Consider the following 56,378-nt stretch of genomic DNA (forward strand, 5'->3'; position numbering starts at 1 on the left):
CGCCGCCTACATGAACGGCGGACAGTCCTGCAACGCGCAGACCCGCATGGTTGTGCCGCGCTCTCGCCTGGCCGAAGCAGAGAAACTCGCCGCGAAGGCGGTCGCCGCGTACGCGCCCGGCGATCCGACCGATAGCGATACGAAGCTCGGCCCGATGGTGACCGCAGCTCAGCGCGACCGGGTGCTCGGGTACATCCGCTCCGGCATCAAGGAGGGTGCCAAGCTGGTCGTCGGCTCGGTCGACGCACCGGCGCGTACCGGCTTCTTCGTGGAGCCGACCGTGTTCTCCGAGGTCGACCCGGACAGCACGATCGCACAGGAAGAGATTTTCGGTCCGGTGCTGTCGATCATCGCGTACGACACGCCCGAGCAGGCAGTGGAGATCGCCAACGGAACGGTCTTCGGCATCGCTGGTGCGGTGTGGTCTTCCGACCCGGATCGCGCGAAGTCGGTTGCGCGTACCTTGCGTGCCACACAGATCGAAGTCAACGGTGGAAAGTTCAACGGCGCCGCACCGTTCGGCGGGTTCAAGCAGTCCGGTCATGGGCGCGAGGGCGGGGCGTTCGGCCTCGAGGAGTTCACCGAAATCAAGAGTCTGCAGCTGTAGTGAGTTCGTGCGGCGCCCTTCAGTGGCCCGCGAAGGAGTGAGCACGATGGTCTATACAGATCTGCCCTACGACGAGGAGACGAAGCGCGAGTTCGCTCGTGCGATGTTCGATCACCTCGACAACGGCACCACCGATATGGCGCCGGAGATCCTCGAGGTCGATCCGCGCGTCTACACCGACCCGGAACTCGCGGACCGCGAGCGACGTGAACTGTTCGGATATGTCCCGGTCATCGCGGCGCACAGTACCGAACTACCCGGCAAGAACGACTTCGTGACCGTCCAACTGCCGAACAACGAAGTTGTTCTCGTGCGCCAGACGGATGGTGGCGTCCGCGGCTTCGTGAACACGTGCCGGCATCGAGGAGGCAGGCTGGTTCCGGAGGAGAACGGATCGAAGCGCATCTTCTCCTGTCGCTACCACGGGTGGGCATACGGAGCAGACGGCGGGCTGCGATCGATCGCGGACGAGTCGACGTTCGGAACGGTGGACCGTAGCTGCATGGGCCTGCTGGAGGTCCCCGTCGAGGAGCGACACGGTTTCGTCTGGGTTGTCGATTCCGCAGCGGGCGACCGCAAGATCGATATCGCCGAGTGGCTCGGACAAGAATTCGACGACTCTCTCGCTGCCATGGACATGGACAAGTATCACTGCCATATCGCTCAGAACTTCGATGTGGACATCAACTGGAAGGTCCTGATGGACGCCTTCCTCGACGGCTACCACATCACTTCGACCCACGCCGGAACCGTTGCCCCCTACTTCTACAACAATGCACAGTTCTGGCAGCCGATGGGTAGACATGGCCGGATGGTGACGGCACGCAAGAGTATCGACAAGGTGCGTGGCGGGGCGCCGGACCAAGCAATGATCGACCGGCACATCACCGTTGCGCATTTCCTGATGCCGAACATGTCGGTGCTGCGTCAGCCGGATCACCTCGAGGTGCTCAATTTCGTGCCGGCTCCGGGGACGGCGGTCGGTACGCGGATGCAGATGCGTCTGCTCACTCGTGAACCCGCTGTGACGGATGAGGAGAGGGCACGATGGGGCAAGAACTGGAGCATTCTCATGGCCGTGCTCCGCGACGAGGATCTCGTCGTCAATGAAGGCCTGCAGAAAGCCGTGTCGAACACAGATCTCGGTCCACTCCACTTCGGACGCAACGAGATTGCGAATCAGCACTTTCACTATTGGATGGCGCGTGCATTCGCGGATCCACGGAAGTGGGGATGAGTACCGGTATTCGTGACATCTGAGATGGGCGACCGACACCGTTCGGTCGCCCATCGGCGTTTCTGTCGAGCATCGGTTAATTACACAGGTTAACAATAATATTCACAAAGATTGAACGCAGAGAGGGGTTGTCGAGACCAACCGATACCCATTAGATTATTTCTTGTGTGACGCGCGGCATACTCGGGCAGGCGGGGTTCGTGTCGCGCCTCGGTGCCTTCGTGGGGTCCCTCGGTCCCGGCCAACGGTGGTCAGTGTGTACTCGGTAGCACCCGCTATCCGAATTTGTTCGAAGGGAAAAGAGTCCATGGTCCATCTGGATACCGTGATGAAACGGATATCTCGGGTACTGGCATACGTTGCGGCGCTGTGCACCATGGCGATCATGGTGGTGATCATTCTCGACCTTGCCTTCCGGACGATTACCGGTCGTTCGTTGGTGGGCGCGTTCGAGGTCGTCGTCATGCTCGTGGTGTGTGTGGTGTTCCTCGGGTTGCCGTATGCGGAAAGGTCGGGTACGGCGGTCCGTGTCACGCTGTTGACCGACCGGCTCGGAGCTCGCGCGGCGAACATCGTTCGGTTGGTGGCCATGGCGTTCGCGCTGGTCGTCACGTGCTGGTTCACGTGGGCGAGTTACGGGTCGCTCGGATCGTCGGTCAGCGAAAACGAATACATGGCCGGGCTCGTGGAGTTTCCGACGTGGCCGATGCGCATCATGATCTCGATCGGCTTCACGGTCCTGTGTCTGGTGCTGCTCCAATCGGTTCTCGAGAGGGTTATCGCCTTGGGTTCGCCGGGGTTGCCTCGTGACTCGATGCAGGTGGATGAGATCGGCGACGGCGTCGGCGCGGTTTCCACTGTTGGGGGAGAAAAGCCATGACGGTCATGATGGTCGTGACGCTCGTACTGTTGCTGTTCTTCGTACTCCTCGCGATCGAGACGCCGATCTTCCTGGCGTTGGGCGGTGCGGGAGTGATCGGCATCGTTCTCCTGCGCGGCACGGACGCCGGAACGTCGGTGCTGGCGAGTGCACCGTACAACTCGACGTCGAGCTTCACTCTGGCAGTGATCCCGATGTACGTTCTGCTCGGCATGTTGGCTCTGCACGGCGGATTGGCCGAACGTGTCTATCGCGTCGGGAGCAATGCGCTGCGGAGACTTCCGGGTGGCATGGGAATCGCGACTGTCGCAGCGTGTGCAGGCTTTGCGGCGGTGTCCGGATCGAGCATCGGTACGGCCGCGAGTATCGGCCGTACCTCGGTCGGCGAGATGCGTCGCTACGGATATCCCGCCGGCTTTGCTGCCGGAATCGTCGCTGGAGCAGGAACGTTGGGAATTCTCATCCCGCCGAGTTCCGCCCTCGTCATCTACGCGGTTCTCTCGGGAGAGTCGGTCGCGAAGTTGCTGACCGCCGGCATCATCCCCGGCATTATGCTCGCGTGCCTCATGGCGCTCTATGTGTTCGTCCGCGCCCGCAGAATGTCGTCCGAGCCGAAGGCTGCGCTGGCAGAAGAACTTGCGTTGGCCTCGGGTGTGGTTTCGGTGTCGGAATCAGAGATGGCGGCAGGTACAGGCGGTCGCTCGGGTGTGGCGGTCGCACCGAGGCCCGCCGGATCGGTGGATCCCGGCGATTCCGGCGACGACGAGGTCACACACTTCACTCGTGGGCAATTGGCACGTTCGGTCATCTGGATCGGAATGATCTTCGTCGCCATTTTCGTCGGCATCTTCACCGGTCTGTTCACGGTGACGGAATCGGCTGCGATCGGTGCGCTTCTCGCGCTGGTGATGCTCCTGGTGGAGAATTTCAGAACCGGGTGGCGAGGGTTGTGGGATCGGGTGCGGGAAGCGACGTTGGAGTCTGCCGCCGTGACCTCGATGTCGTTCAGTCTGCTGGTGGGTGCATCGGTGTTCTCGACCTTTCTGGTCATGGCACGGGTGCCGGCGAAGTTCGGTGCGTGGCTCACGGGCCTGGAGATTCCGTCGATACTGATCATCATTCTGATTCTGGCAGCTCTGATTCCGCTCGGAATGTTCCTCGAAACGATGTCGATCATGGTCATCTTCGTTCCGCTGGTCCACCCGGTGGTGGTCGATATGGGCTACAACGGACTGTGGTTCGCCATCCTGTTCGTCATCATGATCGAGTTGGGGTTGATCACCCCACCGGTCGGGATGAACGTGTTCGTTGTCTCCACTACGGCCAGAGTGAAGCTCGAGACTGTGTTCGCCGGAGCAATCCCGATGTGCGCCATCATGATAGGTGCGGTCGCGCTGTTGATTGCGGTTCCGGACATCGTCACGTGGCTGCCGAGCCTCGCCGATGAACAATAGGTGCGTTCGCGGTGACCACCGGATGGCGACGGATGAAAGGTTCACAACATGAAGATCGATGACGCGGTTGTCGCGCTCCAGTACCCGTACGCGCTCGAAGGAGGTGTGCTCAGCGCGCACGCTGCCGAGGACACCGGGTTCGCCACCGTGAACTGTGCGGTCGTGCTCGAAGATGACGCGGCGCTGCTGATCGACACCGGTTTCACGGTCCATCGGGAACTGCTCCTCGGCGACCTTTCCGACACCGTGGGCAAGGATCGAACCCTCTCGATCCTTCCCTTGCGGATGGGTGAGATGAACTCCATCTGCAACGTCCGAAGCATCGTTTCCTCCCGGCCGGTCGAGGTGCTCTACGGGAATATGGGAGATCCTGCGTCGCTGGTGGATTTTCTCCCGCAGGACGTACCGTTCGGGACGCCACCCCGCCACGGTGTGATGGCCGACCTCGATGTGGAGGTGGTGCGTCCGGGGTCTGACATCACGGTCGGTGCCTCAGGAGAGCGTGTTCTGAGGGTACTCACAGCACCGTTGCAGTTGCTGCCTTTCAGCTGGGTCTATGACCGCGGCTCGGGAACACTCTTCACCAGTGATGCCTTCGCCTATCGGAGAAGGGAATTCGGCTCCGGTCCGTGGGTGGTGTCCGATGCTTCTGATATGGCACCGGATGACGACGTGTATCGCCATCTCACTCACTCACGGTATTGGTGGCTCGCCGGCGCCGATACCCGGACGATAGTGACCGACCTGACCGAGCTGCTCTCGACCGTCGACGTACGCACGATCTTTCCGGCATTCGGATGCGTGCTTCAAGGCGCCGACGTCGTAAACGCGCACGTCGAGCAGCTGCTCCGTGTCCTGGACCGGGCGAGCCGGGACCAGTCGGTCGGCGTGGCGGCCGGACGGTGGAAGAACGTGCCCGTCCAGATTTCGGAAGGGAACCACGCATGAAGGATTCGTTCGGCCTCCCGCGTGAGCTCGCTCCGGGAGTGTTCTGGCTCGGCGCATGCAATCAGCTGAGCTACCAGGGAAGGCTGTTGCATTCCTACAACTCGGTGTACGTCGTGGTCGGCGGAACCAAGTCCATGATCGTCGAAGCGGGCCACCCCGCACGCCTGTCGGTCATCGAAGAGCAGCTCGAGCAGTTGATCGCCCGGGGCGTTCCGGAACCGTCCTACGTGTTCCTCACCCATACCGAGACCCCTCACGCTTCCGGCGTCGGGCGGCTCCTGCACCGCTTTCCCGGACTCGTCGCGTGCGGCGACATCGCGGATCTGCATCTGGTCTTTCCTCAGTACGTCGATCGCCTGATATCGCTCGACCCGGGGGATTCCCTCGACCTCGGGGGTAGTGAGTTCGAGGTCGTCGAGGCAGTGTTCCGTGACCATGTCACGACCCGCTGGGGATTCGATACCCGGACTTCGACACTGTTCACGGGCGACGGGTTCTCCTACAGTCACTATCACGAGGCCGGTCAGTGTGGGCATCTTGCTGAGGAGGTCGACGAGATCGATCTTCCCGATATGGTGTCGTTGTTTGCGGGGTTGGCGTTCAATTGGACCCTGCACACCGATATCGAGCCGTATCTCGAGCGCCTGGATGCGCAGTTGTTCGATGAATTGGATGTCGCTCTGGTTGCGCCTACCCACGGGTTGCCCATTTCCGATCCGTTCGGGACCATGCCCGGTATTCGGGACGGGCTGAGGATGGGAAGTCGTCGGCGTGATGTAGCGATGCTGTCCTACCGCTCGTCGCGGGAATGACTCGACTGTTGCGAACCCATTTTGAGTAGATCAAGTACTGTGACGCAGGACCGGTGTCAGCGCCCTGACCTGACTTTTCAGCGGAGACGGGTGCTCGTCCGGGGAGGCTGTATCGCAGGCAATGACCGACTCCGGGTTCCGTTGTGCACGAAGCATGGACGAGTTCTGCAGAATCTGAACATGACCTTGCAGAACCTATGGTCGATAGGTAAACTGCTGTGACGTAGGTAACGGAACCTTGCGGGCTCGCACGCCACTCCCCGCTTCTGGGCGTCTATCTCGGATGCCTGGATGTCTTCCGAACTCGATAGCACAGAAGGGGTGACCAGATGCGACCGAAAACGAGACTGAGCTGCCCGTGCGGCGCGGCGATCGTCGGGGCTGATGAGGACGATCTGGTCGAAAAGACTCGAAGCCACCTGGTCGAGTCGCATCCGGGAATGGAGTACTCCCGCGACGAGATCCTCTTCATTGCGTACTGATCTTCGCTGCGCTACCCGATGAACTACACCTTCCGCGTCTCTCGCGGCGGGTGAAGAGGCGCAGCGGGCAACCTTACCAACGAGTCATATTACAAGATACGATTGACGTATCGCGACTCATGTCTGTAATCTCGATCACTGGGTCGCGTGCATCGCCCGGAGAACCGATCCGTTTCTTTGCGGATTGAAAACATTGGCGCTCAACTCCATTCAATTCCCATACGTTCCAGACGAGGAGATGTCATGAAACTCGAAGGTAAAGTCGCCCTGATCACCGGTGCCGGATCCGGGCTGGGGCGTGAGGCGTCTCAGTTGTTCGCGTCGGAAGGGGCGAAGATCGCAGTTGTCGACATCGATCCGGAGCGTGCAAAGGGGACTGTCGAACTCGTTGAACAGCAGGGCGGCTCCGCGATTGCGATCACCGCGGACGTGCGGGTCGAGCAGCAGGTCATCGACGCGGTCGCGGCGACGGTCGAGGCATTCGGGAAGCTCGATACCGCGTGGGCGAACGCGGGTGTGGTTTCGCGTGGCGGTGTGCCGTCCGTCGCCGGCGGAGAGCAGGTCGAGTTCCAGGATCTTACCGACGCCGACTGGCAGGACGTGCTCGGTGTGAATCTGTCGGGCGTGTTCTACACGGCCAAGGCGGCAGTGCCGCACATGCGTGCGAACGGTGGAGGAGTGATCCTCGCGACGTCGTCGGCGGCGTCTTTCGTTGCATACCACAGCATTGCGCTGTACTCGGCGACGAAGGCGGGCGTCAACGGCATGATCCGGGGTCTGAGCCTCGATCTGGGTAAGTACGGGATCCGGGTCAATGCAATCGCACCCACCCACGGAATGTCGCCGAACTTCCTGGCGCCGGAAGGATCTCCCGTAGTGGGACAGTCGTACGAGGAGACCGCAGGTCCGTGGGATCCGGCCGTGTCGCCGATCCCGCTCAAACTTCAGCGCCCGCCGTCACTGAAGGACAATGCGCGCGCTGCGTTGTTCATGGTGTCCGACGACTCGGCCTACATCTCGGGCGTCACGTTGCCGACCACAGATGGTGGCACGCTGTCGCGCGTGGCGATGATGTTCCCCGAGGACGGGAACAACCCTCCGCCCATGGTCACCGGCGAAGAGTGACGGCCATGGCCACCCACGACACAGAGGCTCAGCATCGAACGCGCCGTCTCGTCGTGGATCGGTCGGTGTGTGCGGGACACGGAATGTGTTACAGCCGCGCACCGGAGGTTGTCGACTGCGACGATTCCGGGTACCCGATCGTCCTTCACGACGCTCTCGACGGGGATGATCACATCGCGGCGGCCGAAGAGGCCGTCGCGGTGTGCCCGGAACGGGCGCTGACACTCGAAACACTCTGACCCCCAGCAATACACATCTGCTACGCGAGGTGGCATCATGACCGTGATCGACGAACGTTCGGTACCTGTGGTCGACTTCGACATCTACGACCCGACATTGGCGTACCCGGTCGACAGGGTTCAGGAGAAAGTGGCTGAGCTGGCCGAACTCGGCCCGGTGGTGTACTCCACCGCGCACGGTGGGCATTGGATCGTTACCAGGTACAGGGAGGTGCACGAGGTACTCCGCGACCCGGAGACCTTCTCGAGCTATCCGAACAATCTTGTCAATGCGGGCGACGGCAAGTTCCTTCCCCTCGAACTGGACCCGCCGGAGCACACCGCGTACCGGGTGGCGCTCCAGCCACTCTTCTCGCCCAGTCGAATGAAGGCACTCACCGAGCAGATCCGCGCGGTGGTCAACGAACTCATCGACGGATTCGCGGGAAAAGGTGAAGCGGAGTTCATCTCGTCTTTCGCGCATGAACTTCCCACGCGCGTATTCCTGGCGTTGATGGACTGGCCGCTCGAGGACGCGCCCATGTTCACCGAAGCCACCGACATTGCACTCGTGGGCAAGCCCGGCGCGAGCGAGGAAGAGTCTGCGCGCGCACGTGCCGAAGCTGCGCAGCAGATGTTCGGATATTTCCAAAAGATCATCGATGCCCGCCGCGCTGAACCCGGAGACGACGTCACGTCGACTCTCATTCAGACCGAGATCGAACTCGCCGACGGGAAGCGCCCGCTCACCGACGAAGAACTCACCCGCATGTTCTTCCTCCTGCTCATCGCGGGCTTGCACACTGTGCAGGGTTCGTTGGCGTGGGCAATCATCCATCTGGTCAACCGCCCTGACCAGCGGGAGGCGCTCATCGCCGACGACGGGCTGATTCCCAGCGCCGTGGAGGAAATCCTGCGGATCGAGGCCGCAGTGATCATGGGCCGGTGCGCTACTCGCGATGTCGAACTCGGCGGAGCGAAGATCAAGAAGGGCGAGCAACTCATCGTCATGCTGTGCTCCGCCAATCGCGATGCCGACGAGTTCGACGACCCGGACACGCTCGACCTCGCACGAACTCCCAATCGTCACCTATCGTTCGGTGCGGGACCACACCGGTGCCTGGGCTCGCACCTTGCACGGCTCGAACTGACGATCGCGCTCGAGGAACTGCACCGCCGCATTCCCGACTACGACCTTGTCGAATCCGATCCACCTGTTCTGCACGGGTCACAGGTCCGCGGGTGCATGCGCCTTCCGATCACCTTCACGCCGACAGACTGAAGGTGATCGAACATGAATGGGGAAACATTGACCACCCGTGTCATTTCCGATGACCTGCTCGTCGACTTCGACGTGTACGCCCCCTCGCTTGCCTCCCCGGTGGATGTCTTCCAGGAGAAAGCCGCTGAGCTCCGTGCTCGCGGCCCGATCGTTTACTCCCCGCACTACGGCGGCCACTGGATCGTCACACGCTACGACGAGATCTTCCGCATTCTGCGCGATGCCGAGACATTCTCGAGCTATCCGAACAACCTTGTCGATGCCGGGCAGGGCAAGTTCATCCCGGTCGAGATCGACCCGCCGGAACACACGGCCTACCGGCAGGCCCTTCAGCCTCTGTTCGGGCCGGCGCGAATGAAGGAACTCGAGCCGAAGATCCGCGAGATCATCAACGAGCTGATCGGCGGCTTCGCCCGATCCGGTAGCTGTGAATTCGTCGCAGAGTTCGCGCACGCAGTGCCGACCCGGGTGTTTCTGACCCTGATGGGGTGGCCTCTCGACGACGCCGATCGGTTCACCGAGTGGACCGACATTGCCCTCCAGGGAATCACGGACGCCTCCGAGGAAGAGAATGCCCGCGCCAGGGCAGACGCAGCGGCAAATGTGTTCGAGTATTTCGGAGGATTCGTAGAGCGGGTTCGGTCCGGGCAAGCAGATCCCGACAGTATCACCGCGCAGATCATCAACACACCGATCACGATGGACGGCGAGGAACGGCTGCTCACCGACGAAGAACTGAGTCGCATGTTCTTCCTGCTGCTCATCGCAGGGTTGCACACAGTGCAGGGTTCGCTCGGCTGGGCGATAGTGCACCTCGTGAACAATCCGGCGCAGCGTCAGGCGCTCATCGACGACCCGAGCCTCGTACCGGAGGCGGTCGAGGAGATCCTTCGGATCGAAGCCGCGGTGAGCATGGGGCGTCGCGCCACCCGTGATGTCGAGATCGCCGGGGTGAACATCAAGGCCGACGACCAGCTCTTGCTCCTGTTGTGCTCGGCCAACCGCGATGATTCCGAGTTCGACGACCCGGATACGTTCGTGGTCGATCGCGGGTCGAACCGTCACCTGTCGTTCGGCGCCGGCCCGCACCGCTGCTTGGGATCCCACCTCGCCCGTATCGAATTGAGGCTGGCGATGGAAGAGATTCACCGGAGGATTCCGGATTATGCACTGGTCGAGCATGATCCGCCGATCATGCACGCCACGTCTGTTCGGGGTTGCGTCCGACTGCCGTTGGTCTTCACACCGGAAGCCTGACCTGAGACGAATAAGGGACCCGATCGCGAAGATCGGGTCCCTTACTTCTGGCTTCGGTGGCTCAGGCCTTCAACAGATCGCGATGGATGATCTCCTTCATGATCTCGTTGGTCCCGCCGTAGATACGCTGGATCCGAGCGTCGATGAACGCCTTCGCGACCGGGTATTCCATCATGTAGCCGTAGCCGCCGTGGAACTGGACGCCGGCGTCGATGACGTTGCCTTGCAACTCAGTGGCCCACAACTTGGCTTTCGACGCGTCGACGGCGGTGAGCGTGCCCTTGTTGTACTCACGCACACACCGGTCGATGTACGCGCGTGAAACCTCCACACCCGTCTGTAGTTCCGCGAGTGTGAATCCCAGGCCCTGGAATTCGCCGATGCGTTTGCCGAACGCTGTGCGTTCCTTGACGTAGTCGAGCGTCCAGCTCATGACGGCTTCGGCCGACGTCTGCGCAGCGATACCGATCCCGAGTCGTTCGAGTGGCAGGCTCTGCATCAGGTATCCGAAGCCCTGGCCGAGTTCGCCGAGGAGGTTCTCCTTCGGAACACGCACGTCCTCGAAGAACAGTTCGGCGGTGTCCTGAGCGTGCAGGCCGACCTTGTCGAGCTTGCGACCACGGGTGAAGCCCGCCATCCCGTCCTCGACGACGAACAGCGAGAAGCCGCGCGACCCGGCGTCGGGGTCGGTCTTCGCGAAGACGATGACGAGGTCGGCGAGGATACCGCTGGTGATGAACGTCTTGGAGCCGTTGAGCACCCAGCCGTCGCCGTCGGGCACGGCAGTGGTGGTGATGCCACGCAGGTCGCTGCCCGCGGCCGGCTCACTCATCGCGATCGCACCGATGGTCTCGCCGGTGACGAATCCGGGGAGCCAGCGACGCTTCTGTTCGTCGGTGGCATGACGGAGCAGGTAGTTGAGGGCGATGTCGTCGTTGGTGGAGAAGCCCGATTGCAGGGCCGAAGCACCTACCCGTGCGATCTCCGATTGGATCACGACTCGGAAGCGGTAGTCGAGTTCGCCGGCCCCGCCGTACTCCTCCGGGACGCTCAGGCCGAGTAATCCTTGCTTGCCTGCGGCGAGCCACGTGTCGCGGTCGATGAGCCGGTCGGCGTCCCACTTCTCTAGGTTCGGGACTACGTGCTTGTCGACGAAGCCTCGCACGGAGTCGCGGAACAGTTCGTGGTCCTTCTCGAAGAGATCGCTCTCCATGTAAGCCTCCTGATGCGGGGGCGTCGGTGGGCGCCCCCGCTGCTGTCGTCGGGGTATCAGTTCTCGGTGACGAGTTTCTGGATTTCGCGGCGGAAGACCTGGTTCGCGACTTCGTTGCGGCCCAGGAGCATATTGCCGGCGCTCGCACTGTCCATCGCGATCTGCGACCCGCGCAGGATCGGGAAGTCCTCGTTCTGAAGGACTGCCACCAGGATCTCGACGTTCTTGTCCCAGATCCGGTTGTAGCGCTCCTCTGCGAGACCGCTGTCCTCGACTGTCGGTGCGACCAACCGGATCTCCATGTGGCAGCGCTGCGGATCGCTCCGGTGCGGACGGAAGGTGAGCAGCTGGAAATGATCGGGCTGCTTGAGCAATGTGCTGTTGGGGCCCACCAGGTGGCTTTCCGTCACATGGTCGGCGAGGCTGCGATCGCCCGGATCCTCCTCGATCCACCGATCGATGGTCTTGCGGAGATTGAGGAACCGGCAGTGATGTCCGAAGTCCTCGAAGGCCATCACATTGGTATGGATGTGCTTCGCGGCGGTGTTCGGGTGCGCGTACTGGATGTGGTAGCCGTCCAGGAACGCATCCTGCATCAGCTTCCAGTTGATGGGCTCGTCGAAACGCTGGATGCGCGTGGTCACCATCTTGTCCATGCCGTAGGACCCCATGATCGAGTCCATATCGGGTCCGAGCCAATCGGCGACATCGATCGTGGCGTCGGCGTCGTCGATCACCCAGACGAAGCCGTGTCGCTCCTCGGTGGGAAGCTGTACGAGGTTGCGTTCGTCGCGATCCGCGTCACCGAACGTGTTGTCGCGGGTGATGGTACGCAGCGTGCCGTCTGTGTCGTACGACCAGCGGTGGTACGGGCACGAGAAGAGGCGGCATCGGCCTTTCTCTTCGGTCTCGACCATCGCGCCGCGGTGACGGCACTGGTTCACCAGGGTTTTGACGCTGCCGTCGCGCTGCCTGACGATGATCACGTTGTTCCGCGGCAGTTGGAGCGTGACGAAGTCGCCGGCCTTGGGGATTTCGGAGCCGTGGATGACGATCGAAGGGACACGGCCGAACACGCGCTCGCGTTCGAGCTTGGCGATCTCCGGATCGGTGAACTCGACCGGCTCGAACCACGTGACGTGCTCGAACTCGTCGGTGGTGTCGTTGCGCAGATGGTCGAGCGCGCGGCGAATTCGCTCCTCGCGCGGAATTCCGACCTCAGTCATGGCTGCCTCCAGGCTATGTTCGGATCGATGGCGTTAAATCTAACTCAAGTAGATTTAAGTGTAAACCCCGGGGGAGTCGTCGTGGCGACGTTTCGGCCATTGCGGGTGTATATCGACTGGCATTAGATTTGTGGAGACGAACCGGCAGATGAGGAGTGATGAGGATGATCTCGTATCAGTGGTGTTCGGAGCTGGAACCCGGCGATCGGGATGAAGTACTGGCTCTGGTTGCCACGGCCGCCGAATATGACGCAGAGGCGGGGTTCTCCAGGATCGATCCCGCAGATGTGACATCGACCAGCCGTGACGGCATGCGGGTCTTCCATCTGCCGATCAAGGCGCGCAAGGACTTGAGCGCGCGCGACGATGCGCCGGTGGTGATCGTGGCCTACCTGCATCTGCAGGTCGACGACGAGGGCCTGGGTACCGTGCAGTACGTGACCCATCCCGACTACCGTTCGCGGGGAGTCGCCACCACGCTCGTCGAGGAAATCGGTCTGGACGTGACGGTCGACGGCGGGTGGGAGGGGACCGGCGCAGCGGCGCTGCGTTCCTGGGCGTACAGCACGCATCCCGCGTCCGAACGGCTGACTCGACGATTCGGTATTCCGGCGGTGAGCAGGTTGTGGACCCTCTTCCGGCATCTGTCGGGCCCCTTCGCCCTCCCACTCGACGAGGTGCCGGTGCCGGAGGGTGTCGCCCTGGGTGCCGCGCGACCGCTCGGTGATCCGTTGGTGTCGAAGGCGATCCGCGAAGTGCTCGATGCAGCGTCACTCGTGCCTGCGCAACGCGAACGTCTCGCCGACGAGATCCGCCTCGGCTCCGGTAGTGTGCTGGTCGCCACCGACTCGTCGGGATCGAATGTTGGTTTCGTCTGGTTCGATCCGGCCCTGTCCACCCACCTCGAGCTGGATGCGGCGTCGGTCAAGGCGCTCGTGCTCACGCAGGCCGCTCGTGGTGACGGTCTCGGCACGGCGTTGTTAGTGGCGGCTCTCGCTGCACTGCAGGGCGCCGGGGCGCAGCTGGCTCTGATCCGCATCGATCCTGACGATGCCGGCGCGGTGCGCATGTGCCGGTTGATGGCATTCGAGCAGGAGGAAGAGCATTCCTGTTACCAGGTCGGTGAATGGTCCGAGGTGCCCAGCTTCTGACGGCGGCAATGATACGAAGAACAACTTCTGTTCGGTGTTGACCTAAAGGGTATAGGCGACTACCGTCTGTGTTGTATCTCACGGCATGCGACGGACTGCTACCGGTCTCCGGTCATCGACATGGCCGGATTTCGAAAATTCTTTTCCGAGAGGAATATTCACTATGGGCAGACTCGATGGCAAAGTTGCGTTCATCACGGGGGCCGCACGCGGCCAGGGCCGGTCGCATGCCGTCCGGCTCGCAGAAGAGGGCGCGTCCGTCATCGCGATGGACATCTGCGACCAGATTCCGACGGTCTTCTACCCGATGGCCACCAGTGATGATCTGGCGGAGACCGAGCGGCTCGTCAAAGAAATCGGCGGTTCCATCGTCACGTCGATCGGTGATGTGCGGAACCTCGACGACGTTCGAGCGGCCTACGACGCGGGCATCGCCCAGTTCGGCAAGGTCGACATCGTTCTGCCGAATGCGGGAATCATGCCCGTCATCGAGCCCGGCGATATGCGACAGGCATGGCACGACGCAATCGATGTGATGCTCACGGGTGTGTGGCACACGCTCGAGGTGTCGGTCCCTGATCTGGTCGCGCGCGGGGAAGGCGGATCCATCATCATCACCAGTTCGGCTGCCGGACTCACCAGCATCGGACTCAACACATTCCCGGGGCAGGCAGGCTACTCGGCGGCCAAGCACGGTGTCGTCGGCCTGATGCGACTGTATGCAAAACAGCTTGCTCCGCACAGCATTCGGGTCAACACAGTGCACCCGACCGGGGTCGACACACCGATGGTGGCCAACGCAGAGTACGGCGAGTTCATCAACACCCATCCCGAGGTCGCGGCTGACGAATCCTACAAGAACCCGATGCCCGTCGAGCTTGTGGATGCTGTCGATATCAGTAACGCCATCGTCTTCCTCGCCTCCGACGAGGCCCGCTACGTCACTGGCGTCACCTTCCCGGTCGACGCCGGTTACAACATCCGCTGAACGAAGGAGCATTCGAAGATGACGACCACAGAAGCCGCAACAGGCACTCGTCCCGCAATCGCCGATCGTGAACAGGTGTTCATCGGAGGTCGCTGGGTCGACTCGACCGGTGACGATTCGATCGTCGTCGTCGATTCGTTCAGCGAAGAGGAGGTCGCCCGAGTGCGCGCCGCGACCGCCGAGGACGTTGCGAAAGCAGTTTCCGCAGCGCGAGAGTCGTTCGACAAGGGCGAGTGGGCATCGCGCACCATGGCGGAGCGCGCCGACGTGCTCGACGCCATCGCGGACCGTCTCGAACAGCGCGTGGACGAGCTCACCCCGATCGGTGTCATCGAGGTGGGCGTGCCGGTGAGCGTCAGCCGGCCGACCCAGGAGATGACCGGCGGGTTGTTCCGCGCCGTCGCCGCGGTCGCCCGCGAGTTCGAAACGCTCGAGGAGCGCCCCCGTGCGGCCGGAGGCGTCTCCAGAATCGTCAAGGAGCCCACCGGAGTGGTCGCGGCGATCATCCCCTGGAACGGTCCGATCGGAACGATCGCGTTCAAGGTCGCCCCTGCACTGGCAGCCGGTTGCTCCGTTGTGCTCAAGACCGCACCCGAGGCGCCAGTTTCGCCGTCGGTGTTCGCCGACATCATCGGCGAACTCGTCGAGGAAGGCCGTATTCCCGAGGGCGTCGTGAGCGTGCTGTGCGCCGATCGTGACGTCTCGGAGACGCTCGTCACCAATCCGGAGGTCGACCACGTCACCTTCACCGGTAGTACCGCCGCGGGCAGACGCATCATGTCGCTCGCCGGCGAACGCATCGCGCGCGTCTCGCTCGAACTCGGCGGGAAGTCCGCGGCGATCATCCTCGATGATGCCGACATCAATCATGTGGTGCAGACGTTGCCCATGGGCGGCTGTATGCAGTCGGGCCAGGCATGCATTGCACTCACGCGTGTGCTCGTCTCCCGTAAGCGCCACGACGAGGTGCTCGAGGTGCTGAAGGCTGCCTACGGGTCGCTTCCCATCGGAAACCCCTGGGAGCCGACGAACTTCCTCGGGCCGCTCGCGTCCAAGCGTCAGCAGGACCGAGTGCTCGGCTATATCGACATCGCGAAGGAGGAGGGCGCCGAAGTCGTTCTCGGCGGTGGCCGTCCGGAGGGGCTCGACAAGGGCTTCTTCGTCGCACCGACCTTGCTCGACAACGTCGCTCCCGACTCGCGGGTCGCGCAGGAAGAAGTCTTCGGTCCGGTGATCTCGGTGATCACCTACGAAGACGAAGAGGACGCGATCGCGATCGCCAACAACTCGGTGTACGGGCTCTCGGGCGCGGTGTACACCGAGGACATCGACCACGGTTTCGAGGTAGCGCAGCGCATCCGCACCGGCACGATCAGTGTAAACACCGCGACGATGGACTTCACGCTGCCGTTCGGCGGTTACAAGCAGTCCGGTCAGGGACGAGAAGGCGGCATCGAAGGGCTCGAGGAGTTCTTCGAGATCAAGACCGTGCACATGCCGGCTCCCGCACCGTAGCGCCGACGACGACACCCCCCGCAGATCGAAGCTGCGGGGGGTGTGGTGTTCGAGGGACCGAAGTGTTCAGCGTGCGGACGCACTCATCTCACGTGCGTCCTCGATCTCGACGTCGGTGTTGCGGACCACACCGTGGAGGAAGCTGCGGATCATCTCCTCGAACAACTGGCGGGAGGTCATCTCGTTCTCGGCTAGCGCCCGCGCCAGCAACGGTTGCGTCTCCGGATCGACGTTCGGGAAGATCGTGTTCTTGGTACTCGGCTTGCGCATCGCTTCGGTGAGAACGGCACCGAGGGTCAATCGCTCCATGCCATCGAGGATCTGGACGTGCAGATGCACCGGTACGCCCGACGCCTCGAGGAACTGCGCGGTGTCCTCGTACGGCCTGCTCAGCAGGTCGCGTGGCAGATACTGAAGAAGTATCGGTGCGGCATTGCGGTGCTTGAGGATCGAACGGCGCAGGTTCGTGCTCAGCGTTACGAAGTACTCGGGCCAATCCGGCCCGGGCTTGCGGCGCGGAATGGTGCCGGCACCAGCGATCTGACGGGCAACGGCCGCGAGGATCTCCGACTTGTCGGAGAAATGGTGGTACAGCGAGGGTGCCCGAACCCCGAGGTGCTTCGCGAGGCGCGGCAGGCTGAACGCGTCGAGTCCCTCGGAATCGATGATCTCGATGGACGCGGCCACGGCGGACGCGCGACTGATGAGAGGCTTCGACGGTCGGGCCATTGTTCGCTTCCGGTCGGTGTGGTCCGTGCGGCGGGTCTGCCACACGGCTAAATCTAAATGGTATCTGTTCTAGTCGTGCTTGTGGTCATCCGGTCAGGAGCGCGTCGTCGAGGAACTCGACCAGGCCACGGCTCAGCACGTCGTTGTCGTCGCCGCCCACCATGTGGCCCGCGCCGGCCACGTCGATATAGCGAGCCCCGGGGATCGATTCCAGGAGGTCGCGCGCGCCCTCGTCGCTCACGACGTCGGACTGCGCGCCGCGGATGAGGAGCGTGGGGACGGTGACGGCCCGGGCAGCAACGCTCGCTCGCGCTTCTCGCTCAGCGGCAGCGTCCGGAAGGTTCGTCCGATGGGACAGCATCCGTGGATCCCAGTGCCAGTACCAGCGGCCCTCGCGTTCGCGCAGATTCTTACGCAGTCCTTCCACCCGGGGGCGGCGACTCCGGTGCGGGTTGTACGCGATCACGGCGTCGAGGGCGTCGTGGAGACTGTCGAAACCGGCGAGCCCCGCATGCATGAATCCGGTGATCTTGGCCAGGCCCTCGGGTTCGGCTTTCGGAGTGATGTCCACCAGGACCAGGCCGCGGGCGAGCCCCGGGTTGTCGCCGGCCGCGAGGAGAGAGGCCATTCCGCCCATGGACGCACCCACGAGTACCGGTGCCTCACCGAGGGCATCGACGATCGTCCGGATGTCGCGGGCGTGCGCATCGGAACTGTAATCGCCGTCATCGGCCCAGTCGCTGTCACCGTGTCCGCGTGCGTCGATCGTGTACGAGCGCCAACCCTGTTCTGCGAGACGGATTCCGGTGCGCTGCCAAGAATGTCTCGTCTGCCCGCCGCCGTGCAGTAGGAGGACGGTGCCCTTCTGTGCGACTGCCGGCTCCCACACGTCGGCGACGAGGGACACTCCGTCGCCGTGCAGTCTGGTCGTAGTGCTGGGGATCGCCATCGTGGTGCCCTTCGTCGTCGGAATCAGTGCCCGGAGGTGCCACCGTCGACGGCGAGCGTCGATCCGGTGATGTAGCCGGATGCGCGGCCGGCGAGGAACACGACGGCGGCGTCGATCTCGCGCTGCGTGGCGGTGCGGCCGAGCGAGCAACCGCGCAGGAACTCCTCGAGGGTATCCGACGACATCTCCGAGATCAGATCGGTCTCGACGAAACCCGGTGCAAGCGCGTTGACGCGAATCCCTTTTCGCTGTGCCCACTGATGGGACAGATCCCGGGTAAGGCCGATGAGACCGGCCTTGCTCGCCGCGTAGGCGGCCTGGGGGAGAACCGACTTGACCAGCCCGAGCATGCTGGCGACGTTGACGATGCTCGAGCCCGGCTTCATGACACGCCCGCACGCCTGCGCTGCCCAATATGCGCCGAGCAGATTCACGTCCATCACGGAACGGAAGTCCTCGGGTCGCTCGCGTGTCGCGGGTGCGGTATGGGTGACGCCGGCGTTGTTGATCAGGATGTCGAGCCGTCCGAACTCGGTGATCGTGGCGTGCGCGAGTGCCTCGCACTGTTCGGGGTCGGTGACGTCGGTGGGGACGACGAGGCAGCGACGCCCGGTTGCCTCGACAAGCGGAGCGATCGCGTCGAGTTTCTCGCGTCGGCGCGCGGCGATGACGATGTCCGCACCGGCCTCGGCGAGGGCCAGCGCGAACCCCGCTCCCAGGCCGCTTCCGGCACCAGTGACGACCGCAACAGAGCTGTCGAGCCTGAAGAGGTCGAGAATCGAGTCACTGTTCGTGGGGGTATCCGTTGAGGTCACAGGGTTTCTCCCGGGGGTCGGTCGGTGTGAGGTCGTTCGTGGGTCTTGCATCCACTAAACCTAATTACTTAAGATTAGAGAGTAGGTGATGTCCAGGGGAACGAGAAGACTCATGACCGGAAACGCCGATGTGGAGCAGAGCAAGATGCAGGTGATCGGCAAGGATGCAGTGGCAGACGGTGTCGTGGCCGTGCATCTCGCCGATCCGGACGGAGGGCGCGTCCCCGCATGGGAGCCCGGATCGCACATCGATGTCATCATCGACGAATCGACGGTCCGGCAGTATTCGCTGTGCGGCGACCCCGCCGACGACACCGGCCTGACCGTTGCCGTCCTCCGTGAGGTGAACGGCCGAGGCGGATCGCGGTGGGTGCACGACTCTCTACAGGTTGGCGACCTGGTCAGTATCGACGGTCCCCGTAACAACTTCCGTCTCGAGCCGGCGCAGTCGTATCTCTTCGTCGCAGGCGGAATCGGCATCACCCCGCTGCTCCCGATGTTGCGTGCCGCCGACGCGGCCGGCGCCGACTGGAAGCTGCTCTACGGCGGGCGCACCCGCGCAAGCATGGCTTTTGCTGACGACCTCGCCGCACGGCACTCCGGCCGGGTCGAACTCCGTCCACAGGACGAATACGGCATCCTCGACCTGAAGGCGGCACTCGATGCCGTCGCCGATGGCACCGGCGTGTACTGCTGTGGCCCGGAACCGCTGCTGCAAGCCATCGAGAACGAGTGCCGCGGTCGTTCCGGTGTCGCTCTGCACGTCGAGCGGTTCGCCGCGAAGGAGCGGCCTGCCGATGCCGTCGACGGGGCGTTCGAAGTCGAGTTGCAGCAATCAGGCAAGACGATCACCGTGGACGCGAACGAAACATTGCTCGACGCAGTGCTCGGGGCAGGTGTCGATGTCCCCTTCTCGTGCCGGGAAGGCACCTGCGGGACATGTGAAACCGCCGTTGTGGAGGGTGTTCCGGATCATCGCGACTCCGTTCTCACCGAAGACGAGCAGGCGGAGAACGACTGCATGATGATCTGCATATCCCGGAGCTGCACCGCCAAGCTCACCCTGGATCTGTAGCCCTGGAGCATGGTGACTCAACGTCTCGCTGATCCCGAGTCGGGTAAGCGCATCCGTGTTGTCGCGCCCGCTGTGCTGATCCCGGCGCTGTGCTTCGTCGTGATGATCACCTCGGTCATGCAGACCGCCGTAGTGCCGCTGATGCCCGACATCGCAGCGCAACTCGGTGTGGGCGCCAACGCCGCCGGATGGATCGTCACGGTGAATCTTCTTGCCGCCACGGTCTGTACACCGCTGCTCGGCAGACTTGCCGATCGGCGCGGACCGCGGAAGGTATTGCTCGGCGTCCTTGGGGTAGTGGTGGTCGGCTCGCTCCTGTGCGTCGCGTGGGATTCGCTGCCGGTACTCATCGCGGGCCGCGCACTGCAGGGGACATCCTTCGCGTTGTTCCCGATCGGTGTCGCGGTGCTCCGCGGTGCCCTCGGAACCGATCGGCTCACGGCGGGGCTCGGCATCATGTCCGGCACGATGAGCGTCGGCGGCGGCGCGGGAATGATCGCCGCCGGACTGCTGTATCGCGACGGTGACGACTATCGCCGCGTGTTCTGGCTGCTGGTAGCTCTCGCTGTCATCGCCATCGTCGTGGCGTGGTGTGTGGTTCCGAGCCTGCCGGGGCCGGGGGGCGAGGGTGGGTTCGATTTCTGGGGCGCGGCGGGACTCGCAGTCGGCCTGTCTGCCCTGCTCGTGGCACTTGCGCAGGGCGGAACGTGGGGCTGGGTCTCGGTACCGACGGTCGGCTGCGTCGTTGCCGGAGCCCTCATGCTCGGTGCTTGGTACTGGCACGAACGCAGGTTCGACGTGCCATTGGTTGCCCCGGCGCTCCTCACTGCGCGGGCGGTGGCTCCCGCTCATCTTGCCGCGTTCCTCGTGGGCATCGCGATGTTCGTGCAGTTCTTGGCGATTGCAATGTTCGTACAGGTGAATCCCGAGGAAACCGGATACGGGTTCGGTGCGTCGGTGCTCGGGACAAGCCTTGTGTATCTGTTGCCCGGGCAGATTGTCGGCATCACTGCCGCGGGGGTGAGTGGTCTTCTGGTTCGGCGATTCCGCGCCGACCGTGTGCTTCTGGTGGCATGTGTCGTGGGTGTGTGTGGATTCGTGTTTCTCGTATTCGCTCACGATCACACCTGGCAGATGATCATCGCGATCGCAATTCTCAATATCTTCGTCAGCGTTGCCTACGGGGCGTTGCCTGCGATGCTGGTCGCACATGTGTCGCTACACGACACCGGTGTTGCGAACAGTATCAACGCGATTGCACGGACATTCGGCAGCTCGCTGGCAAGCGCGCTCGTGGGAATGCTCCTCGCCACCATCACGATTGCGGGCACGGGCACCCCTTCCGAAACTGCTTATGTTGCCGCCTTCGTAGTCGGCGGAGTCACCGCGGCTGCTGCTGCGCTCGTCGCCGCGACCAGCCGTCCTTTGCAATTTACAAAAGTTGATTGACGTCTCATGAAGATGTCGATATCCTGGTCGAAACGTGACATGAGATCTCGTTGCTTGATCTCTTCGCGCTGAAAGACTTTGCAGACAAATCTCATTCGGATTCCTTCCGGTAAGGGAAAGGCAAGACAATGGCTGCCACCGTCGGCTCGGCACTACACTGGTGGGCTAAGACCAAGGGGGAGCAGAATGCGATCATCGTCGCAGGCGAAGCTCTGACCTACCGGGAACTCCAGGATTGGTCCGGACGCATCGCACGCATGATCGTCGACCGAGGCATCACCCCCGGCCAACGTGTCGGAGTGCTCGGTCCGAACTCGCTTCTGTGGCCCGTGGTGGCACTCGGTGTGCTCAAAGCCGGTGCTGTTCTCATTCCGTTGAATCCCCGGTTCAAGCCTGCCGAACTCCGCAAACTCGTCGACGACGCAGGCGCCGTTCTCGTCATCGCCCCGGAAGAGTTCGCCGGGACGGTCGAGGAGGCGCGGCAACTCGGCGCACCGTACGAGAGCCTCGCATTCACCGAACTCGCGGGGTTGCGGGACGGCGGTCCCGACGACTTCCGAGTCGATCTCGCCCCCGACGACCCCACTGCGCTGCTGTTCACAAGTGGCTCTACCGGGTTGTCGAAGGGCGTCGTCTGCACCAACCGGACGCTGCTCAACATCGTTTTCGAGGCGACTCTCACCGAGGAGGGTTTTCGTCCGGGTTCCACGTCGTTGCTGGTGTTGCCGCTCGTGTTCACCCCCGGTCTCGTGTGGGGTCTGGTGATGACCACTGTTCTCGGTGGCACCTTGATCATCGAGAAGGAACTCGACCCGAACCGCGCCGCGAAGCTGCTCGGTGAACACAAGGTGCAAGCCCTGTTCGGTGTGCCGCTGATCTTCGAAGCAATCTCCCGCGCAGCCGAATTCGAGAACGCCGACCTGTCGTCGCTGCGCACCGCGATCGTCGGCGGCGCAGCGGTTGCCCCGGAGTTGCTGAAGAGATGGGCCGACAAGGGGGTTGCGCTGCGCCAGATCTACGGCATGACCGAAGCCGGTGGTGTTGCAACCGCGACCCTCGTATCCGAAGCCTTCGATCATCCGGATTCCTGCGGGTCCGGTTCGATCTTCACGGAAATGAAGGTGGTCCGCGACGACGGCTCCGATGCGGCGCCGGGCGAAGAGGGCGAGATTCTGCTCAGCGGCCCCGGCGTGACGCCCGGCTACTGGAATGATCCCGAGTCCACGGCGACGGCGCTGCGCGGCGGCTGGCTTCACAGCGGCGACCTCGGCACCCTCGACGAATCCGGGCGAGTCAAGTTCGTCGACCGGCTCAAGGACCTCATCATCACGGGTGGCATCAATATCTCGCCCGTCGAAATCGAGCGCGTGATCAGTGAGATCCCGGGGGTGACGGAAGTTGCGGTCATCGCGGCGGCCGACGGACGCTTCGGTGAAACACCTGCGGCCATCGTCACCGTGGAGAACGGAGTCGACGCAGCCACGATCGTCGAACACTGCGATCGGCTGATGGCCGACTACAAGGTCCCGCGTTACGTCGTGATCCGGGACGAACCGCTACCGCGACTTCCCAGCGGAAAGCTGTCCAAGACGGCGATACGGTCCGAGTATCGTGACGTCTCCGAACGTTTCGACAAGGTGCGTTGACGTCAGCGAGAAGAAAGGGACCCCCGTGGCTCAGACCGGGACCGGAGACGAGATCCTCCTCGAGCGGCACGGAGAGATCGCTGTGGTGCGATTGAACCGGCCGGATCGACTCAACGCGTTCACCAACGCGATGTGCTATAGGCTCATCGAGATCTTCGACGAGACCGACGCCGACGACGAGGTGCGCGCTGTTGTGCTCACCGGAAGCGGCCGGGCGTTCTGTGCAGGTGCAGATCTCGCAGCCGGCGGCAACACCTTCGACCTCGGCGCCGACCCCGAGACCGGGGGAGCGCCGGTCGACACGGGGGGACAGGTGACACTGCGGATCTACCGTTCCCTCAAACCGGTCATCGCAGCGATCAACGGACCGGCGGCTGGTGTCGGTGTGACGATGACTCTCCCAGCAGACATTCGGATTGCCTCGGAAACAGCGAAGTTTGCGTTCGTGTTCACTAGGCGCGGAATTGTGCCGGAGGCATGCTCGACATGGTTCCTGCCCCGCGCGGTCGGGATCTCGACCGCAGTGGAGTGGACCGTCGGTGGCAGGACCGTGCCTGCCGCGGAAGCGCTCGAGCGTGGCTTGGTTCGTGAACTCGTCCCCGCCGAGCAGGTGCTCGACCGGGCGCTCGAAGTTGCCCGCGAACTGGTGTCCGGGACATCGCCCGTCTCGGCGGCACTGACCCGCCAGTTGATGTGGCGGATGCTCGGGGCAGCGGGCCCCGAGGTAGCGCATCGAGCGGAGTCCATGGGCGTCTACGTCCGGGGCACCTCCGATGACGCGCGGGAAGGCATCGACTCGTTCTTGGAGAAGCGTGGGGCGAAGTTCCCGGATCGGGTGTCGGAAGGCCTACCGGACCTGTTTCAGTAGCCCGACGACGCTTCTTTCTATCTCGACCCCCGATGTCAGCAATCGAGCGACATCGGGGGTCGCCGCATCTCGGCCTCCGATGCGGAGCGCAACCGGATCGGACATCGACGATGAGAGCTGCCGACGGGTGCGACGTTTACAGCTGACATCTCTTGTATCATCAGACGAACTTACTGGCGGCACCGGAGTTTCAGGAGCGAACGACATGGCGCGACGGCGGGGAAGCATCCTCAGCGATGACACGGAGACAGCGCGTGGGCAAATCCTGAAGGCCGCCGAGTCGATGTTTCAGCGCTATGGCGTTCTCAAGACGACGATGGACGACATCGCGAAGGAGGCCGGTGTTTCACGGCCGACTGTTTACCGCTATTTCGGCGACCGCGACACGTTGATCACCGCGTTGATCGAGGCGAGGTCGCGCCGTCTCTTCGACAAGGCGCGGGGTTATCTCCGAGAACGGGAGACGGTCGCCGAACAGATCGTCGACGGCTTGGTGTTCCTGGTCGAGCGCGGACGTCAGGATCCGATCGTCCGGTTGATCGTGAGCCCCGAGCACATGGACCTGGCGACCGCGCTGGTCGGCAGCACGGGCCTCGCGGCGCGTCTGACGCAGGAAATGTGGGCTCCTCTACTGGACGAGGCCCGGGAAAGGGACGAGATTCGTGAGGGCCTCACGGATGAGGAGATCTGTGAGTGGATTGCGCTGGTCGAACTCATCCTGGTCGGACGGATGGACTTCAGTACCGAGGGCGACCCGGAGAACCGGCGGATGCTCGCCAACTTCCTGGTTCCCAGCATCGTGACGGAGCAGGCGTTCGAGAAGTACAAGGCGCGTAGCCGAAGCATGGAGTAACTCGAGCTCGAGGTGGGGCGCTCTTCCCCGCGACATCTCCGAGTCAGGCCGGCCCCCAACTGGGGGCCGGCTTTTGTGCGTGACGTCCTGTAGGGCGGCCACGACCGAATCGATCGAGTCAATTTACAAATATCGATTGACGTAACATGTTTGCTGGCGGTAACGTGGGTCACACGAGATGGCGTCCGATGTAGTCGAGACCGGCTCCGTATCCGGTCGCGATATCGAGCTACTCGAAAGTCTCTCCGGCGCAATTACTTATGACGTATCAGGTTGTCTCGACGAGCGAAGGAGCTCCCATGAAACTCGAAGGCAGAGTTGTACTCATCACCGGCGCGGGTTCGGGTCTGGGCAGGCAGGCGTCGCAACTCTTCGCGTCCGAAGGTGCGAAGATCGCGGTGGTCGACATCGATCCCGAGCGTGCAAAGGGGACAGTCGAACTGGTGGAGCAGCAGGGTGGCACCGCTGTTGCCATCACTGCCGATGTGAGTAACGAACAGCAGGTGGTGGACGCGGTGGCCACCACTGTCGATCTGTACGGCAAGCTCGATGTCGCATGGGCGAACGCGGGTGTGGTGTCACGCGGCGGCGTCCCGTCCGTTGCCGGTGGCGAGCAGGTCGACTTCCAGGACCTCACCGATGCAGATTGGCAGCACGTTCTCGGCGTGAACCTGAGCGGAGTGGTCTACACCGCCAAGGCTGCAGTTCCGGCTCTCCGCGCCAACGGTGGCGGTGTCATCCTCGCAACGTCCTCGGCTGCCTCGATTGCTGCGTACCACAGTATTGCGCTCTACTCGGCGACGAAAGCCGGTGTCAACGGCTTCGTCCGCGGCCTGAGCCTCGACCTCGGGAAGTACGGAATCCGGGTCAATGCGATCGCTCCCACGCACGGTATGTCCCCGAACTTCCTTGCCCCGGAGGGAGCTCCGGTGATCGGTCAGTCCTACGAAGAAACCGCGGGACCGTGGGATCCGGGTGTCTCGCCCATACCGCTCAAGCTTAATCGGCCGCCGTCGCTGATGGACAATGCGCGTGCCGCATTGTTCCTCGTCTCGGACGACTCCGCGTACATCTCGGGTGTGACCCTTCCGACCACCGACGGCGGCACCCTGTCCCGCGTCGCGATGATGTTCCCTGAGGACGAACCGAAACCGACGCTCGACAACGCCAATTGATCATCGGGACTGTGATTTTCCGAAAGAAGGCAATCGAACGATGTCCGATACTCGACAACAGACTCGACATCTCGTCGTGGACACTTCGGCGTGTGCGGGTCACGGATTGTGCTATTCCACGTCCCCTCAACTGATCGATTGTGACGACCAGGGCTATCCGGTCGTCCTGAAAGACCTTCTGTCCGACGACGACGTGACCGCTGCAGAGGCCGGTGCGGTCGTCTGTCCAGAACGAGCGCTGACCATCGAATCCCGCTGAGGGACCTTCTTTCCGAGGATTGTTGATGACAATTACCGAACAGGCACTGCCCGACGATCTTGTCGTGGACTTCGATATCTACGACCAGACTCTCGCGCAGCCGGTCGACAACGTCCAGCAGCGGGTCGCCGAGCTGGCGTCCAAGGGCCCGGTGGTGTACTCGACGGCACACGGCGGGCACTGGATCGTCACCCGTTACAAGGAAATCCATGAAGTTCTCCGTGATCCGGAGACCTTCTCGAGCTATCCCAACAACCTGGTCACCGGTCCGGGTGGGATGGGTAAGTTCATCCCCATCGAGCTGGACCCGCCGGAGCACACCGGGTACCGTCTCGCGATGCAGCCGCTCTTCAGCCCGAACCGGATGAAGGCACTGTCCGAGCAGATCCGGTCCCTGGTCAACGAACTGATCGACGAGTTCGCAGCCGAGGGCAAGACAGAGTTCATCTCCGCGTTCGCGCACGAACTGCCCACACGGGTGTTCCTGGCGCTCATGGACTGGCCGCTCGAAGACGCCGCCGTATTCACCGAGGCGACCGACACCGTCCTCATGGGCAAGCCGGGCCTGAGCGAAGAAGAGAACCAGCAGGCCCAGGTTGCGGCAGGGTTCGAGATGTTCGGGTACTTCCACAAGATGGTTCAGGAACGCCGCGAGAATCCCGGCGAGGACATCACCTCGACGCTCATCCACACCGAGGTCGAGCTCCAGGACGGCAAGCGATTGCTGACCGACGAAGAGCTTTACCGCATGTTCTTCCTCCTGCTGATCGCGGGTTTGCACACGGTGCAGGGTTCGCTCGCGTGGGCGATCATCCACTTGGTGAACAACCCGGATCAGCGCGCGGCGCTGATTGCAGATGATTCGCTGATTCCGAGTGCGGTGGAGGAGATCCTGCGTATCGAGGCTGCGGTGATTCCGGGTCGCTGCGCGACGCGCGACGTCGAACTCGGTGGGGTGCAGATCAAGAAGGGGGATCAGCTGATCCTCACGCTGTGCTCTGCGAACCGCGATGCCGACGAGTTCGACGATGCCGACGATCTGCAGCTCGATCGTCACCCGAACCGGCACCTGTCGTTCGGCGGCGGCCCGCACCGCTGCCTGGGGTCGCATCTCGCCCGGATCGAGCTGTCGATCGCGCTGGAAGAGATCCACCGGCGAATTCCGGATTACGACCTGATCGCCGAGGATCCTCCGGTTCTGCACGCGAGCCAGGTTCGCGGGTGCATGCGCCTGCCGATCACGTTCACCCCGACGGCCTGATCCGCTTCCCGTTCGCCGGCCGTGAGGCTCACTGCCGGCGAGCGGGGTGTGGTGGCTGCTGTATTCTCGGCATGTTCGTGTGTGAAGTGGCTCGTTGAGGAGGGTGCATGGCGCGACGTCAAGGTGTCCTCAGCGACGATGCCGAGGTTGCCCGCTCACAGATTCTCGCGGCGGCGGAAGCCGCGATCCAGCGTTTCGGCGTCGTGAAGACGACAATCGACGACGTTGCGAAGGAAACGGGTGTGTCGCGTCCGACGATCTACCGGTATTTCCGTGATCGCGACACCCTGATGACAGCGATGATCGAAGCGCGGTCGCGGAGACTGTTCGACATGGCCCGGGAGTACGTCGCCGATCGAAGCTCATTCGCCGAGCAGCTCGTCGACGGTCTGCTGTATCTCGTCGACATGGGTCGTCGCGACCCCGCTATTCATTTGATCGTGAACCCCGATCAGGTCAGCCGTGCGACCGCGCTTGTCGGGAGTTCGAGCCTCGCTGCCCGGTTGACCTACGAGATGTGGGCACCGTTGATCGTGGAGGCGCGCGAACGTGGTGAGATCCGCGCCGGACTCACCGACGAAGAGATCTGCAACTGGATCACCGTCGTCGAATTGATTCTCGTCGGCCGAATGGATTTCGGCGATCCGGATGCCCCGGACAATCGTCGCCTGCTCGCCAATTTGCTGCTGCCGGGTATTGTTTCGGGTCCGGTAAGCGCGGGGCCGTAGTAGGTTCGCGGCGTGCTCGAAGTCTTGCCGTAATTGCCCGTGGACAGCTTGTCCACGGGCAATTTTGTTTGTGTGCACCGCAATAGGGACAACTCGGAATTCCTTGCATGCGACAGTTCGTGTGTGTATAACAAATTACGGAATCTGTAGCTTGTTCCTGTGTTGCCTGTCCGCCTGGTCGGATTCGCGAAGAGCGATTCCGCAAGATATCGACAGAGTTCGAGAACGCGGGATTCTTTTCTCTTCGAGAGGTGATCTGCAATGTCCGTGGATCCATCGTCATTGATCGTCGTTGTGGCGACTGCCGTCAATGCGGCCGTCCTGGGAGTCGATCTTCCGGCCGAAGCCGCCGAACATGTGGAGACATTCACCCACGCCGTCGAGCAGGGAGCAGTCCAGCTCGGTGCCGACCTCGACGCGGCCGTCGGTGTCTTACCCGAGGACGTGCAGGCTCCGGTGGAACAGTTGATCGCCGACACGGCCGATCGTGTCGCTGCCGGTGCCGAGACGTACATTCCCGAATCATTGCCCATAACAACGGAGTCCGGTGAAAAGTCAGAAGCTCCTGCTGTAGCTGCACCCGCGGGCCGACCGAACCCGTGGGGATTCGGCGCGTCGACGACGGCCGCGGTGCCTACCGGGCCGGTGGGTGGCGTTACCCTGCCTCGGATTCCGGCGATCCTCCCGGGCACTTCGCTGGCGCCGATCGGTGCCGTGGCCGTCTTTGCGCCGTGGCTGAAGAAGGCGGGTGAGGTATGCGACGGAATCACTGCACCCGTGCTTGCCGCGCTCTACTCGGTCGAGAACGGATTCCGCTACGGCCCGACCGCACCGGTGTCGTCGACCGGCGCGCGTGGCCCTGGACAGTTCATGCCGGGCACCTGGGATGCCTACGGCAAGGACGCAGACGGAGACGGGAAGGTAGACGTACTCGGTATTGCCGATCCGGTCATGGCATCCGGCAACCTGTTGTGCGACAACTGGGCTCAGATCGAGAAGTGGAAGCGCAGCGGCAGGGTCACGGGCGACACCCTCGGTCTCACGCTGGCCGCGTACAACGCGGGCGTCGGAGCTGTCCTGCGATCCGGGGGAATGCCTTCCGGCGTGCCGGACTACGAGAATCAGACGAAACCGTACGTCGCGAAGATCTTGTCGGCGCGTCCGGTGTTCGAGCGGATGCTTTCGCCGTTCATCGCGCTCGGTCTCCCCGCCATCGGTGAGACGGGGCAGCGGGTGATCGACGAGGCATTCCGCTACCTGGGCCTGCCGTATGTATGGGGCGGCGGCAATATCGACGGCCCTTCCGGAGGTGGTTTCGACTGCTCCGGCCTCACCTCGTTCGCAATGCACGCAGCCACCGGGATCACGTTGCCTCGAACATCCGAAACGCAATGGAACGTCGGAACCGAAGTTCCCCTGAGCGAAGCGCTGCCCGGCGACCTGGTCTTCGGGAACTGGCAGGCCGCCGGCCCCGGCCACGTCGGAATCTACATCGGTGGTGGACAGATGATCCACGCGCCGACCACCGGCGATGTGGTACGCGTCGGCGACGTCTTCGCCGACATGCGGGCGCGTCGAATCGTCTGAAACGTCCTGCCCGCTTCTTCCAGCCGCATGCAAGGAAAGTGAACGATGGCCCACGTAGTGACCCAGCCGTGCTGTAACGACGCGGGATGCGTCGCGGTCTGCCCAGTGGACTGCATCCACCCCACTCCATCGGAGCGGAATCATGCACGCACCGAGATGTTGTACATCGATCCGGCGACATGCATCGATTGCGGTGCGTGCGTCGATGAATGCCCGGTGGACGCGATCGTGCCGCCGGAGGACCTCACCGCCGAGATGCAGCCGTTCGTCGAGATCAACGCCGCATACTACGCGGACAACCCGGCTCCCGCACCGCTTCTCGATGCCGAACCGGTTGCGGTCGCGGCCGGCACCGAAACCCTGCGAGTGGCGATCGTCGGTAGCGGTCCGTCCGCCTGCTATCTCGCGGACGTGCTCACCTCGCGACGTGAACTCCGGGTGGAGGTGTCGATCATCGAAAAACTCCCCGTCCCGGGCGGTCTTGTGCGTTTCGGTGTGGCACCTGACCATGTGGCGACCAAGAACGTCGCTGCGGCTTTCTCCCGGATGATGGGCCGCAAGAATATCGACGTCTTCCTCAACATCGAGGTCGGACAGCACCTGACCCACGACGATCTCCTCCGTCACCACCACGCGGTGGTGTATGCCTCGGGGGCAAGCAGGGACCGGGCGATGCACATACCGGGAGAGGACCTCCCCGGGAGTTTCTCGGCCCGCGAGTTCGTAGCCTGGTACAACGGGCACCCGGAATACGCAGATCTGCGATTCGACCTGTCTCACGAACGAGCGGTGGTGGTAGGGAACGGAAACGTCGCACTGGACGTGGCCCGCATGCTCACCTCCGACGTGTCGCGACTGATGTGTACGGACATTGCCGCGCATGCCCTTGAGGCCCTCGCGGCGAGTCGAATCCGGGAGGTGGTGGTTCTCGGCAGGCGAGGTACCCTCGGCGCGGCTTATAGCACGCCCGAGCTGCTCGGACTCGGCACATTGCCAGGCGTCGATGTGACGGCGTCGGGCGTCGATCCCGGAGATGGCGAATACTCGGCTCTCGCGCGGATCCGGGCCGGCATCGTGACTCGATACGCGGGGGCGACAGCGTCACCCGGGAGACGCCGCATCCATCTCCAGTTCCTCCGATCACCCGTGGAAGTACTGGGCACGGACCGTGTGGAAGGTCTACGCGTCGCGGTGAACACCCTCGAAGACGGTGGAATTCGATCCACAGGGGAGTCCGAGGACATCGATGCGGGGCTTGTGCTGCGGTCGATCGGTTTCCGGTGCGCACCGGTTCCGGGCGTGCCGTTCGACGACGATCGCGGAGTGATTCCGCACGAGGCGGGTGCGGTGATCGACCCCCGTTCAGGCGTGCGGGTCGCGGGGGTCTATACCGCCGGCTGGCTGAAACGGGGTCCCAATGGGGTCATCGGGTCCAACAAGGTGTGTTCGGCGGAAACCGCGGCGTCGATCCTGGCCGACTTCGCTGAAGGCCGTCTCACAGCCCCGCCGGGCGACCGGGATGACTTCTCGGAGTTCGTCGGTATCCGTCGTCCCGAGCGGCTGGATCTGCTGGGGTGGCGCCGTATCGATGCACACGAGCGTAGTGCCGGTAAGGCGGTCGGGCGACCGCGTGTGAAACTTGTGGATCGCGGCGACCTGGCGTCGATCGGGCTGGGTGAGAATGCCCCGGCGCGCCTGTAGGTCGATGGTGGGTCGCCCCTATTGTCCGGTTGATGTGAGTTCGTCCGATTCGGTTGCGCGTGGATCGAATTCGCGTTCCAACAGGCCTTACCGACGTTTGACAAAATTCGTTGTTTGCATCACAGTTATCTGTCACAGGGACTTTGGTCACATCGAGTCCCACCGTCCGCCCCTTGTGCTCAGCGAGGTCGGATAGGTCCGAATATGCACCACTACATGATGATCCGCTGATCACTGCCGTCTACGGCGCATGCCGGTACGAGGGCGAGGGACGAGAGGGAAACCGATGGGTGTCGAGGTTTCGGTCGAAGGTTTGACGAAGTCGTTCGGGTCGCAGCGAATCTGGAAAGACGTGTCGCTGACGCTGCCGGCCGGTGAGGTCAGTGCCCTGCTCGGCCCTTCCGGTACCGGCAAGTCGGTGTTCCTGAAGTCGCTGATCGGACTGCTGCGGCCCGAAGAGGGCTCGATCGTCATCGACGGCACCGACATCATGCAATGCTCGTCGAAAGAGCTCTACGAGATCCGCAAATTGTTCGGAGTGCTGTTCCAGGACGGCGCTCTGTTCGGGTCGATGAACCTGTACGACAACGTCGCGTTCCCGTTGCGTGAGCACACGAAGAAGTCCGAATCCGAGGTCCGGGCAATCGTGATGAGCAAGCTGGAACTGGTCGGTCTGCTCGGTGCCGAGGACAAGCTGCCCGGGGAGATCTCCGGCGGTATGCGCAAGCGCGCCGGTCTGGCCCGCGCTCTGGTGCTCGATCCCGAGATCATTTTGGTGGACGAGCCGGATTCGGGTCTGGATCCGGTTCGTACCACTTACATTTCGCAAACACTCATCGACATCAATGCGGAGATCGACGCGACGATCCTGATCGTGTCGCACAACATCAATCTGGCACGGACAGTGCCGGACAACATCGGCATGCTGTTCCGTCGCGAGTTGGTGATGTTCGGTCCGCGTGAGGTGCTGCTGACGTCGGATGAGCCGGTGGTCAGGCAGTTCCTCAACGGCACGATGATCGGTCCGATCGGGATGTCGGAGGAGAAGGACGAGGCGCAGATGGCGCATGAGCAGGCGCTCGTGGATGCCGGGCACCACGCGGGCGGTGTCGAGGATGTCGAGGGCATCGTGCCGCAGATGCAGGCTACGCCCGGCATGCCGGTACGGCAGGCGGTGGAGCGCCGTCAGGAGCGGGTGCGGCAGATCCTGCACAGGCTGCCGGCGGTTGCACAGCACGCGATCCGCGAGAGCCTCGACGCTCCCCTGAACAACTACGCGTATGCCGACTTCGACGCGCCGACCGAGCAGATCCCGGTGGTGTCGCGGTAGTTCCGCAGCCCACGCGGCCGGGACCGGTTGCTTCGTGGTGACGGCCCGGCACCCCGTATCGGGGTGACGGACGACGAGAAAGGTACTGACGGGTGAGAACCCAGAGTTGTACGACACTTCCCTCGCACCGCGAGGTGATCGAACGATGAGTACCCAGGTGGCACTTGCCCCCGACGAGACGGCGACGCCGAGGTCGGGACGCGGCAAGGCTGTGATCGCCGGAATCGGAGGCTATCTCACTCAGAAGCCCGCCGCGTCGCTCGCGACGATAGGACGATCGGCGCGCCTCGGGGGTAACGTCCTGCGCTACTGCGTCACCGACACTCTCTCGATGAAACTTCCTGTCCGGGAAGTGATCGAACAGATGTGGATCCTTCTCAAGGTGACCGCACTGCCCGCGCTCCTCATGGCCGTCCCGATCGGCGCGGAAGTCTCCGTGCAGGTCGGTGGCATCATGAACCAGGTCGGTGCAAACTCGCTGGCGGGGGCCGCGAGTGGGCTCGGCGTGGTCGGTCAGGGTGCGCCCATGGCGGCCGGGCTGCTCATGAGCGGTGCGGCCGCGTCGGCCATCGCATCCGACCTCGGCGCCCGGTCCATCCGCGAGGAGATCGAAGCGATCCGCGTGATGGGTATCGATCCGGTGCAACGTCTCGTCGTGCCGCGTTTCCTCGCAATGCTCGCGATCGCGCCGATGCTGTGCATCATCATCATCGCTGCGGGCGTCTCCGCCGGCCTGATCATCTCGGCCAACGTCAACGATGTTGTGCCCGGCAGCTTCTGGCAGTCGTTCGGCGCGTTCGCGACACCGACGGACCTCGTGTTCTCGGTGCTCAAATCCGTGATTTTCGCCGCGATGGTGGTCATCATCGCGGGCTTACGCGGACTCGAAGCGAGAGGCGGCCCCACCGGCGTCGCCAACGCGGTCAACGCGTCCGTCGTCCTCAGCGTCTTCTGTATCTTCGTGGCGAACCTCCTCGTGAGCCAGCTGCAGATGATGTTCTTCCCGGCAAGGCTGGCGTGATGACGACGGGCAACCCCGCACATCACGGGCCGAAAGGAACGAACTACCTGGCGTCGCGCGCCGCGGCGGCAACGAACGGGGTCCGGGCCATTATCGAAGAAGTCGGTCAGGTGGTCACGTTCTGCGCGAAGACGATCTACCTGCTTCCCAAGACCGTCCGGCACTATCGCAAGCAGACCCTCTCGACCATGAACAACATGGCGTGGGGAAACGGGTTGCTGGTCGTCGACGGTGGCGTGATCAGCCTGATGTTCTTCCTCGGCATCGCGGTCGGCGCAGTGGTCGCGATCCAGGCTTTCATGGCCTTCGACCTGCTCGGGTTCGGTGCACTGACGGGGATCATCGGCTCGTTCGGCAATGTCCGTGTGATCGCACCGATCATCACCGGCATCGGCTTCGCCGCGCAGGCCGGCTGCAGAATGACTGCCGAGATCGGCTCGATGCGCATCTCCGAGGAGATCGACGCGACCGAATCGATCGGCCTGCAAGCCATTCCGTTCGTCGTCGGTCCACGCCTGATCGGCAGCATGCTCGTCGTGCTGCCGGGGTATCTGATGGCGCTCGTCGTTGCGTTCTTCACCGGCGGAATCGTGGTGAAGACCTTCCACGACCAGCCGGACGGCACCTATGATCACTATTTCGCACAGTTCCTGAACGTGCCGGACCTCCTGGCATCCATCGGGAAAGCACTGATTTTCTGCGCCGTCGTCACGATGATTCATTGCTACTACGGATACTTCGCGTCGGGTGGACCCGCAGGCGTGGGATCGGCATCCGGCCGCGCGATCCGCGCGAGCTTGGTGGCCATCGTGGTTCTGAACTTCGTGATGACGGTCATCATCTGGGGCCTGAGCCCCGAACTTGTCTTCAAGGGATGAGGAAATAACCATGTCGAGAAGCCAGGACTTCCTGCGCGGAACAGCCGCAGATCAGTCCCGGAGGCTGGCGACGACCGGTGCCGCAGCGATCGCGCTCCTGGGCGTGGCCGCCGTGGGAGCGGTGACGCTGTATCCGAAGATGACCGCCCCGAAGGGAATCGAGGTGGCGGTCGACGTCGCCTACGTCGGCCCCGGCGTGGCAGAGGGGACAAAGGTCGTGCTGCACGGACAATCCGTCGGCCTCGTGACCGCACTCGAACGTACCGAATCCGAGTCGGTCCAGATGACGCTGGTGCTCGACGAGGACCAGGTCTCCGGGCTCACCGACGAGTTCGAGCTGGATTTCCGGCCCGAAAACTACTTCGGGACCTCCGCGGTGAACATTCTCGCGAAGCCCGGCGGGTCGCCGCTGGAGTCGGGGATGCAACTTGCCCGCGAACCCGAAGGTGACTTCACGATGTCGACGATGATCGAACAGGGTTCGCTCACCATCGACGGCACCCTTACCGACACCATGATCACCTCGCTCGACAAGACCGTGCACTACCTCGACGGTATGACCGGCTGGATCGATACGGGCCTGTTGGTCGCGGATCGCGTTGCGGAGACACAGCAGGAGATTCCGACCACGCAGATCGCCTACTTCAACGACATACTCGAGGCGCTGCCCGGTTTCACCGACCAGACCATCGAATCGCTCATGAATATCTATGACAGCAACTACAACAGGCTTGCCGACGGGTCGATCGGAGTCGACGACGCCGTCTTCGACGAAGCCGATGCCGGCCTCACGTTGGCCGCCAACCAACTGTTCGGGCAGGCCGGCGCCCTGCTCGCTTCACACGGTGAGGAGGTCACGCCCCTCGTCACCTCGGTCGCCGTCGCATCCGATGTGTTTCCGCATCTCGTGAACGGCGGTATGACGCCCGAGGCGGGTCGGGACATTGTTCGCCGGCTCGACTCGGCGTTCGTCGACACGGCGGATGGGCAGCGTCTGCGGCTCCGCGTGCTGGTCGATGCACTTCCGGCCTTCACCTCCCCGCTCGGGCTCGGTGCGGCGTCTGCGCAGGACGGAGCCGGGCGATGACCACACGTGCAACCTATATCGCGACGATCATCAAACTGTTTGTCGCAGCAGTTGTCTCGGTGGTTCTCTTCGGGCTCGTCATCAATGCGATGCGGAGCCCGGTGGAGGGGACGACCCACACCTACACGGCGGAATTCACCGACGTGTCCGGACTCGGCGCTGCCGGCGACATTCGAACCCGCGGTGTCCGCATCGGCAAGGTCGAATCCATAGACCTGCACCGTCGGGACGGAAACACCATCGCCGAGGTGCGCTTCACGATGGAAGAACCGTACGAGCTGACCGACGGCACGACGCTGTCTGTCAAGTACCAGAACCTGACGGGCGTGCGCTACATCGACGCCGACTTCGGTGAGAAGACCGGTGCCCCGGTCGAGAGCCTCGGCCTCGCGAGCACGCGACCGTCGTTCGACATCACCGATCTGTTCAACGGATTGCAGCCTGTCCTCGCAACGATGAGCACCGAGGACATCAACCGCTTCAGTGAAAACGCGATCGCTCTGCTGCAGGGTGACGGCGGAGGGCTGAAGCCCATGATGGACGACGCGCAGAAGCTCGCCGACCTCGCGTCCGACCGCGAACAGGTCATCTCGACCCTGGCGGACAACCTGGCCCGGATCTCGGACGGTATGGGTGGCCGCTCCGATGGTGTCGTGGAATTCCTTCGCTCCGTGAGCTTTCCGATCGGCAAGGCGATGACGGTTCTGGACGAGTTCCCCAAGACGGCGTCCTACGGGCCGCAGTTCCTCACGCCCATCAAGCGACTGCTCGATTCCTACGGGCTCCAGCCCGGAGTCGACGTCGACGAGATGGTGACGTCGGCCTTCGCGTCGCTCGAAGAAGCGGCCGACGCCATCCGGCTTCTCCCGCCCGCCGTCGCAGGTCTCCAGCTCCCAGCGAGCGCCCCCACCGGGTCGGGCCCGGCATGTGCGAACGGCGTGGCGAAGCTGCCGGCCGATGTTCAGGTCCTTCTCAACGGGAGCGAGGTTCTCGTATGCAGCGCATCGTGAAGCCGGCGAAGAAACGCCGGTTCGGTAACGGACGTGTGGCGTCGTGGTTCGCCAACGACATGCGGATCGGCGCCGGCGTCGCGATTGTCGCCGTACTGGCACTCGTCGCAACTGCCGTCTTCTACCTGAATCCGCCCGGACGCAAATCGGTGGCGTTCGAGGCCACCGACGTCTCCGCCATCTCGGTCGGACAGGACGTGCGCGTCGCGGGCGTATCCGTGGGCAAGGTGTCGAACATGGAACTCGGCGACACCGCGGTCCGCGTCACGATGGAGATCGAGGACGACATGCTCGTCGGCACCGACTCGCGGGTCGAAGTCCGGATGCTGACCCCGGTCGGTGGCTACGCCGTCACGCTCGTCCCTCTGGGGGAGAACCCGGTGGACGACAAAGTGATTCCCGCGGGACAGGTTACGGTGCCGTACTCGATCGGCGACGTCCTGCAGGCCGCACCCACGGTCACCGACAACGTCGACGGGGCCGACATCGATGCCAACCTCGTGCAGGTCGCGGAGGCGTTGACGAAGAACCCCGGATCGGTCGAGTCCGTGATCTCCGGAATGAACGCGGTGGCCCGCGTCATGGACCACCAACGCACCCAGGTCCAGACCGTCGCGAACCTCGCATCGGAGTACCTGACCACCTTCAATGCGAGCCGCGAGATGGTTTTCGATCTGATCCGAGAGATCGACATCGTCTTCCAGACCTACGAGACCACACATGTCGGCTTCAACGAGGCCTACCGGCTTCTCGGCCACGTGCTCATGACCGTGTCGCCCTACGCGGAGTACTACCTGGACAACAGCGACCAGGTTGCCGCGGGGATCGGGCAGGTGAGGGGGATGATCGAGGAATTCAACGCGAACATGGGACCCTCGATCGACACCCTTGTCGCGACCCGGGCGCAGCTCGCGAACTGGCTGACACCGGAGGGTGTGGCCGCAGTCGGCGGCGGAACCCTCATGGCATCGGACATCTGCATCCCGGTCATGGGACGAACATGCTGATGGCGCCGGAGCCACCCACAGGAACTTGCAGTGCTGACATGAACGGCAGGCTGTTGTGAAGATAACGAAGAGGATGGCCATCATCGCGACAACCGTCGCTGCGATGGCGTGCACGTGCGGTGTCGGGGTCACGGCCGCGCAGTCGACCCATAGCGGTGCGCGGCCCGGAACCTTCTGCGCCGAGATGCCCGACGGCGTCGGCCTGTACCCCGGAAACCCCGTCACGCAGATGGGCTTTCCCGTCGGGAAGGTCGAGTCCGTCACGAACAAGGGCACTCACGTCGAGGTTGTGTTCGCCACCGACGGCGGGCGAGCCTTCCCCGCAGACGTCAAAGCGGTGACGCGCTCGAAGTCGATCCTCGCGGACCGCAGCCTCGAACTTGTCGGGAACTACGAGTCCGGGCCCACGCTCCAGCCGGCCTCCTGCATTCCCCTGTCCAACAGTCACACCCCCAAGACCATTTCCGAGGTGGTCGGGTCGGCGGCGGACTTCATCGAGGCCTTGGCACCCGAGGTCGGAGGCGACACCGTCGCGATGGCGGTGTCCGGCCTGAACGAGTCGTTGCGGGGGCAAGGTGAGAACGCCCGGACGATGATGCAGCACGCCTCCAACGCCATGGAGAGCCCGGACCGGTTCGTCGCCGACATCGGGGCGTCGATCGAGAACATGGCGCCGCTGACCGACGAGGCACTCGTTCAGTGGGCGGCGATCAAGCGCATCGTCGAGGTGATGCCCGACATCGTGGATGCCGGTATCGACCTGTGGCCGGGCACCATCGACGTCTGCGTCGGTATCGGCTGGGTCGTCGCACTTCTCGACGACATCCAGAACAACTACGGCGACGAGATCTGGCCGTTCGTGCATGGTCAGGCCACCGACGCCATCGCTCTCGCAGCCGGACGTGCCGGCGACATCGGCGGCCTGGTCTCCTCGGTGCCGGATCTGTCGGCGGCGGTGGACCAGCAGACCACGAAGGCCGGTGCACTGACCGCGGAGTTCACGGCACCCCAGGTCACGCTGAGCGATGCCGATGCGGAGAGGCTCTGCGCGCTGCTGGAAACGTTGAGCCCCGGCAGCTGTAAGGGCGCGGGGACGGGCACGAAGATCACACCCGAGGGCCTGATGGGCCTGATCGGATCGAACGGAGTGACGCGATGACGTCGACGGCGGTAGGGCGCAGGCTTCGAGCCGTCACCGCAGTGGCGCTGGTCTTCCTCGCATCGGCGTGTTCCCTGCGCCCCGAGGACCTACCGTCCGCGCGCGGCGGCATCGGGGACGGCTACGAAATCTCGATCGAGTTCGCGAGTGTGATGAATCTTCCCGCCGGTGCCGACGTGATCATGGACGGTGTCCGTGTCGGCGAGGTCCGTGATGTCGACGTGCTCGACGACAGTGTGGCGGTTCTGGCGGGAATACGCTCCGACACACGAGTTCCCGCGAGCGTCCGGGCGATCGTCCGTCAGAACACGCTTCTCGGCGACACGTATGTCGCACTTCTGCGCGACCCCGCAGGCAAAGCGGGGGAGTATCTCCCGGAAGGAGCGACCGTCCCGAAGAAACGCACCACGTCGCCGCCGCAGCTCGAGGACACGATGGCGGTGCTCGCCACGTTCGTGAACGGCGGCAGCATCCGCCGCATCGAGGACGTCATGGCTCGCGTCAACACCGTGATGCCGGAGGTTCCCGACATCGAGCGACTCGCCACGGTCGTCTCCGTCGACCTCAACGATCTCGGCGGGCGCACCGCCGAGATCGACCGCATGCTCGACGGATTGAACGAAACCGCAGTCACCTTGAACGAGAACACGGATTCACTCGCGACGATCTTCGATCCGTCCACGGTGCACTACTGGCGACGGCTCGCCGTCGACGTGGTCTCGCACATCGGGCAGATCCTTCCCTCCGTCGGCAGCCTGTACGAGGGTGGACTCTGGCTGATCCCGATGTTCGAATCGCTCGCCGACACCACCGACATCTCCCGAGGTGCCCCCTCTGCCGTCGGTGAACTGTCCGAATTCCTCCGGACCACGTTGATTCCGTTCGCACAGAATCCCTCCGTCGACATCGTGTCCGTCGAGTCGGCCGACGGAGATCAACTCGTCTCCGACGCCGAGAACATCCTGCGAATGCTGGGAGCTGTGAAGTGATGCGGAAAACTGCGCTTTCGGTCACCGGCATGGTGGTGATCGCCGTACTGTCCTTCGTCTACATGAGTCAATCCGGACTCCGGACCGGGTTCATGGAAGACGTGTACACCGCGCGCGTCGAGGTGCCCGACACCAACGGACTGGTCGAAGGGTCGCGGGTACTGTTGAGGGGCATCGCCATCGGCGAGGTCACCGACATCACTGCGTCGGCCGACGGCATCGACGTGGCGTGGAAGTACAACCGCGACCAGCCGATCGCCGTCGACAGCACGATCCGGCTCGACAACCTGTCGGCGCTGGGCGAACCGTTCCTCGCGGTGTGGCCCCACACCGCGTCCGGTCCGTTTCTCGAAGATCATGCGGTCGTCTCACCGGAGCAGGTGGTAGTGCCGACCACGTTCGAGGAACTGTCCGAACGCCTGACGGGATTGCTCACGCAGGTCGAACCGGAAGGCGTCCGCGACATCTTCCGCACGCTGGACGTTGCACTTCCCGACGATCCACGAGTACACGGAAATCTCACGAGAGCGGGCGAACTCATGGCCGCGACCCTCACCCAGAACTCGGATCAGTTCACGACGTTGCTCCGCACGGTCCAGCCGCTGCTGCTCGACAGCGAATCCATCCCCGAAGGACTACGGGGCACTGTCCCGCGCGTCGCCGAATTCGGAAGCGGCTTCACGGATCTGCTTGCCGGCATCCGTTTCGCCTCCGACAAGGGTCCGCTCAACGCCGGCATCAAGTACGGCGCGAGCCCGTTCATCGGTGAACTCCAGAAGTTCCTCGACGCAACAGCGGGAGACCTCGAGATCATCGGTGTGAACCTGTTGCCGGCGATGTCGGAAGCGGCCAACAGTATTCGTGCGATGGACATCGGCACCCTGATGAACAACATCCTCACCTCCACCGAATCCGGCGACGCTGTCACCGTGAAAGTGGAGGCCCCCGGCAACTGACCATCTCCCGCACACAGCCACCGCGATCTACGACGACGAGGACCACCATGGACACGACAACCACCCACGACAACCCACCCGCCCCATTGCGTGAGGTCGGCGATACGAAAAGGCAGCGGTGGGCACCGCCGCGGACCGTGGTTGCGGCCGTCGGGGTAGTGCTCGTCGCCGCACTTGTGGTCGTCGGCTGGCTCTGGTCCGACGCGCGCAGTGAACGCGATGCGTTGCTCGCAGACGCCGCGGGGCGTGCACAGGCCGAGCAGGTTGCGCTGGACTACGCCGTCGGCGCCGCCGAGATGGACTTCCGGGATCTCGACGCGTGGCGGGGCCGGCTCGTCGAGGGCACCACACCCGAACTGACGGACCGCCTGTCCAAGGCTGCGACGTCGATGGAACAGATCATCGTCCCGCTGCAGTGGGCATCGACGGCTGAACCGATCACCGCCAAGGCCGAGACCGGACCCGACGGCACCTACACCGTCGACTGCTTCGTGAGCGTGCGCACCACCAACGCGCAGGCCCCCGAGGGTATCCAGTCGACAGCGACCTACCGGCTCAGCATGGACAGTGACAACGACTGGGCGATCACCGAGATCAGCGGCATCGGCGCCGACGCATTGCCGGAGGGAACACGCTGACCACTCGCAACCGATACGTCGGATTCCGCTTCGGAGACACGAGACGGGCTCGATGCCTCCGGAGCGGAAATTCGGTGTCGGTTCACTCGGATCCAGGCTTCAGCGACCCAGCGCTTCCTTCCAGGTCACCGTGCGACCGATGCGCAGGATCGAGCGCTGGTAGATCTTCGCGGCAACCATGGCGAGGGCAGCGGTGACGACAATCATCAGCACAATCGTCCCCACGATCTGGAACGGCGACGCGACACCCGCTGCGATCCGCAGCGGCATGAGGACCGCGGAGAACGGCGGGATCCAGCTGAGCACCGTGCTCCACGTGGCCTCGGGGTTGTCGATCGACGAGAACGCGGCGAAGAACATGGCGAGGATGACGAACATCAGCGGTCCTGAGGTGGCGTTGACATCCTCCTGACGCGACACCATCGATCCGGCCGCGGCGTAGAGCACCGCGAAGAACGCGAATCCGAGGACGAACCAGCCGAGCGTGCTGGCGAACACGCTGATCGCGGTACCGGTGATGGTGAGGGTGTCGGTGGCCAGTGCGGCACCGACGCCCACTGCTCCGTAGGCCGTGAGCTGAAGCAGGCCGACAGCACCGATGCCGAAGATCTTGCCCCACAACAGCTGCAGCGGACGCAGCGTCGACAGCAGCAGCTCGACCACGCGCGACGACTTCTCCTCGACGACGCCCATCGCGACGTACATACCGAACATCAGGATCTGCATGTAGAGCAGGATCACGGCGATGACCGCCAGGATCATGCGTTCGCCTTGTTCTGGGTCCGGCGGATCGATGGCCTCGATCGTGACGGTGGCCGCCGCGGTGGCAGCTGCGATATCCGCCGGGTCGACGCCCTGGCTGGTCAGTGCAGCGGACTGTGCTTCCTGCGCAACAGCAGCATCGATCAGGGTCTTCAACGTGGAGTCGATGTCGGATTCGGTGAGGGCGACGACGCTGCCGTCGTCGCCGGGAATCAGGGCGACTTCGAGCTCACCTGCGGCGATTTGGGTGCGTCCGGCGTCGGCGTCCGGAAGTTCGGAGATCTCGAGCGGTGATCCGGTGGCGTCGCCGAGCGCGCCGAGGGTTGTGCTCAGGCTCGGCGTTCCGACGATGCCGACGGTGGGCCGCTCCTCGTCACCCCCACCGAAGACGGACATGGCAACGATGCCCGCGACGATCGCGACCAGGATGATCGCGTTGCTGATGAGGAAGCTCTTCTTCTGAACTTGAGTCTGGAACTCGCGACCGGCGACGAGGCCGATGGCGCGCGTGGTGGACAACGGGGCGCTCATGCGGCGACCACCTCTCGGAACAGATCGGTCAGGGACGGCTGGTGCAGGGAGAACTCGTGGACGGGACCTGTTTCGAGGGCGGTTTTGAGGATCTGCTGGTCGTCGACACCGGGCGAGACCGACAGGACGGTCCGATCACCCGAGTGCTCGACGGTCGTGACGCCCGGGAGCCCGTTCGCCCATCCGGTCGGGGCTTGAGGAGCGTGCACCACGAGGCGCGACTCTCCACCGGAGCGAAGTTCGTCCACGGTACCCACGGCGCGCATCTGCCCCTTGGAAATGATGCCGACGCGCTGGCACAGACGTTGCACGAGATCGAGTTGGTGGCTCGAGAAGATGACGGGGACACCCTCATTCGCTTTCTCCACCAGCACGTCGCTCATGACGTCCACGGCGACGGGGTCGAGTCCGGAGAACGGCTCGTCCAGGACGAGAACCTTCGGATCGTGGACGAGGGCGGCGGCAAGCTGGACCCGCTGCTGGTTGCCGAGCGAGAGCGAATCGACCGTGTCGCCGAGGCGCTCAGCGATTCCCAGTCGCTTCGTCCAGCGCTGCACCGCGTCGGATGCTTCGGGCTTCGACAGACCGTGGAGTTGAGCGAGGTAGGAAAGTTGTTTCCCCACTTTCATCTTCGGGTACAGACCACGCTCTTCCGGCATATACCCGATGGTGCGGCGCACGTCGAGGTCGACGGGGTTGCCGTCGAGCCTGACTTCGCCGGAGTCGGCGGCGAGCACTCCGAGGATGATGCGCATGGTGGTGGTCTTGCCTGCGCCGTTGCTGCCGACGAAGCCGAACAGTTCGCCGGGGTGGACGTCGAAGCTCGCGCCGTCCAGAGCGACCGTGCTGCCGTAGCGTTTCGAGAGATTGTCGATTGTGAGTGTCACGTTTTCAGTCCTCAGGGTCGTCGTCGGGGCGGTTCCAGGCGAGCAGGACGGCGGGTAGGCATCCGCTGAACAGTATCGATGCGAGCGCGAATCCACCTGCCGAGTAAGCGAGTTGCTGATGGTCGAGCGAATCGAATGCGGTTCCGAAGAGGAGCGCGAAAATCGGTAGCAGAAGCAATGATTGGGCTACCGAAAGCCCGATCGAGCGTGCGCTGTTGCGCTCGGCGATCTCGCGTTCGTCGAGCGCGTGTCGTGGCGCGTCCGATTGCCGTCCCGATACGATCTGCAGGCACGTCCACGTCGGAAGGAACACGAGGGCGACGGGGATCCAGAAGATCGCGACCGTCATCGTGAAGTACGACGCCACGGAGATTGCGAACATTGCTGCGATCAGTGCGACGACTGCGCGGGCGAGTAGTCGCCGCCGCTGCTGGTTACGCCAACCCGTCAACCACCCCGCGGTCAGTTCCTCGTTGCGCAGGAACTTTCGGGTTCGGTAGTCCTCGTACCGCTCGAGCAACGTTTCGGTGGACATCTCAGGCCTCCTTCCGAGGCTTGTAGAGCTCGGTCGACAAGGGCGTGAACTCCTTGCGGGAGAAGACGGCTTCCACCGGTAGGGAGAACACATCGCAGATGCGAAACGCGAGGTCCAGACTCGGATAGTGGTTGCCGCGTTCGAGCGCGCCCACTGTTTGCGGGTTCACGTCGATGAGCTCGGCAAGCTGCGCGCGGCTCATGCCACGCTCCGCGCGCAGTACGCGGATGCGGTTGTAGATGGGGAGCGTTTCCCCACGTCGTACCGGACTCATGGAACAAAGTGTTGTAAAAACACAACGATTTGTCAATGTCGTCAGGCGAATGGGTCGCTCTGGCCACTCACGGTCCTGCGTACATCGGGGCGCAGCTGTGCGATGCACCCCCTGACAACCGAACCCACCGGATCACTACAGGGAATCCGACACGGCAGCCGGGGAGTCGGCGTCGTCGGCGGGCGTGATGCGCTGGTTGTGCTGCTCCAGCACACGGTATCCGTAGTAGTACGTCACGAGCATAAGAGCCCAGACGGCCATCGCGATGCTGTAGAACAGGGTGCGGTCGGCGTCATCGCCGGGAATTCGGACGATGTCGTATGAGACCGCGATGATCGCGCCGAGAAGGGTTGCGAACGACACCCATGCGGCGTGGTTGCGCGCACCGATTCGCCAGAGCCGGATGGCGACGTAGAGCATGAACACCGCGACCGCGAGGTTCGCGATGGTGTAGAAGACCGTCCATCCGGTGCTGACAGGCCGCACGTCGAGGGCGCGGTTCAACCCGACGACGGTGGCGAGGGTGATCGCGACGGCTTCGACGATCCAGTTCGGACGGTAGCGGTGCGTGATGGTGAGCATGCCGAGGATGAAGATCAGCGTCATGCCGAACGACCGCGAGAACGCGTCGAAGAACACCATGAGGTGGTAGCTGAAACTGTCGTGTGAGACGCCGGTGCCTGCCAGGAACAACACGTTGGTCCCGGACAAGGCGATCACCAGCCACTCGAAGCCGAGCAGGAAGTTGTGATGCCGACGGAGAAATCTGACGCCGTAGACGTACCCGGTCACGAGCATGGCGACGTTCGCAATCAAGATCAATATCATGTGGATCATGTCCATGAAAGGGTCCTTCGAGGGAGATGCGGCGTACTACCGAAGCGCGTCGGCGATGGCGTCCGAGACGCGGTCGACGGCGTCGCGCGCTGCCCTGCTGATCCGCGTCAGCGAGATGTAGCCGTGCACGAGGCCGCTTTCGCGCATCAGTCGCGTCGGTACGCCGGCGTCGGCGAGACGGTGGGCGTAGGCGATCGCTTCGTCGCGAAGGGGATCGAACCCGGCGACGGTGATCAGCGTGGCGGGTGCCCCGGACAGGTCGTCGGCGTGGAGGGGTGACACGCGCGGGTCGGTCCCGGGGTGGCCGTCGGGCAGATACAGCCCCGCCAGCCAATCGATCTGCTTGGCCGAGAGGGCGGGATTGTCCGCGAACTCCGAGCGTGACGAGCTCGTGCTGATGGCGTCGAGCACCGGATACATCAGCACCTGCATCAGTGGGCGGAGCGGTTCGCCGCAAAGGTCGTTCGCGAGCACCGCGCAGAGATTGGCCCCGGCGCTATCGCCGAGCAGCACGATCCGTTCGGGGTCGACATCCCACTCGGCGGCGTGATCGACCGCGAACCGCCATGCTTCGAGCGCGTCGTCGACGGGTCCGGGGAACTGTGCTTCCGGCGCGAGTCGATACTCGATCGACAGCACTGCGACGCCGGCGCGGTCTGCGATCAAGCGGACCGGCGGGTCGTACCCAGCCCGGCTGCCGAGCACGAATCCGCCGCCGTGAAGGAACACGACCAACCCGGCCGACCGTGCGGCCGGACGATACAGACTCGCCCGGATCCCGCTGGGCAACGCGAGGTCGTCGACGTCGATCGCGGGGGCGTCATCGGCGAAGACTCGGCAGTCGTTGTCCATTGACGTCCGTGCCTGCGCGACCGTGCCGTCGCTGAAGTCGGGGCCGGATGCGCCGGCGCGCATGAGAATCGTGATCTCGGGGGCCATGACGTCGCCATCGGTATTGACGACATCGGCCACCACGCTGCGGATGATCCGCTCCGGCACACGGCCGAGGGCGGTGAACGCCGCGCGCTGAATCCGCTCCGACGGGGTGAGCGGGGCGGAGGCTTCGGCGGTCGAGCGCCGGTCGATGATCGTCATTGCCGTGCTCCTTCCGGTGCCGTCGGGGCGCTCCGGAGTTCACGCTCGAGCCTCGAACTGAACGCAAGGACGTCGGTGATGACAGGACCGCGGAACATCTTCCGGTCCTCGAGGAAGACGCTCTTCATCTGCCACGGCATCTCATCGCCCTGGCGGGGCAGCGTGTGCTTGGCGCGAAGCATGTAGCCGGCATCCAGGTCGATGATCGGGCGGGTGCCGGTGCCCTCGGGGGCGTGGGCGACGGCGGTGTCGTAGCCGTGGGTGTCCATGTGGCGGAGCAGCTCGATGAAGCTCTTGCCGAGCAGGCCGATCTTCAGGGTCCACGACGACTTGGTGTAGCCGATCGCCATCACCCAGTTCGGGACGCCCGAGAGCATCATTCCGCGGTAGACGACGGAGGAAGGCAGATCGACCGGACGCCCGTCGATCGTGAGGTCGATCCCGCCGAACAGACGCATGTTGAGTCCGGTGGCGGTGACGATCAGGTCGGCCTCGAGCTTCTCACCGGACTCGAGCTCGATGCCGTCCTCGGTGAAGCGGGCGATCCGATCGGTGACGACGGATGCATTCCCCTTCCGGATGGACGCGAAGAAGTCGCCGTCGGGGGCCAGGCAGAGCCGCTGGTTCCACGGGTCGTAGGGCGGATTGAAGTGAGTGTCGACGTCGAACCCGGTCGGCAACTGCTTCTTGTTGAGGTATCGAATCATTCGGCGGGACGCTTGCGGGAACGCGGTGAGCATCTTGACCACGGCCCAGTCGCTCCACACGTTCTTCCAGCGGGTCGCGAGGTAACCCCCGCGTTCACCGAGCAGCTTGGTGAGTTCGAGGCTGAGACCGTCGATCCTCGGCATCGTCATGATGTAGGTCGGCGTCCGCTGAAGCATCGTGACATGTGCGGCTGCTTCTTCGCCCTGGAGCATCGAGGGGATCAGGGTGATAGCGGTGGCACCGCTGCCGATCACGACGACCTTCTTGCCGGAGTAGTCGTAGTCCTCGGGCCAGTGCTGGGGATGGATGATGTCGCCTTCGAAGTCATCGCGACCGTCGAACTCGGGGGTGAAGCCCTCGTCGTACCGGAAGTAGCCCGTAGCCCCGAAGACCCAGTCGGCCTTGATGATCTCGTGGCGGACGGTGCCGTCGGCATCGGTGACGTCCACCGACAGCACCCACTCGGCATCGTCGCTCGACCACGCTGCGGAGGTGACCTGATTGCGATGGCGGATGAGCTTGTCGAGGCCGTACTCGTCGACGGTCTCTTGAAGGTAGTCGCGGATCAGCGGGGCATCGGCGATCGCGGTCTCGTGCCGCCAGCACTTGAACTCGTAGGCGAAGGTGTGCAGATCAGAGTCGGAGCGAATGCCGGGATACCGGAACAGGTCCCACGTTCCGCCGATGGTATCGCGCCCTTCGAGGAGGACCACCTTCTTCTTCGGGAACTCCTGCGTGATGTACACCGCTGCGCCGATGCCCGAGATGCCGCCGCCGATGATGACGACGTCGAAGTGCTCCGGCTGCGCTGCTGACCTGCTCATCGTCTCTGACTCCGCTCTTGGGTATGTTTACGACTTCGAGATGCCCCTCAGCGTGCCGAAGTCGGTGTAACCCACGCCACATCGAATCTCAGCGTCTTGTTGTCGGCAGGTGTGGAAATCTCACACACTTCGGCGACGGCGGGCCTGTGATCCGAGCTCCGAAATCGTCCTACCTGCGTCACAGGTGCGATGTGCACCGTCAGGGAGCCGGAAACGCTGAGATCTGGGGATAGGCAGCTTCACTCGGGGCAGTGATAGTGAGACCTGCGACACAGAACCTGCATCCAAAGATCGGAACACCATGACCACCGCCGAAACCACCATCACACGGGTTCCCCGGACCACCCCAGTCGCAGACATTCTGACGACTGTCGAGCGAGAGGGGGGCGTCATCATCGAAGGTCTCCTCTCCCCGGAGCAGGTCGAGCGCTTCAATACGGAGATCGATCCCGACCTCGCGGCGCTCGCACCCGGCAGCACCCACGAGAACGAGATCGTGCAGGAGTTCCACGGGGTCAACACCAAGCGACTGACCAACTTGGTCAATCGCAGCGATATGTTCCGCGACGAGATCATCGATCTCGATCTGGTCCACGAGTTGTGCGACGCACGGTTCCTCGAGGAGTCCGGGACGTACTGGATGACTACTGCGCAGGTGATCGAGATCGGCCCTGGCAACCGCGCACAGATGTTGCACCGGGATCTGGAGAACTGGTACCCGTTCGTCGGTATGGGGCCTGCGGGACCCGAGATCACCCTGAACTTCCTCATCGCACTCACCGACTTCACCGAGGAGAACGGTGCGACGCGGGTGATCCCCGGCAGCAACCACTGGTCCGACTTCGAGAACCGTGGCGCACCGGAACAGACCATCCCCGCGATCATGAAGGCGGGTGATGCGCTGTTCATCAGCGGGAAGACCGTTCACGGAGGAGGAGCGAACCTCACCACGGGCCAGTACCGACGGGGTGTGTCGTTCGCGTTCAACCCGGGCTACCTGGTCGGCGAAGAGGCATATCCGTTCCTCGTGGACCGCGAGGTCGCGGCGACTCTCCCTGAGCGCGTCCAGCGAATTCTGGGATTCCGGTCGCAGTACCCCCTCGGTTCGCCGGGGCTCTGGCAGGTCGATTACGCGGAGCTCGCCGATTACCTCGAGCTGTAAGGACGGCGACGCAGCTGATCAGTGGGGTCTGCTGGATTCGCTGAAGCCACCGACCGCACCGAGGAGACTTGCGGGCATGACGACACCTGAGCCGCTGTGGTCGGATCCCTCGGAGCCGGTCGAGCGATTGATCCGCGACTTGGCCGAACGGATGCTTGCGCGGTCCGGCGAGATCGTCACCGCGGTCACCGCGGCGTCCGTCAGCGCTCCGGAGTATCGGATGATCGCCGACGACCCTGTGCTCGCGGCCGCCGACGCGCGCTTGGTCGTTTCTCTGCTCGATCATTGGCTCACGTTCAACATCGCGCACCCGGGTCGGCGGGTGGCTCCGATCGGCGGTAGCGAGATCCGTACCTATGCGCGTGACGTTGTGCTGCGTGGTTTCGTCGCCGACGAGATCGAAGCGTGGCGGGGCGCTGAGCGTGTGTGCTGGCACTGGTGGCTTACCGCGTGCTTCGATTCGACGGACGATCTGGACGAGCTTCGTGAACTGACGGAGATCTCCGGGAACTCTCTGACGACGTTCACCGACGACTCCATGGCGGAGTTGGGCGAGCACGTGCGGCGGATCCGGGAGGAGCTCGCCGGCGGACCGCAGCTGCAGCGATACGCCACCGTCGAGCTGCTCCTTCAAGGCGCGGACATCACGACGCCGCACGCAGAGGCCCAACTCGGGTACGCGCTCACCGGATCGCATATCGGGGCAGTGATCTGGGTCGACTCCGAGAAAGACGTCTCGTTGCTGGAGCGCGCCGCCGAGCAAGTGATGCGCGCGTGCGGTGCCGACCGTCGCCTCACCGTGGCCGCGGGCACGGCGGCGTTATGGCTGTGGATTCCGGGGAAGACGCCGCCACCGGCCTCGGTCCTGGTTGAACGGCTCCGGGGCCGGCGACGTGTCCGCGTTGCATTGGGCCGATCGGCCAGGGGCGTGCCCGGCTTCCGGCGCACCCACATGGATGCCGCTGCAGCACAACGTCTTCTGGCCCGACTGGGCTCCAGTATGTCGGTCGTGCGGTATGAGGACGTCCACCTCGTGGATCTGCTCTCCGCGGACCTCGCCGCAGGCGACCGATTCGTCGTCGATGTCCTCGGAGACTTCCTCGACGCCAGTCCCGTCCTGCATCAGACGGTACTCACGTATGTCGAGGAAGGTCTCAACCGGACGAGCACGGCCGAGCGGTTGTATACCCATCGCAACACGATCGATCGTCGGCTTGCTCGCGTCGATGAACTCCTCCCCAAACCGTTCGCGCAGAACCCCACAGAGGTGGCGGCAGCTCTGACCATGCTGCTCGTTCGGCGCAGCACCACCTGAGCAAGCAGCTCTTTGCCCCACTGTCTCGCCGTGGTCAGGCGATTCTGGCGTCCGGGTCAACGGCCGTTTCGGGTACGAACAGAAACTCGATCGATCCGTCACCCCGTTCGCACAAGATTCCAACCGCCGCGGTGTGGGGTTCGGCCGCTGTCTCGGTGTTCTTCCTGGTGACCGCGCTATTCAACGAGACCGCGTTCTCGTACATCCTCGGTATGGCAACTATCGGGTAAGTGGGTGTCTACATCTCGACCACCGCGGAAATGATTGCCGCCGACCGACGCAGTGTGTTCCCGCCCTCCAGCGCGCAAGCGAGGAGAGTCCGCGCTCGACACCGCTTTGGAGCCGGTACACCCACGCCGGCGTAAGGCGGCAACTGATGGACAACCCTCAATCCTCGTTGAAGCCGCGAAGCCTCTCCATCTCACGACGTTCCTTCTTCGTCGGCCGTCCTGCGCCGCGGTCACGACGTGGAATCGACGCGAGAACCTCCTTCGGCGGCGGGGGAGGGCTGTGATCGATGTACGCCGTCGCCGCGATCGGTGCACCGACCCGCTTGTTCACGAGCTGCGCGACCTCGACGATCTTCTCCATGCCGTGCACGCGAACCCGCACTTCGGTACCGATCGTGACGGGGGTCGACGGCTTCGCGGTGACCCCGTCGACGCGCACGTGCCCGCCCCGGCATGCGCTCGCCGCTGCCGAGCGGGTCTTGAACAACCGCACCGACCACGTCCAGCTGTCGACCCGAACACTTCCACCCATCTACAGCAACTCCTCGCTCAGTTCTCCGTCTTCCAGCTTCCACCTGCGCGTTGCGCGGGTGGTGTCCAGCATCCGCCGATCATGGGTCACCAGCAGCAGGGTGCCCTCGAAGCTTTCGATGGCCTGCTCGAGCTGTTCGATTGCGGGAAGGTCGAGGTGGTTGGTGGGTTCGTCGAGCACCAGCAGATTCACGCCGCGGGCCTGGAGCAGGGCGAGACCTGCCCGGGTGCGTTCGCCCGGTGACAGTGACGACGCCGGCCGCATCACGTGATGACCTTTGAGCGCGAATTTCGCGAGCAGTGTGCGGACATCGGCATCCGGCCACTCGGGCACGTGTGCACCGAAGGCTTCGACCAGCGGCTCGTTGCCTTCGAATAGTCCACGCGCCTGGTCGATTTCGCCCACCAGCACACCGGATCCGAGTGCAGCACGACCCGCGTCCGGGGTGAGCGCGCCCAGCAGCAGACGCAGCAGGGTGGTCTTTCCCGCGCCGTTCGGTCCTGTGACGACGATCCTGTCGCCCCATTCGACTTCGGTGGTGACCGGACCTAGCGTGAACCCGCCCCGAGTCACAACCACACCGTCGAGCGACGCGACCAGGGTGCCGCTGCGCGGCGCCGCCGCGATCGACATGCGCAGTTCCCATTCCTTTCGGGGTTCCTCGACCACCTCGAGGCGCTCGATCCGCCGCTGGGTCTGCCGCGCCTTCGCGGCCTGTTTCTCGGTGGATTCGGCACGGACCTTCCGTCCGGCCTTGTCGTTGTCCTTCGTCTTGCGCCGGGCATTGCGCACGCCGTGTTCGAGCCAGTTGCGTTGCATCTGTGCGCGATCCTCGAGCGCCGACTTGGTGTCGGCGTACTCGTCGTACTGTTCCCGCGCGTGCCTTCGCGCAACCTCGCGCTCGACGAGATACGCTTCGTAACCCCCGTCGTACACCGAGATCTGTTGCTGCACAGGGTCGAGTTCGACGATTCCTGTCACCGTCCGCGCCAGGAACTCTCGGTCGTGACTGATGACCATCAGCGCGTTCCGTGTCTCCGCGACGAACCGCTCGAGCTGGTCCAGGCCGGCCAGATCCAGATCGTTCGTCGGCTCGTCGAGCAAGAGCACGTCGTAGCGCGACAGCAACAGCGCTGCCAGTCCGGCGCGGGCGGCCTGTCCTCCGGACAGACCCTCCATCGGGGCATCGAGGCCGATATCGAGGCCGAGGTCGGCGACGACCTTCTCGGCCCGCTCCGCGAGATCTGCTCCGCCGAGCGCGAGCCATCGTTCGAGTGCGGGGGTGTAGTCGTCGACGTCGGAGGTGCCCAGCGCTTCGGCTGCGGCATTCATGGTGTTCTCGGCGTCGGTGACGCCGGTGCGGCGACCCAGGAACGCGAGGATGGTCTCTCCGGGCACCCGCTCGGGTTCTTGCGCGAGGTACCCGACGGTCGCATCGGGCGGGCTCAACGTGACGGAACCGGTGACGTCGGCGCTTCCCGTACCTGCAAGGGTCGTGAGCAGGGTCGACTTGCCTGCGCCGTTCGCGCCCACCAGCCCGATCACGTCGCCGGGCGCGACCGTCAGGTTCAGTCCGTCGAACAAGGTGCGTTCACCGCGGGAGGCCGACAGGTCGCTGATTCGTAGGGTTGCGCTCACCCCACGATTATCGCCGTCGCGATGAGTTCGCCGTCCGGCGCGGGTCAGTACAGGTATGACAACAGCTGCAGTCACCACCACGATTGACGTCCGTTACGGCGAACCCGGCGCCGAACCCACGTCGTGGCCCGAGACGGAGGCCCTGTTCGCGTCGGCGCCGTTGTACTGGGTGAGCACGATCCACACGACCGGTCGGCCACACGTGGCGCCGCTCGTCGGCGTGTGGCACGGCGGCGCCTTCCACCTCACGGTCGGCCCGGGCGAACAGAAAGCACTCAATCTTGTGGAGGATCCCCGCATCGCAGTCACCACCGGACGCAACGACTGGGATGCCGGCGTCGACGTGGTGCTCGAAGGGGAAGCCCATCGTGTCACCGACCACGACGCACTCACCGCGATCGCCGCCGCGTACTTCGCCAAATACGGCGAAGCATGGCGCTTCGAGGTCGGAGAGGGAGGCTTCGGTATCGCCGATGAGTTCGCCTGGGTGTTTCGGATCCCGCCCCGGAAGGTGCTGGTCTTCGCGAAGAAGCCGCACGGCCAGACCACCCACCGATTCGGCTAGACGTTCAGGAGCCCAGCTTCGTGGCAAGCTCTCGGATTGCATTCTGTGCGGCGGAAAGGCTCTCCGCAGCCTGCCCGGCGAGCGGGGACATCGGTGGAATCCTTTCGGCGAGAGTAAGTTCCGCCGTTACCACCGACACCGACATGCCGAGTGATTCGCCCAGCGTCTGCTGGAGCGGCGGGATCACCGAATCGGTGCCCTCGCCGGGGGTGCCGGGTGCGTACGTATTACCTCGACTCGACACGATCACCGCGGGCTTGCCCTTCAGCGGTGCGTCCGGGGTGTCGAACGGCACGGTGGTGCCGAGCACGTGGATGTAGTCGATCCACGCCTTGAGTGTGGACGGCATCGACCAGTTGTACATCGGCGCACCGATCAGGACGACGTCCGCGTTCGTGACCTCCTCGATCAGCGCGGCCTGCAACGCCTCGGCCTCGGGATCCGGCCGTTCCGCACCGGTACGCAACCGCGCTGCGTAGTGCAGACCGGCGTCGGGTAGGTGGGGCAGCGGCGATCGGTGCAGATCTCGCACGAGCACTGTGTGCTCGTCGCCGAGCGAACGCCACGTGTCGGCGAACAGCGCGGTCAGGCCGCGGGAGACCGAGGCGTGCAGGTCGGCGGAGGAATCGAGGTGCAGCAGTGCAGGCATGGCGTCTCCTGGGTTCCGGCGGTGATGTCGTCGGAGCTTACTGCGCCGTCTGCGGCTGCGTAGCGCCGCCGACGGAGGGGGAGTGCCCGCTCTCCACCTGGACATCCAGCGGATTCGCGATTTCGTCGCGTGGCATGCGCGCCACGACGATCACGACGAGCGCGACGACCATGGGCACCGTACCGGCGAGCACGAATGCAGGTACCAGACCGACTGCGAGTGCAATCGGGCCCGCTACCGCCATCGACAGCGGCATGAACACGAGCGAGACGAAGAAGTCCAGACTCGACACCCTGCCCAGCAAATGCGGCGGCACACGCCGCTGCAGCAGCGTCCCCCAGAGCACGGTGGGTGCTTCGAACAGCACTCCGACGGCGAACACGGCTACGACGATCAGCACGATCGAATCGGCGAATCCGACGACGACGAGCGGAATCGACCCGACTCCCCACATCAGCATCATCACCGTCAGATAGCGGCGAGGTAGCCGCGTGGAGGCCATCGTCAGCGCGCCCACGGCGCCTCCCACGCCGAACGCGGCCAGGACGATCGCGTGGGCGCCCGGCCCGCCGCCGGGGATGTCCTTGACGACGAACGGGATCAGCACCTCGATCGGACCTGTCAGGACGAGCACGATCATCGATCCGAACAGGAGCGTGCCGAGTAGCCACGGGGTCCGCGTCATATAGCGAAATCCCTCGACGAGATCCATGGTGGCCGAACGTAACGGATGGCCGTTCGCGACCGGTAGATCGCGGCGTACCGGTGTGGGCCGCACCGCGAGCAGGCACAGCGCTCCGGCGACCTCCAACACGACGACCGCGGCCAGCGCCGCGCCCGGCGAGATCGACGCGACCACTGTGCCTGCGAGCGCGGGCCCCGCGGCCTGCATGCACACCGGGCGGAGTAGTCCTTCGATTCCGTTGGCGGCCAGCAGGTCTTGTGGGGGAACGATCGACGGTAGTAGAGCCGAATAGGCCGGGTAGTGAAATCCTTCCGAGAGGCCGACAGCGAAGCCTGCGACCGCGAGATGCCAGAACGTCACCCGATCGGTCAGTGCGAGTACCGCGACGATCGCCACGATCGCGGCCCGTGCGATGAATGCGGCGAGCAGAATCCGTCGCTGCGGTATCCGGTCGGCGAGCACACCGCCGACGAGGCTCGTGAGCACGATGCCGACTGCCGGACCGGTCGCGACCAGTGAGAGCTGGGCGGGTCCGCCGCCGAGCTCTATCACCTGCCACACCAGCGCGATCAGCCACATGCCCGCCGCGAGCATTCCCAGCGACAACGCGAGTACCAGTGCCCGGTACTGCTGCCACCGGAATGGACGAGCCGGCCCGCGTGCCCATCGCGCGGTAGTGTCGTGCACGTTCTTCCTCCGTCCTGCCTTCCGTAGTGTCGGCCGGTCGGACGGGGATCGGCAACCGATTTTCGTCGTCGAGCGTGCAGTTTTCGTCGCCTCCTCTCGAAGAATGCGACGTGAACTGCATGCTCGATCGGGTGTCAGCGGACGGGCCCCGACTCGAGCGTCAGGTCGGTGGAGCCTGAAACTCCTGCCTCGTCGATCCATTCGACACGCACCCGATCGCCCGGCCGATGCCGACGCAGCGCGTCCTCGAGATCGTTGGTGGAGGAGACCGGCGCGCCATCGAAAGCGATTATCACAAAGCCTGTTTCGAGGCCGGCGTGGTAGGCGGGAGAGCCGTACGAGACCCACAGCACCTCGGCGCCCCGGTCGCCACCGTCGGAGCGAGCAGTGGTGACGCTGACGCCGAGCTGCGGGGTGGGGCCCACATGAACGGTCTCGGATCCGACCCCGCTTTGCACCTGCTCCAGCACGTCGAGTGCTTCGCTGATCGGCACCGCGTACGCCTCGGGGGGTGCCCCGCCGGTGTCGATCCCGATGGTTTCCGACGGGTCGCGGTAGACCGAACCCGCGGTATTGACCCCCACGACCACACCGAACTCGTCGACGAGGGGCCCGCCGGAATCGCCGGGACGGATTGCCGCGTCGGTCTGGAGCATGCCGGTGAGCCGGTGGCGCGATCCGTCGGTCGAATCACGCACCACGACGTTGCGGTCGTGGGCGACGACGGTGCCCGGTGCTGCGACGACGACGCCACCGCCGTCGGCATTACCGAAGGCGGTGACCAGGGATCCGACTTCGGGTGGCGTGTCGGCGAGGGTGGCGACCGGCAGGTCGTGCGCCGCGCCGAGTTGCAGGACCGCGATGTCTCGGGTGGGGTCGTAGCCGGTGACGGCGACG

The 56,378-nt window shown here is 63.9% G+C and carries 55 protein-coding genes (2 of these 55 running past the window's edge); 38 read left to right on the forward strand and 17 right to left on the reverse strand.

The features are described 5' to 3' along the window. The 11 genes from ACSYG9_RS15290 to ACSYG9_RS15340 form a co-directional block, all read left to right on the forward strand. Positions 1-607, forward strand: the end of a protein-coding gene (locus ACSYG9_RS15290) for an aldehyde dehydrogenase family protein (protein ID WP_454838982.1). It extends 809 nt beyond the left edge of the window; only the last 607 of its 1,416 coding nucleotides appear in the window; its start codon lies beyond the left edge, outside the window; it ends in the stop codon at positions 605-607. Positions 608-653: 46 nt separating this feature from the next. Next, positions 654-1,844: an aromatic ring-hydroxylating oxygenase subunit alpha gene (locus tag ACSYG9_RS15295; RefSeq protein ID WP_454838983.1), complete on the forward strand. Its 1,191-nt coding sequence runs from the start codon at positions 654-656 to the stop codon at positions 1,842-1,844. Between the two features lie 307 nt (positions 1,845-2,151). After that, complete coding sequence (locus ACSYG9_RS15300; protein WP_454838984.1) at positions 2,152-2,724, forward strand: TRAP transporter small permease; 573 nt, start codon at positions 2,152-2,154, stop codon at positions 2,722-2,724. Further along, on the forward strand, positions 2,721-4,178 hold the full coding sequence (locus ACSYG9_RS15305; RefSeq protein ID WP_454838985.1) for a TRAP transporter large permease: 1,458 nt from the start codon (positions 2,721-2,723) through the stop codon (positions 4,176-4,178). The genes ACSYG9_RS15300 and ACSYG9_RS15305 overlap by 4 nt, the downstream gene beginning before the upstream one ends. A gap of 48 nt (positions 4,179-4,226) precedes the next feature. Continuing rightward, the gene (locus ACSYG9_RS15310; RefSeq protein ID WP_454838986.1) at positions 4,227-5,126 is read left to right on the forward strand and encodes a hypothetical protein; all 900 of its coding nucleotides are present in this window, start codon (positions 4,227-4,229) and stop codon (positions 5,124-5,126) included. Further along, positions 5,123-5,938: an MBL fold metallo-hydrolase gene (locus tag ACSYG9_RS15315; protein ID WP_454838987.1), complete on the forward strand. Its 816-nt coding sequence runs from the start codon at positions 5,123-5,125 to the stop codon at positions 5,936-5,938. The genes ACSYG9_RS15310 and ACSYG9_RS15315 overlap by 4 nt, the downstream gene beginning before the upstream one ends. A gap of 329 nt (positions 5,939-6,267) precedes the next feature. Next, positions 6,268-6,420 (forward strand): DUF1059 domain-containing protein, encoded by a 153-nt coding sequence (locus tag ACSYG9_RS15320; protein WP_454838988.1) that lies wholly within the window; start codon positions 6,268-6,270, stop codon positions 6,418-6,420. A 243-nt stretch (positions 6,421-6,663) separates the two neighbouring features. Continuing rightward, positions 6,664-7,545, forward strand: coding sequence for an SDR family NAD(P)-dependent oxidoreductase (locus ACSYG9_RS15325; protein ID WP_454838990.1), 882 nt, complete (start codon positions 6,664-6,666; stop codon positions 7,543-7,545). 5 nt (positions 7,546-7,550) lie between these two features. Then, positions 7,551-7,784: a ferredoxin gene (locus tag ACSYG9_RS15330; protein ID WP_454838991.1), complete on the forward strand. Its 234-nt coding sequence runs from the start codon at positions 7,551-7,553 to the stop codon at positions 7,782-7,784. A 37-nt stretch (positions 7,785-7,821) separates the two neighbouring features. Further along, a complete protein-coding gene (locus ACSYG9_RS15335) occupies positions 7,822-9,045 on the forward strand; it encodes a cytochrome P450 (RefSeq protein ID WP_454838992.1) in 1,224 nt (407 codons plus the stop codon). 12 nt (positions 9,046-9,057) lie between these two features. Beyond that, positions 9,058-10,302 (forward strand): cytochrome P450, encoded by a 1,245-nt coding sequence (locus ACSYG9_RS15340; protein WP_454838994.1) that lies wholly within the window; start codon positions 9,058-9,060, stop codon positions 10,300-10,302. A gap of 61 nt (positions 10,303-10,363) precedes the next feature. On the opposite strand, the gene ACSYG9_RS15345 is transcribed toward ACSYG9_RS15340, so the two are convergent. Together ACSYG9_RS15345 and ACSYG9_RS15350 are read right to left on the reverse strand one after the other, a co-directional pair. After that, complete coding sequence (locus ACSYG9_RS15345; RefSeq protein ID WP_454838996.1) at positions 10,364-11,515, reverse strand: acyl-CoA dehydrogenase family protein; 1,152 nt, start codon at positions 11,513-11,515, stop codon at positions 10,364-10,366. A 56-nt stretch (positions 11,516-11,571) separates the two neighbouring features. Further along, a complete protein-coding gene (locus tag ACSYG9_RS15350) occupies positions 11,572-12,741 on the reverse strand; it encodes an aromatic ring-hydroxylating oxygenase subunit alpha (protein ID WP_454838998.1) in 1,170 nt (389 codons plus the stop codon). A 164-nt stretch (positions 12,742-12,905) separates the two neighbouring features. Between ACSYG9_RS15350 and ACSYG9_RS15355 the strand changes: the two genes are divergently transcribed. The 3 genes from ACSYG9_RS15355 (at position 12,906) to ACSYG9_RS15365 (ending at position 16,395) form a co-directional block, all read left to right on the forward strand. Further along, the gene (locus ACSYG9_RS15355) at positions 12,906-13,892 is read left to right on the forward strand and encodes a GNAT family N-acetyltransferase (protein WP_454838999.1); all 987 of its coding nucleotides are present in this window, start codon (positions 12,906-12,908) and stop codon (positions 13,890-13,892) included. A 163-nt stretch (positions 13,893-14,055) separates the two neighbouring features. Then, positions 14,056-14,880, forward strand: coding sequence for a mycofactocin-coupled SDR family oxidoreductase (locus tag ACSYG9_RS15360; protein WP_454839001.1), 825 nt, complete (start codon positions 14,056-14,058; stop codon positions 14,878-14,880). Between the two features lie 18 nt (positions 14,881-14,898). Then, on the forward strand, positions 14,899-16,395 hold the full coding sequence (locus ACSYG9_RS15365; RefSeq protein WP_454839003.1) for an aldehyde dehydrogenase: 1,497 nt from the start codon (positions 14,899-14,901) through the stop codon (positions 16,393-16,395). Between the two features lie 66 nt (positions 16,396-16,461). Here ACSYG9_RS15365 and ACSYG9_RS15370 read toward each other — a convergent pair whose 3' ends face one another. From ACSYG9_RS15370 to ACSYG9_RS15380, 3 genes are all read right to left on the reverse strand, one after another. Next, on the reverse strand, positions 16,462-17,124 hold the full coding sequence (locus ACSYG9_RS15370) for a TetR family transcriptional regulator (RefSeq protein WP_454839005.1): 663 nt from the start codon (positions 17,122-17,124) through the stop codon (positions 16,462-16,464). A gap of 85 nt (positions 17,125-17,209) precedes the next feature. Beyond that, entirely contained in the window at positions 17,210-18,073 is an 864-nt protein-coding gene (locus ACSYG9_RS15375) for an alpha/beta fold hydrolase (protein ID WP_454839007.1), read from the reverse strand. A 23-nt stretch (positions 18,074-18,096) separates the two neighbouring features. Next, entirely contained in the window at positions 18,097-18,888 is a 792-nt protein-coding gene (locus tag ACSYG9_RS15380) for an SDR family NAD(P)-dependent oxidoreductase (protein WP_454839008.1), read from the reverse strand. 112 nt (positions 18,889-19,000) lie between these two features. Here ACSYG9_RS15380 and ACSYG9_RS15385 point away from each other — a divergent pair, with 112 nt between their 5' ends. From ACSYG9_RS15385 to ACSYG9_RS15485, 21 genes are all read left to right on the forward strand, one after another. Further along, entirely contained in the window at positions 19,001-19,963 is a 963-nt protein-coding gene (locus ACSYG9_RS15385) for a PDR/VanB family oxidoreductase (RefSeq protein ID WP_454839010.1), read from the forward strand. 9 nt (positions 19,964-19,972) lie between these two features. Next, a complete protein-coding gene (locus ACSYG9_RS15390; RefSeq protein WP_454839011.1) occupies positions 19,973-21,412 on the forward strand; it encodes an MFS transporter in 1,440 nt (479 codons plus the stop codon). Positions 21,413-21,540: 128 nt separating this feature from the next. After that, positions 21,541-23,058 carry a class I adenylate-forming enzyme family protein gene (locus ACSYG9_RS15395; protein WP_454839012.1) on the forward strand — a complete coding sequence of 506 codons (1,518 nt, stop codon included), beginning with the start codon at positions 21,541-21,543 and terminating at the stop codon, positions 23,056-23,058. 25 nt (positions 23,059-23,083) lie between these two features. Beyond that, the gene (locus ACSYG9_RS15400) at positions 23,084-23,926 is read left to right on the forward strand and encodes an enoyl-CoA hydratase-related protein (protein WP_454839013.1); all 843 of its coding nucleotides are present in this window, start codon (positions 23,084-23,086) and stop codon (positions 23,924-23,926) included. A gap of 205 nt (positions 23,927-24,131) precedes the next feature. Further along, positions 24,132-24,779: a TetR/AcrR family transcriptional regulator gene (locus ACSYG9_RS15405; protein ID WP_454839014.1), complete on the forward strand. Its 648-nt coding sequence runs from the start codon at positions 24,132-24,134 to the stop codon at positions 24,777-24,779. A gap of 299 nt (positions 24,780-25,078) precedes the next feature. Then, positions 25,079-25,954, forward strand: a complete 876-nt coding sequence (locus tag ACSYG9_RS15410) for an SDR family NAD(P)-dependent oxidoreductase (RefSeq protein WP_454839016.1) — start codon at positions 25,079-25,081, stop codon at positions 25,952-25,954. A gap of 40 nt (positions 25,955-25,994) precedes the next feature. Beyond that, positions 25,995-26,213, forward strand: coding sequence for a ferredoxin (locus ACSYG9_RS15415; RefSeq protein ID WP_454839018.1), 219 nt, complete (start codon positions 25,995-25,997; stop codon positions 26,211-26,213). A gap of 25 nt (positions 26,214-26,238) precedes the next feature. Further along, positions 26,239-27,474: a cytochrome P450 gene (locus ACSYG9_RS15420; protein WP_454839019.1), complete on the forward strand. Its 1,236-nt coding sequence runs from the start codon at positions 26,239-26,241 to the stop codon at positions 27,472-27,474. Between the two features lie 107 nt (positions 27,475-27,581). After that, entirely contained in the window at positions 27,582-28,202 is a 621-nt protein-coding gene (locus ACSYG9_RS15425; RefSeq protein ID WP_454839021.1) for a TetR/AcrR family transcriptional regulator, read from the forward strand. Positions 28,203-28,463: 261 nt separating this feature from the next. Then, the gene (locus ACSYG9_RS15430; RefSeq protein ID WP_454839022.1) at positions 28,464-29,789 is read left to right on the forward strand and encodes an NlpC/P60 family protein; all 1,326 of its coding nucleotides are present in this window, start codon (positions 28,464-28,466) and stop codon (positions 29,787-29,789) included. A gap of 45 nt (positions 29,790-29,834) precedes the next feature. Then, positions 29,835-31,490, forward strand: a complete 1,656-nt coding sequence (locus ACSYG9_RS15435; protein WP_454839024.1) for an FAD-dependent oxidoreductase — start codon at positions 29,835-29,837, stop codon at positions 31,488-31,490. A gap of 286 nt (positions 31,491-31,776) precedes the next feature. Continuing rightward, positions 31,777-32,820: an ABC transporter ATP-binding protein gene (locus ACSYG9_RS15440; RefSeq protein WP_454839025.1), complete on the forward strand. Its 1,044-nt coding sequence runs from the start codon at positions 31,777-31,779 to the stop codon at positions 32,818-32,820. A 145-nt stretch (positions 32,821-32,965) separates the two neighbouring features. After that, entirely contained in the window at positions 32,966-33,841 is an 876-nt protein-coding gene (locus ACSYG9_RS15445) for an MlaE family ABC transporter permease (RefSeq protein ID WP_454839026.1), read from the forward strand. Beyond that, a complete protein-coding gene (locus tag ACSYG9_RS15450) occupies positions 33,841-34,719 on the forward strand; it encodes an MlaE family ABC transporter permease (protein ID WP_454839028.1) in 879 nt (292 codons plus the stop codon). The genes ACSYG9_RS15445 and ACSYG9_RS15450 overlap by 1 nt, the downstream gene beginning before the upstream one ends. Before the next feature lie 10 nt (positions 34,720-34,729). Then, positions 34,730-35,806 carry an Mce family protein gene (locus ACSYG9_RS15455; RefSeq protein ID WP_454839029.1) on the forward strand — a complete coding sequence of 359 codons (1,077 nt, stop codon included), beginning with the start codon at positions 34,730-34,732 and terminating at the stop codon, positions 35,804-35,806. Next, complete coding sequence (locus tag ACSYG9_RS15460; protein WP_454839031.1) at positions 35,803-36,816, forward strand: MlaD family protein; 1,014 nt, start codon at positions 35,803-35,805, stop codon at positions 36,814-36,816. The genes ACSYG9_RS15455 and ACSYG9_RS15460 overlap by 4 nt, the downstream gene beginning before the upstream one ends. Next, positions 36,801-37,823, forward strand: a complete 1,023-nt coding sequence (locus ACSYG9_RS15465; RefSeq protein WP_454839033.1) for an MlaD family protein — start codon at positions 36,801-36,803, stop codon at positions 37,821-37,823. Before ACSYG9_RS15460 ends, ACSYG9_RS15465 begins: the two co-directional genes overlap by 16 nt. Positions 37,824-37,896: 73 nt before the next feature. Further along, a complete protein-coding gene (locus tag ACSYG9_RS15470; protein ID WP_454839034.1) occupies positions 37,897-38,982 on the forward strand; it encodes an MlaD family protein in 1,086 nt (361 codons plus the stop codon). Further along, positions 38,979-39,971 (forward strand): MlaD family protein, encoded by a 993-nt coding sequence (locus ACSYG9_RS15475; RefSeq protein ID WP_454839036.1) that lies wholly within the window; start codon positions 38,979-38,981, stop codon positions 39,969-39,971. The genes ACSYG9_RS15470 and ACSYG9_RS15475 overlap by 4 nt, the downstream gene beginning before the upstream one ends. After that, positions 39,971-40,927: an MlaD family protein gene (locus tag ACSYG9_RS15480; protein WP_454842965.1), complete on the forward strand. Its 957-nt coding sequence runs from the start codon at positions 39,971-39,973 to the stop codon at positions 40,925-40,927. Before ACSYG9_RS15475 ends, ACSYG9_RS15480 begins: the two co-directional genes overlap by 1 nt. Before the next feature lie 47 nt (positions 40,928-40,974). Continuing rightward, positions 40,975-41,565, forward strand: a complete 591-nt coding sequence (locus ACSYG9_RS15485) for a hypothetical protein (protein WP_454839037.1) — start codon at positions 40,975-40,977, stop codon at positions 41,563-41,565. Positions 41,566-41,664: 99 nt separating this feature from the next. Here the strand turns inward: ACSYG9_RS15485 and ACSYG9_RS15490 are convergent, their stop codons facing one another. The 7 genes from ACSYG9_RS15490 to ACSYG9_RS15520 form a co-directional block, all read right to left on the reverse strand. Beyond that, positions 41,665-42,858 (reverse strand): ABC transporter permease, encoded by a 1,194-nt coding sequence (locus ACSYG9_RS15490; RefSeq protein ID WP_454839039.1) that lies wholly within the window; start codon positions 42,856-42,858, stop codon positions 41,665-41,667. Then, on the reverse strand, positions 42,855-43,745 hold the full coding sequence (locus tag ACSYG9_RS15495) for an ATP-binding cassette domain-containing protein (protein ID WP_440123413.1): 891 nt from the start codon (positions 43,743-43,745) through the stop codon (positions 42,855-42,857). The genes ACSYG9_RS15490 and ACSYG9_RS15495 overlap by 4 nt, the downstream gene beginning before the upstream one ends. A gap of 4 nt (positions 43,746-43,749) precedes the next feature. Then, positions 43,750-44,280 (reverse strand): hypothetical protein, encoded by a 531-nt coding sequence (locus ACSYG9_RS15500; RefSeq protein ID WP_454839041.1) that lies wholly within the window; start codon positions 44,278-44,280, stop codon positions 43,750-43,752. Between the two features lies 1 nt (position 44,281). Continuing rightward, positions 44,282-44,554: a helix-turn-helix domain-containing protein gene (locus ACSYG9_RS15505; protein WP_440123415.1), complete on the reverse strand. Its 273-nt coding sequence runs from the start codon at positions 44,552-44,554 to the stop codon at positions 44,282-44,284. A 135-nt stretch (positions 44,555-44,689) separates the two neighbouring features. Then, positions 44,690-45,397, reverse strand: a complete 708-nt coding sequence (locus tag ACSYG9_RS15510) for a hypothetical protein (RefSeq protein WP_454839043.1) — start codon at positions 45,395-45,397, stop codon at positions 44,690-44,692. A 30-nt stretch (positions 45,398-45,427) separates the two neighbouring features. Continuing rightward, the gene (locus tag ACSYG9_RS15515; protein WP_454839045.1) at positions 45,428-46,486 is read right to left on the reverse strand and encodes an alpha/beta hydrolase; all 1,059 of its coding nucleotides are present in this window, start codon (positions 46,484-46,486) and stop codon (positions 45,428-45,430) included. After that, positions 46,483-48,018 carry a flavin-containing monooxygenase gene (locus tag ACSYG9_RS15520; RefSeq protein WP_454839046.1) on the reverse strand — a complete coding sequence of 512 codons (1,536 nt, stop codon included), beginning with the start codon at positions 48,016-48,018 and terminating at the stop codon, positions 46,483-46,485. Before ACSYG9_RS15520 ends, ACSYG9_RS15515 begins: the two co-directional genes overlap by 4 nt. Before the next feature lie 301 nt (positions 48,019-48,319). Between ACSYG9_RS15520 and ACSYG9_RS15525 the strand changes: the two genes are divergently transcribed. Further along, complete coding sequence (locus tag ACSYG9_RS15525) at positions 48,320-49,180, forward strand: phytanoyl-CoA dioxygenase family protein (RefSeq protein ID WP_440123419.1); 861 nt, start codon at positions 48,320-48,322, stop codon at positions 49,178-49,180. A gap of 76 nt (positions 49,181-49,256) precedes the next feature. Next, a complete protein-coding gene (locus ACSYG9_RS15530) occupies positions 49,257-50,495 on the forward strand; it encodes a helix-turn-helix domain-containing protein (protein WP_454839048.1) in 1,239 nt (412 codons plus the stop codon). 387 nt (positions 50,496-50,882) lie between these two features. Here the strand turns inward: ACSYG9_RS15530 and ACSYG9_RS15535 are convergent, their stop codons facing one another. Together ACSYG9_RS15535 and ACSYG9_RS15540 are read right to left on the reverse strand one after the other, a co-directional pair. Next, entirely contained in the window at positions 50,883-51,257 is a 375-nt protein-coding gene (locus ACSYG9_RS15535) for a S4 domain-containing protein (protein WP_440123421.1), read from the reverse strand. Further along, positions 51,258-52,895, reverse strand: a complete 1,638-nt coding sequence (locus tag ACSYG9_RS15540; RefSeq protein ID WP_440123422.1) for an ATP-binding cassette domain-containing protein — start codon at positions 52,893-52,895, stop codon at positions 51,258-51,260. A 55-nt stretch (positions 52,896-52,950) separates the two neighbouring features. Here ACSYG9_RS15540 and ACSYG9_RS15545 point away from each other — a divergent pair, with 55 nt between their 5' ends. Then, the gene (locus ACSYG9_RS15545; RefSeq protein ID WP_440123423.1) at positions 52,951-53,460 is read left to right on the forward strand and encodes a pyridoxamine 5'-phosphate oxidase family protein; all 510 of its coding nucleotides are present in this window, start codon (positions 52,951-52,953) and stop codon (positions 53,458-53,460) included. Positions 53,461-53,464: 4 nt separating this feature from the next. Here the strand turns inward: ACSYG9_RS15545 and ACSYG9_RS15550 are convergent, their stop codons facing one another. From ACSYG9_RS15550 to ACSYG9_RS15560, 3 genes are all read right to left on the reverse strand, one after another. Beyond that, complete coding sequence (locus ACSYG9_RS15550) at positions 53,465-54,109, reverse strand: NAD(P)H-dependent oxidoreductase (protein ID WP_440123424.1); 645 nt, start codon at positions 54,107-54,109, stop codon at positions 53,465-53,467. A 37-nt stretch (positions 54,110-54,146) separates the two neighbouring features. Then, on the reverse strand, positions 54,147-55,388 hold the full coding sequence (locus ACSYG9_RS15555) for an MFS transporter (RefSeq protein WP_454842966.1): 1,242 nt from the start codon (positions 55,386-55,388) through the stop codon (positions 54,147-54,149). Positions 55,389-55,615: 227 nt separating this feature from the next. Continuing rightward, on the reverse strand, positions 55,616-56,378 hold the 3' portion of the coding sequence (locus ACSYG9_RS15560; RefSeq protein ID WP_440123426.1) for a trypsin-like peptidase domain-containing protein. It continues 332 nt past the right edge of the window; the window shows 763 of its 1,095 coding nt (coding positions 333-1,095); the start codon falls outside the window, past its right edge — the gene reads right to left on this strand; its stop codon occupies positions 55,616-55,618.

The sequence above is a fragment of the Rhodococcus sp. SJ-2 genome, assembly GCF_053750035.1.

What these genes read in the sequence shown, in the direction of transcription:
- ACSYG9_RS15295 (WP_454838983.1), top strand. Translation starts at nt 654, where the DNA reads ATGGTCTATACAGATCTGCCCTACGACGAGGAGACGAAGCGCGAGTTC.
- ACSYG9_RS15300 (WP_454838984.1), top strand. Translation starts at nt 2,152, where the DNA reads ATGGTCCATCTGGATACCGTGATGAAACGGATATCTCGGGTACTGGCA.
- ACSYG9_RS15305 (WP_454838985.1), top strand. Translation starts at nt 2,721, where the DNA reads ATGACGGTCATGATGGTCGTGACGCTCGTACTGTTGCTGTTCTTCGTA.
- ACSYG9_RS15310 (WP_454838986.1), top strand. Translation starts at nt 4,227, where the DNA reads ATGAAGATCGATGACGCGGTTGTCGCGCTCCAGTACCCGTACGCGCTC.
- ACSYG9_RS15315 (WP_454838987.1), top strand. Translation starts at nt 5,123, where the DNA reads ATGAAGGATTCGTTCGGCCTCCCGCGTGAGCTCGCTCCGGGAGTGTTC.
- ACSYG9_RS15320 (WP_454838988.1), top strand. Translation starts at nt 6,268, where the DNA reads ATGCGACCGAAAACGAGACTGAGCTGCCCGTGCGGCGCGGCGATCGTC.
- ACSYG9_RS15325 (WP_454838990.1), top strand. Translation starts at nt 6,664, where the DNA reads ATGAAACTCGAAGGTAAAGTCGCCCTGATCACCGGTGCCGGATCCGGG.
- ACSYG9_RS15330 (WP_454838991.1), top strand. Translation starts at nt 7,551, where the DNA reads ATGGCCACCCACGACACAGAGGCTCAGCATCGAACGCGCCGTCTCGTC.
- ACSYG9_RS15335 (WP_454838992.1), top strand. Translation starts at nt 7,822, where the DNA reads ATGACCGTGATCGACGAACGTTCGGTACCTGTGGTCGACTTCGACATC.
- ACSYG9_RS15340 (WP_454838994.1), top strand. Translation starts at nt 9,058, where the DNA reads ATGAATGGGGAAACATTGACCACCCGTGTCATTTCCGATGACCTGCTC.
- ACSYG9_RS15345 (WP_454838996.1), bottom strand. Translation starts at nt 11,515, where the DNA reads ATGGAGAGCGATCTCTTCGAGAAGGACCACGAACTGTTCCGCGACTCC.
- ACSYG9_RS15350 (WP_454838998.1), bottom strand. Translation starts at nt 12,741, where the DNA reads ATGACTGAGGTCGGAATTCCGCGCGAGGAGCGAATTCGCCGCGCGCTC.
- ACSYG9_RS15355 (WP_454838999.1), top strand. Translation starts at nt 12,906, where the DNA reads ATGATCTCGTATCAGTGGTGTTCGGAGCTGGAACCCGGCGATCGGGAT.
- ACSYG9_RS15360 (WP_454839001.1), top strand. Translation starts at nt 14,056, where the DNA reads ATGGGCAGACTCGATGGCAAAGTTGCGTTCATCACGGGGGCCGCACGC.
- ACSYG9_RS15365 (WP_454839003.1), top strand. Translation starts at nt 14,899, where the DNA reads ATGACGACCACAGAAGCCGCAACAGGCACTCGTCCCGCAATCGCCGAT.
- ACSYG9_RS15370 (WP_454839005.1), bottom strand. Translation starts at nt 17,124, where the DNA reads ATGGCCCGACCGTCGAAGCCTCTCATCAGTCGCGCGTCCGCCGTGGCC.
- ACSYG9_RS15375 (WP_454839007.1), bottom strand. Translation starts at nt 18,073, where the DNA reads ATGGCGATCCCCAGCACTACGACCAGACTGCACGGCGACGGAGTGTCC.
- ACSYG9_RS15385 (WP_454839010.1), top strand. Translation starts at nt 19,001, where the DNA reads ATGACCGGAAACGCCGATGTGGAGCAGAGCAAGATGCAGGTGATCGGC.
- ACSYG9_RS15390 (WP_454839011.1), top strand. Translation starts at nt 19,973, where the DNA reads ATGGTGACTCAACGTCTCGCTGATCCCGAGTCGGGTAAGCGCATCCGT.
- ACSYG9_RS15395 (WP_454839012.1), top strand. Translation starts at nt 21,541, where the DNA reads ATGGCTGCCACCGTCGGCTCGGCACTACACTGGTGGGCTAAGACCAAG.
- ACSYG9_RS15405 (WP_454839014.1), top strand. Translation starts at nt 24,132, where the DNA reads ATGGCGCGACGGCGGGGAAGCATCCTCAGCGATGACACGGAGACAGCG.
- ACSYG9_RS15410 (WP_454839016.1), top strand. Translation starts at nt 25,079, where the DNA reads ATGAAACTCGAAGGCAGAGTTGTACTCATCACCGGCGCGGGTTCGGGT.
- ACSYG9_RS15415 (WP_454839018.1), top strand. Translation starts at nt 25,995, where the DNA reads ATGTCCGATACTCGACAACAGACTCGACATCTCGTCGTGGACACTTCG.
- ACSYG9_RS15420 (WP_454839019.1), top strand. Translation starts at nt 26,239, where the DNA reads ATGACAATTACCGAACAGGCACTGCCCGACGATCTTGTCGTGGACTTC.
- ACSYG9_RS15425 (WP_454839021.1), top strand. Translation starts at nt 27,582, where the DNA reads ATGGCGCGACGTCAAGGTGTCCTCAGCGACGATGCCGAGGTTGCCCGC.
- ACSYG9_RS15430 (WP_454839022.1), top strand. Translation starts at nt 28,464, where the DNA reads ATGTCCGTGGATCCATCGTCATTGATCGTCGTTGTGGCGACTGCCGTC.
- ACSYG9_RS15435 (WP_454839024.1), top strand. Translation starts at nt 29,835, where the DNA reads ATGGCCCACGTAGTGACCCAGCCGTGCTGTAACGACGCGGGATGCGTC.
- ACSYG9_RS15440 (WP_454839025.1), top strand. Translation starts at nt 31,777, where the DNA reads ATGGGTGTCGAGGTTTCGGTCGAAGGTTTGACGAAGTCGTTCGGGTCG.
- ACSYG9_RS15445 (WP_454839026.1), top strand. Translation starts at nt 32,966, where the DNA reads ATGAGTACCCAGGTGGCACTTGCCCCCGACGAGACGGCGACGCCGAGG.
- ACSYG9_RS15450 (WP_454839028.1), top strand. Translation starts at nt 33,841, where the DNA reads ATGACGACGGGCAACCCCGCACATCACGGGCCGAAAGGAACGAACTAC.
- ACSYG9_RS15455 (WP_454839029.1), top strand. Translation starts at nt 34,730, where the DNA reads ATGTCGAGAAGCCAGGACTTCCTGCGCGGAACAGCCGCAGATCAGTCC.
- ACSYG9_RS15460 (WP_454839031.1), top strand. Translation starts at nt 35,803, where the DNA reads ATGACCACACGTGCAACCTATATCGCGACGATCATCAAACTGTTTGTC.
- ACSYG9_RS15465 (WP_454839033.1), top strand. Translation starts at nt 36,801, where the DNA reads ATGCAGCGCATCGTGAAGCCGGCGAAGAAACGCCGGTTCGGTAACGGA.
- ACSYG9_RS15470 (WP_454839034.1), top strand. Translation starts at nt 37,897, where the DNA reads ATGGCCATCATCGCGACAACCGTCGCTGCGATGGCGTGCACGTGCGGT.
- ACSYG9_RS15475 (WP_454839036.1), top strand. Translation starts at nt 38,979, where the DNA reads ATGACGTCGACGGCGGTAGGGCGCAGGCTTCGAGCCGTCACCGCAGTG.
- ACSYG9_RS15480 (WP_454842965.1), top strand. Translation starts at nt 39,971, where the DNA reads ATGCGGAAAACTGCGCTTTCGGTCACCGGCATGGTGGTGATCGCCGTA.
- ACSYG9_RS15485 (WP_454839037.1), top strand. Translation starts at nt 40,975, where the DNA reads ATGGACACGACAACCACCCACGACAACCCACCCGCCCCATTGCGTGAG.
- ACSYG9_RS15490 (WP_454839039.1), bottom strand. Translation starts at nt 42,858, where the DNA reads ATGAGCGCCCCGTTGTCCACCACGCGCGCCATCGGCCTCGTCGCCGGT.
- ACSYG9_RS15500 (WP_454839041.1), bottom strand. Translation starts at nt 44,280, where the DNA reads ATGTCCACCGAAACGTTGCTCGAGCGGTACGAGGACTACCGAACCCGA.
- ACSYG9_RS15505 (WP_440123415.1), bottom strand. Translation starts at nt 44,554, where the DNA reads ATGAGTCCGGTACGACGTGGGGAAACGCTCCCCATCTACAACCGCATC.
- ACSYG9_RS15510 (WP_454839043.1), bottom strand. Translation starts at nt 45,397, where the DNA reads ATGGACATGATCCACATGATATTGATCTTGATTGCGAACGTCGCCATG.
- ACSYG9_RS15515 (WP_454839045.1), bottom strand. Translation starts at nt 46,486, where the DNA reads ATGACGATCATCGACCGGCGCTCGACCGCCGAAGCCTCCGCCCCGCTC.
- ACSYG9_RS15520 (WP_454839046.1), bottom strand. Translation starts at nt 48,018, where the DNA reads ATGAGCAGGTCAGCAGCGCAGCCGGAGCACTTCGACGTCGTCATCATC.
- ACSYG9_RS15525 (WP_440123419.1), top strand. Translation starts at nt 48,320, where the DNA reads ATGACCACCGCCGAAACCACCATCACACGGGTTCCCCGGACCACCCCA.
- ACSYG9_RS15530 (WP_454839048.1), top strand. Translation starts at nt 49,257, where the DNA reads ATGACGACACCTGAGCCGCTGTGGTCGGATCCCTCGGAGCCGGTCGAG.
- ACSYG9_RS15535 (WP_440123421.1), bottom strand. Translation starts at nt 51,257, where the DNA reads ATGGGTGGAAGTGTTCGGGTCGACAGCTGGACGTGGTCGGTGCGGTTG.
- ACSYG9_RS15545 (WP_440123423.1), top strand. Translation starts at nt 52,951, where the DNA reads ATGACAACAGCTGCAGTCACCACCACGATTGACGTCCGTTACGGCGAA.
- ACSYG9_RS15550 (WP_440123424.1), bottom strand. Translation starts at nt 54,109, where the DNA reads ATGCCTGCACTGCTGCACCTCGATTCCTCCGCCGACCTGCACGCCTCG.
- ACSYG9_RS15555 (WP_454842966.1), bottom strand. Translation starts at nt 55,388, where the DNA reads ATGCTCGCGGCGGGCATGTGGCTGATCGCGCTGGTGTGGCAGGTGATA.